Source organism: Arthrobacter sp. FW305-BF8, from assembly GCF_021789315.1.
GTDB lineage: Bacteria > Actinomycetota > Actinomycetes > Actinomycetales > Micrococcaceae > Arthrobacter.
Map to the genome: position 1 here is coordinate 4,859,165 of NZ_CP084561.1, position 54,969 is coordinate 4,914,133.

Sequence of the window (54,969 nt, forward strand, 5' to 3'; positions counted from 1 at the left end):
ACGACCTGGGGCAGGTGGCCACCGCGATCGAGCTGTCCCGCCGCACCCTGGCCACCATCAAGACCAACCTGTTCTGGGCCTTCTTTTACAACGCGATGGGCATTCCCCTGGCGGCCCTCGGCCTGCTCAATCCGATGATCGCAGGGGTGGCCATGGCAGCGAGTTCCGTGCTGGTGGTGGCCAACTCGCTCAGGCTTCGCCGCTTCGGCAGGTAGTGCCCCGGACCTAGGCGGTACCGAAGCGGATGGCCGAGCGGGCCTTCGCCTTGGCGGCCTCCTCGTCGCGGTCCTTCGCGGGAGCGTGGGTAACGAGGGCGTCGAGCAGGTGCTGGGTCACGTGGGCTATCTCGTGCACGGCGCGCTCGAACGCCTCCTCATTCGCCTTCGACGGCTTGGTACTGCCGCTCACCTTGCGCACGTACTGCAGCGCTGCGGCGTGGATCTCCTCGGACGTAGCGTGCGGTTCGTAGTTGTGGAGGGTACGGATATTCCGGCACATACCCCCATGCTAGGCTCTGGAGCGCCCAGGATCGACCCTTTCGCCCCGCTTCGGGCGGGGCAAGTGCCTATGGGGAGAACTCCATGGGGAGCGCTGCCCATCGACCCCGTTCTGGGCTAAGGATAGGTTTGAGGCAATGGATCTTCCGGACGAGCCGGAGGCCACGGGGGATGCCGAGTGGATCGGGTCCGTTGATTAAAGGAGATACGTCATGGCTTTGTTGGGTGCAGATGTTGAAGCGCTGCGGAACCTGGGCACCAGGCTCACGGCTGGTTCGAATGACATCCAGAACCAGAAGAACCAGCTGAACAATCAGCTCGACGGCGTCGACTGGAGGGGCCCGGACGCTGACCGGTTCCGTGACGACTGGAGGAGCAACCACCTTCCGGCCCTCGAGAGGGTGGCACGCGCCCTGGAAGAGGCGGGCCAGCAGGCAACCCGCAACGCCCAGCAGCAGACTGAAGCTTCCCAGGGCTAGACCGGTAACGCACGGGAGGGCCGGACGCAGCATGCGTCCGGCCCTCCGGCATTTAAGCGGTTAGCTACTGAACTTTTGAAGACTCAGGGGACGGGTTCGACGTCGTTCGCGTGGTCAAGCGGTCCGTTCACCTTTGCTTGGTCGCCCGCTTTGGCTCCCCGGAGCTCATCCAGCCGGACGAACAAGACCCCGCCGACAATCAGCACGCCGCCGAGGAGCTGGATGGGGCCGGGCAGTTCACCAAGCAACAGCCAGGCCCAGATCACGGCGAACAGGACCTCAGTGAGGGAAATGAACGAGGCCACTTTGGACCCGAGTGCGCGCGCCGCCACGATTCCTGAGACGTAGGCCAGCACGGTGGCCAGCAGCACGAGTCCGCCCAGCGGAACCCACCAGGGGGTTGTCCACGGACCGAGCTCAGTGTCGGCCGTGCTGATGGCCATGGGCAGGAGTCCCGTGGCTGCCGTCAGCCACATAACCGCTGCCCCCACCAGAAGCCCGCCCGACGCCAGAACGATGGGCGGCAGGGTGTCATTCTGCTTGGCCGTGATGAAGAAGTACATGGCCAGGCAGACGGCAGCGGCGAGGCCCCAGAACACACCGACGGCGTCGACCTTTACCGAGCCGGTGAGGTCCAGCACGAGGATAAGGCCGCCCAGGGACAGCAGCGTCCCCGCAATTGTCAGGGGGCGGGGCCGCTTCCGGCTGGCCACCCAGAGCCACAGGACGATCAACACCGGAGCGAGGTATTCGAGCAGGAGGGCCACACCAACGGACAGCCGGGCCACGGCGTTGAAGTAGAACAGCTGGCAGGCAGCCACACCGATCAGGCCAAACAGCACGATCGTGACCCAGTTGGACGGCAGCTGGCTCCAGCGCCCGCGAAGCGCCAGGACAGCAGGGATTGCAAGGATGAGTGCGGCCGCTGTCAGCCGGGCCGTGACGGCTGCCCCGGGTGTCCAGCCGGTTTCCAGGAGTGATTTGGCAAAGGAGCCGGAGAGCCCGAAGACGGCTGACGAAAAGAGGGCGATGCCCAGTCCTGACGCAAGGAAGCCGGAGGCCTCTGGCGAGGCCCCGGCCGCGGCGGGAGCCGTGGCCGTAGCCGTAGCCGGAGAAATCAGCGCTGTGTTGGCGCGGCGGATCGGTGCGGACACGGAGGTCTCCCGTCAGGAGTAAAGTGGGGTATTGGTCCTGACACTACGCCCCGCACCGTAAGGAGTCAAGGTGGTTTTTGCCCCTGACACAGAACTCTCACTGCGCTTCGTGGTGAACCTCATCAACTCTGCCGCCAACGGCGGGGAAAGCCTGGCCACGGTGGAGGACCTCGACGAGTTCCTCCGGCAGGAGGGCTTTATCGGCTCCCGCACCCACGACGCCGCCGAACTGGCCGCCGTCCACGCACTCCGCTCAGAACTGACAGCTTTATGGACCGCGGACGAGGATGCAGCCGTGGCCACTGTGAACCGGCTCCTGCGGGAAGCCCACGCACTCCCCCAACTCCTCAAGCACGACCAGTGGGACTGGCACCTGCATGCCACCACGCACGATGCCCCGCTGGCGGACAGGCTAGGCACCGAAGCCGCCATGGCGCTGGTGGACGTGATCCGCAGCAAGGAGATGGACCGCATGCTCGTGTGCGCGGCCGATGACTGCGACGCGGCGGTCCTTGACCTCAGCCGCAACCGGTCCAAGCGGTACTGCGACACCGGAAACTGCGCCAACCGCGCGCACGTCGCGGCCTACCGTGCGCGCCGCGCCACCGGGGAGTAAGGCCCGCCGGGGGGAAGGGCGCTAGGAGGCCCCGCCGTCGGGCCCGGGCTCACCGGTTCCGGCCGTACCGGCACCCGGGGCATCCGGACGGCGCTGGGTTCCCTCACTCTGGGCTCCCTGAGTCCCGTGGCCGCCATGTCCCGGGGAGGACCTCCGGGCCGAGCTCAGGTTCACGCCGGAGCCTTTACCCAGGTGCGCGGCGTTGTCCTTGTAGCTCATGGACAGCATCGCCGCGATGACGAGGGTGACAATGAAGGCGATGCCGGCGGCAATGAAGGCCAGGTCAAACCGCGGCGACCGGGCGCTGCCGCCGGAGGCAAAGATCAGCACCGCGAAGAACGCCACCACAGCCCAGAAGGCGGAGAACATCAGGGGTCCCTTGACCGAGGTCCGCAGATTGCGCGGTTCTCCTGGTTTCTGGTGTGCCAAGGTGATTCCTCCCGTGCGGGCGGCGCGATGCGGCCTGCCCGCTGTGCTGTGTGCTGGTCTTGAAGGTATTGGTAGCCAAAGGCTGTTCTACAAGGAGTAGAACCCTTGGTACTAGTTTACGGCCTTTGACGCGGCCGCCCGCGCATCATGCCGGAGCGAGAGGCCTGCCAGAATCCAGAGCACGCCCGAGATGATGGCGCCGCCGCCCGCAACGCCCAGCAGCGCGTGCGGACCAAGCCCCACAAAGAACGGAAGGGTGCCGGCCGTGCCCAGCCCGATGATTCCCGATGCCAGCCAGTCGCGGGCCAAGACATGCCGCCCACGGAACCTGATGCCCAGGTACAGTTCGGCCCCCGACGCCACGGCCAGCCCCACAGCGCCAACGACGGCGAACACCAGGCTGCCCTGCAGGAACAGCAGGGCCACGCCGGCGCCGGTCAGGGCAGCTCCCGCGGCGGAGAGAATGCGGCCGGCAGGCGCCTCGCGGCGGAACCCGGTCAGCGGAATGCCCCACAGCAGGATCAGGCCGGTGGCCAGCAGGTACGCCCCGCCCGCGAGCGACATCCCGGTCGCCGAAGGCGCAGCCCAGAACACGGTCACGGCACCAAACGCCAGTGCGGCGGCGGCCCGGAGCAGGGCGGGTTTCCACAGCTCCGCCGGAGGGGAAGGCACGTCGGATTCAGCAGGGGCAGCGGGGGAAGTCACCGCTCCAGTTTAGTGCGTCGGCCTGAACCGGCGAATCCGGGCCGCAGGCTACGAGCCGAGCACCATCCAGCGGTCTGTCCTGGCCCGCAGCCCCAGGGTCAGGCCGCGTGCGCACATGTAGCCCAGCGAAAAGGCCACCCACACCCAAACGAGCGCCGCCGCGCCGCCGGCCCCGGCGAGCGGCACCGCCAGCAGCAGCGGAAGGTACACAGCAAGATTTACGACGCCGGCAATCGCCAGATACTTCGCGTCGCCGGCCCCGATCAGCACCCCGTCGAGGACGAACACGTACCCTGCCAGGGGCTGGCCCGCGGCCAGTACCAACAGTGCCGCGGTCAGGACCGACTGGACGCCGGCGTCGGGCGTGAAGAGGGCCCCGGCGAAAGGCGCCGCCACGGCGAGCAGCACGCCGGTGGCCACACCAAAGCCGATACCCCAGCGGATCATGGTCCGGGTCATGATGCGCGCCTTGCCGGGGTTGGAGGCTCCCAACTCCTTGCCGATCAGCGCCTGTGCGGCGATGGCCAGGGCGTCCAGTGCGAAGGCGAGGAAGGTGAAGACTGTCATGGCGAGCTGATGGGCAGCCAGGTTCACTGCACCCTGGGCCGTGACCACGAGCACGGTGGCGAGGATGGCGATGCGGAGGCTCAGGGTGCGCAGCATGAGCCAGGAGCCCACCCTGGTCATGGCCCGGATCCCGTGCCAGTCGGGCAGCAGGCTGACACCGTGGTGACGGGCGTTGCGCTGCACCATCACCAGATACACCGCGGCCATGGCCCACTGCGCGATGCTGGTTCCCACCGCAGACCCGACGACGGACAGCCCGAGGCCGTAGACCAGCACCAAATTCAGCACGATGTTCAGCGTGAATCCCGCCGTGGCAACCACCAATGGTGTCCGGGTGTCCTGCAGCCCCCTTAGCACGCCCGTACCGGCGAAGATCAGCAGCATCGCGACCAGCCCGGGCATGGACCACCGCAGGTAGTCGACGGCGAAGGTGCGGATTTCCGGGCTCGGCCCCATGAGCCCGATCAGCGGCTCGGCGGCGAGGAAGCCGGCCAGCGCCAACGCAGTCCCGAGTAGCAAGGCCAGCCAGACGCCGTCGCGCCCGGCGGCAAGTGCCCTTCCGATCTGGCCATCCCCCACTGCCCGCGCCACGGCAGGGGTGGTGGAGTACGCCAAGAAGACCATCAGCCCTACCGCGGTATGCAGCACCGCCGAGGCCAGCCCCACGCCGGCCAGCTGGGCAACACCCAGGTGCCCCACAATGGCCGAGTCGGCCAGCAGAAAGAGCGGTTCGGCAATCAGCGCGCCGAAGGCAGGAACGGCAAGCCGGAGGATTTCCCGGCCGTGGCTGTCGGGCTTTGGGGTGGAAACGGCGGCGGAAGGCGATGGGGGCACCATCTCAGCCTAGCCGCCGAAAAAAAGATAAACGTGACACATTAGTTGACACTTCAACAAAACTTCGGGACAGTGGAAGGGAAGCATCGCCGGACGCGCTCCGGACCGCGTGCCCAAAAGAGACAACCCCCAATCGAACCGAACGGTGAGAATCTCCATGAACCAGTCCACCCAGACCACCACAGCCCTGACGATCCTGCGAGTCATCACGGGATTCCTCTTCGCCGCGCACGGCTGGCAGAAGTTCAGCGAGTTCACCATCGCCGGGACGCAGGCATCCTTCACCAAGATGGGGGTTCCGGCCGCTGAGGTCGCCGCCCCGGTCGTCGCCACCCTGGAGCTCGTGGGCGGCATCGCCCTCATCCTCGGCGTGCTGACACGCGTCTTCGCCGCCCTGCTCGCCCTGGACATGCTCGGCGCCCTCTTCCTGGTCCACGCCTCGGCCGGAGTCTTCGTCGCCGACGGCGGCTACGAGCTGGTTCTCCTGCTCGCAGCCGCGGCAGCGGCCATCGCCCTCGCAGGAGCTGGCCGCCTCTCGGCGGACGCAGCCCTGTTCGGCCGCAGCAACTCCAAGCTCAAGGTTCTCGCGTAACCTTCCCTGAACGAGTCACCGCTCCAGAGCGGTGACTGTTAGGAAGCGACGACGGCGGCCGCTCCCGGCACTTCGGTGCACGGTGGGCGGCCGCCGTCGTTTTGCTGTTAATTGCGCTTTCTTGTCGGGTTGTTCTTGGTTCAGCCGCTCAGTTGGTCAGCCGGTGACACCCGTCAGTTCATCCGGCGTGTGAGCCAGAGTGGCCGTGCGGGCGGTCTTGCCCGCCTTCAGGTCGACGGCGTGAAGTTGCCCCGTTGCCGGCTCGGTTACATAAGCTGTGGAGCCTTGGACGTACAGGGCTGGCCGGGGGTCCTGCCACGCCTCTGGCTCTTGCCACGCGGCAACCACGGGGATCGTGGACACGGTGGCGCCCGTCGCCGCGTTGAGGACGTGCAGCGCGCCGTCGGTGCCGAGCACCAGAGCCTCCCCGGCCGGCCCGCGCCCCAGTGACCGGAACGAATAGCTCGTGCCGAGCTCCACCAACTTCAGGGCCTTCGTGTCCGTATTCACCAGCGAAATCCTGGTGGGCCGCTCCAGGACCGCGTCTTTGTCCACCTTGTAGTCGCCGAGCACCACGGGCGACGCCGGTGAACCTGCCTGGTTGCCCATCCGGCCATAGGCGTCAGGACTGGAGATCTTGGAGAACCTGCCATCCTTGAAAACCAGCATCCCGTTCTCGCATCCGAAGACCACGTTGTTCTCGCCAGCCACTGCCTCGCCATGGACACCGGGGCAGCTCTGGCTGCGGAGAATCTCCCTGCGGTCCGGACCCGTCTCCTTGCGGCCCGAGCCCGCGGCCTGCCCGAGGAGGGCCACGGCGTTGCGGGCGTTCTCGTCGCCCACGGTTACCAGCAGCTTCCCGTCCTCCAGCTCCACCGCTACGCCGTGGTGGGCCGCGGGTGCCGTGTAGGTAACTGTCTCCGGAAGGCCGTGTTCCGGCAATTCTCCGAGGGCAGCGGACTCAAAGGACTCCACCTTGCCGGACCCGTCGCTGAACAGGACAGTTCTTCCGGCGTGCCGCACCACATGGCCGGGCTTGCTCGCCTCGAACGCGTAATCCGTCAGCGTGGGCTGGGCGGCATAGGAGTGGCCGTGGTCGCCGTGCCGCTCGGTCCAGACTCCGGCGTCGAGGACGCGGAACGAGTCATCCGCTGCCACCAGGACGTGGCGGCCGTCCCCGGCCGCGCTGATGCGGTTGTAGCCGTCCAGTTCGACGTCCGCCACGGGCTCGAGGGTCCCGGCGTCCAGCACTCCGATGCCGCCCTCGTAGCTGTACGCGAGGCGTGGTTTGGGGGCGCGAAGTTCCGCGGGTTCTGCGGTCTCGACGTTGGAAGTGCCGGCAGAACTTTCGGCCGCCTCCTGACCGGGGCTCCCCCCGCAGCCGGACAGGAGGAGGGCAGCCGCAGAGGCCGCCGCCAACCGGACTGCGTGCGGTCTTGTGAACGGCGGCGCGAAGGGCGTGGCGAATGACGGGATGGGGCGGCCGCGCCGGCGGGTGGTGGTTCGGGCAGGAAGAACAGGTCGCTTCGATAACATGACACTAATGATAATCATTATTAATAGCGCCCGGGCGATAAGTGCCCCTTCATGACGTCGGAGGGCAGGCTTCCCGGGCTTATGGCGCGCGGGAGCGCGTTTGTGAAGGCCGGGACCTGCCCCGAGGACTGCGGTCAGTAAACTGCGACCATGAGCGAGACTGCCGCCAACTCAGTAACCCTCCGCTTCCTTGCCGCCCCCATGGACGTGGGCCACAGCGGATCCGTTGACGCCGGAACGGTGCTCGAGTGGGTGGACAAGGCGGCCTATGCGGCCGCCGTCGGCTGGGCCAAGTCTTACTGTGTCACCGCTTACGTAGGGAACATCCACTTCGCCGACCCGGTGAACGTTGGCGACATGGTGGAGGTCACCGCCACCATCGTCTACACGGGCCGCTCCTCCATGCATATCCGGACGGTGGTCTCCTCCGGGGACCCGAAAGGCGGGCCGGCCACCATGCGGAGCCAGTGCATGGTGATTTTTGTGGCGGTTGGCGAGGACGGGAAACCCATCCCGGTACAGCAGTTCGAGCCCATAACGGCGGAAGAACTGGAACAGCGGGACCATGCCCTGGCGCGGATCGGTATCCGGGAACAGATCGTCGAAGCCATGAGCGCCCAGGAATATACCGATGCCGGCACCGCCGAGCGCGTCGTCTTGCGGTTTATGGCGGCGCCCACGGACGTGAACTGGGGCGGGAAAGTCCATGGCGGGATCGTCATGAAATGGATCGATGAGGCCGCATATGTGTGCGCCTCACGCTACTGCGGCCGGGACACGGTGGCGGTCTTCTCCGGCGGGGTCCGGTTCTACCGGCCGCTGCTGATTGGCCACGTGGTGGAGGTGGAGGCCCGGCTGGTCTACACGGGCACCAAGGGCATGCACATTGCCGTACACGTCCGTTCCGGGGACCCCAAGGGCCGTGAACTGAACCTGACCACGTACTGCCTCACCGTGATGGTTGCCCGCGACGCCGAGGGCACTTCGGTCCCCATCCCCGCATGGACGCCCGTGTCCGAGGAGGACAAGCGGCTCCACGCCCATGCCCGGGAGCTCCTGGAGATCAGGGCGGCGGCCCCGGGGAACAGGCTCCCCAACCACCTGCTGCAGTCACAGCCGCACTAGCAGCGGCAGCCTAGAAGCCGCCGCCGCCTCCGGCATCCCCCGCCATGTTGGCGAACCGCGAATAGTGGCCCTGGAAGGCCACAACAATGTCCTTGGTGGGGCCGTTGCGGTGCTTGGCGATGAGGATGTCCGCCTCGCCGGCACGCGGGGACTCTTTGTCGTAGACGTCTTCACGGTGCAGCAGGATCACCATGTCGGCGTCCTGCTCGATGGACCCCGATTCACGCAAGTCAGAGACCATTGGCCGCTTGTCCTGGCGCTGCTCAGAACCACGGTTCAGCTGCGACAGTGCAATGACGGGGACCTGAAGTTCCTTGGCCAGCAGCTTCAGCGCACGCGAGAACTCGGAGACTTCCTGCTGGCGGGACTCCACCTTCTTCCCGGAGCTCATCAGCTGAAGGTAGTCGAGGATCACAAGCTTAAGATCGTGCTGCTGCTTGAGGCGGCGGCACTTTGCGCGGATCTCCATAAGGGACATGTTGGGGCTGTCGTCAATAAACAGCGGGGCATCATTCATGCGCCCCATGGTGGTGGCGATCTTGGACCACTGCTCGTCCTTGATGGTGCCCTTGCGGAGGTCCTGCAGGCCGATCGTGGCCTCGGCCGAAAGGAGGCGCATGGCGATCTCGTTGCGGCCCATTTCGAGGGAGAACATCACCGTGGCGAGGTTGTTCTTGATGGCGGCCGAGCGGGCAAAGTCCAGGGCGAAGGTGGACTTACCCACGGCGGGCCGGGCGGCAATGACGATCATCTGGCCCGGATGCAGCCCGTGCGTCAACTCGTCCAGCTCGTAGAAGCCGGTGGGAACGCCCACCATTCCTTCGCCGCGGTGGCCGGATGCCTCGATCTCATCCACGGTGGACTCCATGACGTCCTTCAGCACGACGTAGTCTTCCGCGGTGCGCCGCTCGGCGACTGCGTAGACCTCCGCCTGGGCCTGGTTGACCAGGTCTTCGACTTCGCCGTCCTGGCCGTAGCCGAGCTGCACGATCTTGGTACCGGCATTGACCAGCCGCCGGAGCACGGCGCGCTCGGCCACGATCTCGGCGTAGTAGCCTGCATTCGCGGCCGTGGGTACCGTCTGAATGAGCTCATGGAGGTAGGCCGGTCCACCGATCCGGTTGATCTCGCCGCGCTTGGTCAGCTCATCGGACACCGTGACGGCATCTGCGGGTTCGCCGCGGCCGTAGAGGTCGATGACGGCCTCATAGATGGTTTCGTGGGCGGGGCGGTAGAAGTCCTGCCCGCGCAGGATCTCAACCACGTCCGCAATGGCGTCCTTGGAGAGCATCATGCCGCCCAGGACGGACTGCTCGGCGGGGATGTCCTGGGGAGGTTTGCGGCTGCCTTCGGATTCGCGGGTACCTTCGATTGAGTCCAGGTGCGTAACTGACAAAGCTGCCGTCCTCCATTGTGTCCGCAGTCCGTGCAGGAGGACTGCGGCGCGTGTGCCGTGTGCCGCGGGTGTGCCGCGCAGCAAAAACTGCTGCCCGGGCTAATGCAACTACACCAGCAGGTCCTGACATTTTTTAGGTCCGGGCTACTGAACCCCGGCGACGCCTCATCCACAGGTTTTCCACAGGGCAGCACTAATCACCCGGAGCCCGGCTGTCCGCTGGCCCCCGGTCTGCAGGCCGGAAGGGAAAACTCACCCGAATGGGGTGTCTCCGCTACGTTAGCGCCCGCCTGCCCACTCACAAAGCCCGCGGTTCCGCACCCCTGTGGATAACGTGTGCACAACGTACTGCTGCTTGTGCACAGCCTGTGGGGGAAGCTGTGGATAGAAATTTTCTTTTCGGCATATGTGCGGCTTGACCTGCGGAAACATTCAGATTTCCCTGTGGACGAATTAAAGTTTTGCATAAACCTTCATCCACAGCCGGAGGCGTCCGCTGGGGATACCGGCCGGTAGTTCCAGTGTCAGAAGGCCTTTTTCCCCTCCACATTCCCACTTTGTGATACGGATCACCGGCATATGTCCCCGTCCGTTCCCGGATGCATGCCGCCCGGAGGAATCTTGCCGTCCGGGGTCATCGCCAGCATCACGTGCGGAGTGCACCATGCGCAGCCGGGCATATGCTGTGGATAACGCGGATCTGGCGTTAAGCTCTAGGTATGGGCGACGTTCTGACAGTCTTGGTTCCTGCCCTTATCCTCGCCGCATCCCTCTGGGCTCTCGCAACGGCATTGAAGCCGCGAGATGGGGGCATGTCCGACGCGGACCGCTACCAGCTGGATCTGGCAAGGCGTTCCCAGGCCCACTATGCGGCCCAGGTTCAGGCAGCCATGACGGCCCGGGCACGCTTGGAGGCTGCGGCCCTGCCCAGCCAGAACCGGCAACAGCAGATCCAGCAGCATGACCATCGCCAGACACTTCCGCTTGGCCACCCCGCCCAGGATCCCGGCCATCATGCTGACTACCCGCACGGCTCCTACCCTGCGGCACTGGCGACCGGGGCCACGCTGAACCCGGAGCTGGCGCTGCAGCTGCAGGCATTGGTGCGCAACGGTCAGAAGCTCCAGGCCATAAGGCTTCTGCGCCAGGCCACCCACTCCAACCTTTTCACCGCCAAGCAATATGTAGATCGGCTGTAACCATGGAATCGCTCCTGATCCCCTTCCTGATCCTCGTGGCCGTTGCTGTGGCCGTGGCCCTCACAGCCCGTGCGCTGGGCCACCGCCGGCGCAGTGCCAGGGAGCCGGCCAAACCGCCTGTGGAGTCCGCAGAGCTGGCAAGGGAAGCGGCAGCCAAGCTGTCCGAGGATGAACACCGGCGGCTGTACGCGCTCATCGCCCAGGGCCAGGCCATGGCTGCGATCAAGCTGTACTACGAGGTATCAGGGCAGGGACTGCGCGCATCACGGGACGCAGTGGCGGCGCTGGCAGCCCACCCGCAGCCTTTCCAGTCACCGGCCCAGGAACCCAGCGAACCCGAGGACGACGACGAGCCACCGCAGCGGTTCCCGTACAGGTACCGGGCCATAGCCAGCAAAGGCGATGTCACCCGGGAGGTCAGCAGCAACATGCTCAATGACGAGATCTACGGCCGCATCCGCACACTCGCCAAGAGCGGCAATACCGAAGCAGCTGCCAATGCGCTGACCCGGCATTCCGACATCACGCTGAAACAGGCGCGCGAATTTATCGCCCTGCTGGACGACTAACTACCGCCGGCTGCCCGGCCGGGCGCTACTCAGAAGTCGAACAGGTCGCCCAGCCAGCCTTCCTTCTTCTTGTGCCGGCGGCGGTCATAGTCGCGGTCGTAGCCCTTGCCGTAGTTCCGGTCGTCGTACCGCGGCTGGTCCCGCAGCGGCTCGTCACGCCGCGGTTCAAAGTTGCGGTACAGCGGCGGAGGCGCCATGCCAGGCGCAGGTGACGCAGGTGCAGGGGGAACGGGCGCCGCTGGTGCCGCCGGCGCCCCGGTGTTGACGCGGTCGATGATTTTGTCCAGTTCGCCGCGGTCCAGCCACACACCCCGGCACTGCGGGCAGTAGTCGATTTCCACGCCGCTGCGTTCGCTCATGACCAGGTCTGAAGAATCAATGGGACATTTCATGCCCGGCACAACGAGCAGGTGCTGTGATTAGTTCGCGTTACTGGCCGGCTGAGATCCCGGCCAGCAGCTGTTCAAAGGGCAGCGACTCCAGCAGGGCCGGTTTGCGGCCCGGCTGGCCCCCCTCCAGGAGACGGCTGAACTCGGCCGCGGCCCGTTCGATCCGCACCGAAAGTGGAGTGCCGCCGTCATCCGTGTTTCCCCAGTCCTGGGGCCCGGCGAAGACGGCCGTGGCGGCCGTCCGCGTGCGGAGGTAGCTAAAGAGCGGGCGCATGGCGTGGTCGAGGACCATCTGGTGACGGTCCGTTCCGCCGGTGACCCCCAGGAGGGCCGCTTTGCCGTCCAGTGATTTGGGGTCCAGGACGTCGATGAACGACTTGAACAACCCGCTGTAGGACGCACTGAACACCGGTGAGACCGCAATGATGCCGTCAGAGGCCTCGACGCCGGCGATCACCTCTGCCAGCCGGGGCGGGGCAAAACCCGTGACGAAGTTGTTGGCAATGTCCACGGCCAGATCGCGGAGCTCCACGACGTCGATGACCACCTCGTAGCCGGCGGCAGCCAGCTCCCGTGTGGCGGCGGCAGCCAGCTGGTCGGCCAGCAGACGGCTCGACGACGGCACTCCCAGTCCGGCGGACAGAACAGTGATGCGGCGGGTCTCCATGGCGGTCTCCTCTGTTTGGCGCTATATATGCATTTGCATCTATCCGCTCAACCGGACAGGTCCGCCTTTTATTCCGCCACCCCGTCGGCCGCCCAGTACACTGCGTCCATGGCGGAAAACAAGACACAGGTGACCGGGGTTTCTGCGGACGAGTTCATCGCTGCTGTGGAGCACCCGGTGCGCCTGCAGGACGCCCTGCGGCTGCGTACCCTCATGGCAGAACTGACGGGCCAGGAACCTGAGATGTGGGGCCCCACCATCGTCGGATTCGGCAGGGTGCACTACAAGTACGCCACCGGGCGCGAAGGGGACACCGCAGCGGTGGGGTTCTCGCCCCGCAAGGCCAGCCTCTCGCTCTACGGCCTGACAAATGCGCCGGAGTCGTCCATGCTCCTCGAGCGTCTGGGCAAGCACAAGACCGGCGCCGGCTGCCTCTATATCAACAAGCTGGCCGACGTCGACGAAGCCGTGCTTGCCGAGCTGATCAGCCTCGGCTACCGCTACTGCACCACGGTCCTGCACCAGGAATAGGCAGCCGGCCCAAACCTGCCGGAAATGACGAAGCCCCCGCCGTCGGGTTCCCGGAGGAAACCGACGGCGGGGGCCGTCAGCAGTTCAGGACTGCGTAGTAGATCCGGCAAATGCCGGACCTGCTACTTGCCTGCGACTACGTCGAGTTCGATCACAGCGGCAACGTCGTCGTGCAGACGGACGTTGGCCTGGTAGGAACCGACCGACTTGATGTGAGCCGGCAGTTCAACCTTGCGCTTGTCGATGCGGCCAAGGCCTGCGGCCTCAACAGCGTCGGCGACGTCGGCCTGCTTGACCGTGCCGAACAGGCGGCCGCTTTCGCCGGCCTTGACAACCAGCTTGACCGGCTTGGCGGACAGAGCGGCGGCCTGCTTCTGAGCATCTTCCAGGGAAGCGTGCTCGCGGGCGACGCGGGCAGCCTTGATGGACTCAACCTGCTTCTCGCCACCCTTCGACCAGGTCAGGGCGAAACCGCGGGGCAGCAGGTAGTTACGTGCGTAACCGTCCTTGACCTCGACAACGTCGCCAGCAGCACCGAGACCGGTTACTTCGTGGGTCAGAATGAGCTTTGCCATGTTAGTTAATCCCTTTCCTTAGCCCCGGCCAGCGCCGGAGTAGGGCAGCAGGGCAACTTCGCGGGCGTTCTTGATTGCCTGGGCGATCTTGCGCTGCTCCTGCACCGTAACGCCAGTGACGCGACGGGCGCGGATCTTTCCGCGGTCGGAGATGAACTTGCGCAGCAATGCTACGTCCTTGTAGTCGATGACAGTGATGTCAGCGGCCTTCAAGGGGTTGGACTTTGGTTTGGGCTTACGGAGTTCAGCCTTAGCCATCGTGGAGCTCCTATTCTAGGGAGCCCGTGAATCGTGATCCACGGGATGGTGGTGGTCCGACCGCGGCGTGCACAGAACGTGCCATATGGAACGCTCTGGCGGATGCTGCGCCGGACCTTTGTTGTGTTGTTTAGAAGGGAGGTTCGGAATCCGGGCCGTTGCCCCAGCCGCCGCCCGCATTGCTGACTCCGGGCGTGGCCCAGGGGTCTTCCTGCGCTGCGGGCTGCTGGTTGCCGCCCCAGTTTCCTCCGGTGTTGCCGCCCTGGTTTCCACCCTGGCCGCCACCGAATCCACCGCCACCGAATCCGCCGCTGTTGCCGCCGCCGAAGCCGCCCTGGCCGCCGGAGCGCTGGGTGCGGTTGACCTTGGCATTGGCGTAACGCAGGCTCGGGCCGATTTCGTCGACTTCGAGCTCGATAACGGTGCGTTTCTCGCCTTCTTTTGTTTCGTAGGAACGGCTCTTCAGGCGGCCGGAAACAATCACGCGGGTGCCCTTGGTGAGGGACTCGGCGACGTTCTCCGCTGCCTCGCGCCAGACCGAAGCGCGGAGGAACAGGGTTTCCCCGTCCTTCCACTCATTGGACTGGCGGTCGAAGGTGCGAGGCGTGGACGCGATGGTGAAGTTCGCTACTGCCGAACCTGACGGTGTGAACCTCAGTTCGGGGTCATTGGTGAGATTACCGATGACCGTAATAGTGGTTTCGCCTGCCATCTACTGCCTCCTTGTTCGTTCCTGCGGTGTAAAGAATGAAAGTTGGTAGCTGAAATTACTCAGCAACAACCTTCTGCTCTTCGGGGCGGGTGATCTTGGTGCGCATGATGGTCTCGTTGAGACTCAGCTGGCGGTCAAGTTCCTTGGCGGTAGCCGGCGTCGAGGTGAAGTTCACCACGGCGTAGATACCCTCGGACTTCTTCTTGATGTCGTAAGCCAGACGGCGACGGCCCCAGATGTCAACCTTTTCGATGGTTCCACCATCGTTGGTGATGACGTTCAGGAACTTCTGAAGCGACGGCTCTACGGTACGCTCTTCGACCTCGGGGTCGATGATTACCATCAATTCGTAAGGACGCATATGTGAACCCACCTCCTTTGGGCTAAGCGGTTACGGTATTTCCGTAACAGGAGGTTCATTTGCGATGCCGTGCACGCCCGCGGCCGAAAAAGGACCAGGGCGCAGCACAGACTTCACTATCTTAGTGCACCCGGGAGGGTTTCCGCGATTCGGACAGTTCCAAGGCTATGGGCCCGGACGGCTGGCCCGGAACTGCCGGTCCGGCTATGTGGAAAACCGAGGCGTCGGAACGGGTCATACGGCCGGGGCGGTGGACAACACCCGGCCCGGAATACTGGAGCCATGACGATTCTGAAATCCGTGCTCCTTTTCACCCTGGCCGCCGTGGCGGAGATCGGCGGAGCCTGGCTGATCTGGCAGGCCGTGCGCGAGGACAAGGCGTGGTGGTGGGCCGGACTCGGAATCGTGGCGCTGGGGTTCTACGGCTTTGTGGCAGCCTTCCAGCCGGATGCCCATTTCGGCCGGGTCCTGGCGGCGTACGGCGGGGTCTTCATCGTCGGCTCCCTGGTGTGGGGCATGCTTCTGGACGGCTTCCGGCCCGACCGCTGGGACCTCATCGGGGCCACTGTCTGTCTCGTCGGCGTCGCCGTCATCATGTTCGCCCCCAGGCAGGGCTGACAAAACAAAGACATCCGCCCGGTCAGGCCATAATCGGCCAACCGGGCGGATGGTTCTGCAGAGTGCTCAGAGTGCGGGGGCGTGCTTACGACGCCGGGCCGGACCCCACGCCTGCGTTCGCGGTTTCGGCGGACGTCTCGGAGGCTGCGGGCACCCCGGCCCGGCCCGGACCGCCCTTGCGGTAGCGCCACACACCGATGCCGACCACCACGGCGGCCAAGGCCACGGAGAGCAGGAGCGACTCGCGGGTGGAATCAAGGATCACCATGCCGATGATGAGCGCCACGATGCTGCCGATCGCCAGCCAGGTGAGGTAGGGGAAGAACCACATCTTCAGCGACAGGTCCTTGGCTGCGGCCCCCATCCGGCGGCGCAGCACCAGCTGAGACGCGGCAATGACCAGCCAGACAAACAGCGCGATGGCACCGGAGGTGTTCACCAGGAACAGGAAGACCGTGTCCGGGGCGATGTAGTTCAATCCCACGGTGATGAAGCCGACCACGGTGGAGGCCAGCACCGCTGCGGCGGGCACGCCGCGCTTGGAGATGCGGGTCCAGGACTTCGGGGCGTCGCCGCGCTGCGAGAGCGAGAACAGCATGCGGCTGGCCGTGTAGAGGCCCGAGTTCAGGCAGGACAGCACCGAGGTCAGCACCACGACGTCCATGATGGTGCCCGCGCCGGGGATGCCGAACAGCTCGATGACCGCGACGTACGGGCTCTTGGCCACGTTGGCGGAGTTCCAGGGGAGCAGCGTGACAACAATCGCGATGGAGCCGATGTAGAAGACGAGGATGCGCCAGACCGTGGACTTCACGGCCTTCTTGACCGCTTCAACCGGGTTTTCGGATTCACCGGCTGCGATCGTGGCGATCTCAGCACCGAAGAACGCGAAGACCACCACGAGGATTCCGGCCAGGACGGCTCCCGGACCGTTGGGCAGGAAACCCCCGTTGCCCGTCAGGTTGCTCAGGCCGGGCGCCGGAACGCCCGGAACCAGGCCGAGGATCGCTGCCACGCCGAAAAGGAGGAACAGGATGATGGCGGTGACCTTGATGGAGGCAAACCAGAACTCGAACTCCCCGTAGGACTTCACCGAGCCCAGGTTGGTCAGCGTGAGCAGGACCATGAGCGCCAGGGCCCAGACCCACTGGTCGATGCCGGGCACCCAGCGGTGCATGATCGCGGCACCGGCCGTTGCTTCAATGCCCAGCACGATGATCCAGAACCACGCGTAGAGCCAGCCGATGCTGAAGCCGGCCCAGCGGCCCAGTGCCTTGTCCGCGTACGTGGAGAAGGATCCGGTTTCGGGGTTCGCCGCGGCCATCTCGCCAAGCATCCGCATGACGAGGATGACCACGATGCCTGCGGCCATATAGGCCAGCAGGATGCCGGGACCGGCCTGCTGGATGGCCGCGCCGGAGCCGACGAACAGGCCGGCGCCGATGACACCGGCAATGGCGATCATCGACAGGTGCCGGGGCTTTAGGGACTTGGACAGTTGTTGGTCAGCGTGCATGGCTGCGCCATCCTCGTTTTGATTGCAGGTTTTGGGGCGGTGGCCGGGCGGCAAAGGCTGAGGCTGTGCCGGGGACCACACTGTGCGTTTCACACTAAGGGAGCCGGAGGCCGATCCGGGCTGTGCAAAGTTACAGTTTACGGCACCCCAAAACAGGCACACTTCCAGCCATGCAGCTCAGAAGGCATCAAAGGTTGCCTGAACGGCACTTTTGTAACCGGGCTGAAATCTGCCACGTGTGCACTAGGCGTGCGCCGCGGCCCCAAAGAACAGCTCAGTCACCCGGGCAAGGCGTTGCGGATCTTCCACGCCGCAAAGCTCCCGGGCCGAGTGCATTGAGAGCAGGGGGACGCCCACGTCCACGGTCCTGATGCCCAGCCGGGTGGCTGTCAGCGGGCCGATGGTGGAACCGCACGGCATCACGTTGTTGGACACAAACTCCTGGTAGGGAATCCCCGCCTCGCCGCACAGCCGCGCCCAGAGCGCAGCCCCGGCAGCGTCGGTGGCGTACCGCTGGTTGGCGTTGATCTTCAGCAGTGGCCCGCCGTTGAGGACAGGGCGGTTGACGGGGTCATGCCGTTCGGCATAGTTGGGATGGACGGCGTGGCCAGCGTCGGCGGAAACACAGAACGACGCCGCGAACGCCTGCCGGCGCTGGCTCGCCGAAGCGCCCAGCCCGTCGGAGATCCGGACCAGAATGTCTTCGAGCACCGGCCCGCACGCCCCCGACCGGGACGCCGAACCGATTTCTTCGTGGTCGAAGGCCGCGAGCACCGCAATCGGCGCGGTTGCCGCGGAAGCCTGCGCGCCGCCGTCGGAAGCGTCAGCGTGCGCGATCAGCGCCGTGATCCCGGCGTGCGTTGCGGAGAGGTTGTCCAGGCGTCCGGAGGCAAAGAACTCACTCCTGACCCCGAAAACCGCGGGCGGCTGCGTGTCCGCAATGACGACGTCGTACCCTCCGATCCGCGCAGGATCAACCTCTTCAGTGCCCCCACCGGACACCCGCTCGGCCAGCACCGCCAGCAGGTCCTCCCCGCCAGGATCGCCGAGCCCGAACACCGGGTTCATGTGCTGCTGCTTGTCGAGGGTGAGGCCTTCATTCACCGCCCGGTCCAGGTGGATGGCCAGCTGCGGAAAGCGCAGCAGCGGGCCGGTGGCCGTCAGGTGCTGCGTGCCGTCGAGCATCACGAGCCGCCCGGCCAGCTGCAGTTCTCGGTCCAGCCACGAGTTCAGCAGCGGTCCGCCGTAAACCTCGACGCCGGCCTGGAGCCAGCCGAGGCGGCCAGTGGTCGGCTTGGGCTTGAGCTTGAACGACGGCGAATCCGTGTGGGCGCCCAGGATGTTGAAGCCGGTGGTGGGCCCGGCATCCCCGGGCGTGACCCAGGCGATGAGCGCACCGTCCCGGATGACGTAGAACTTTCCTGCCGTGGCGTCCCAGGGCTCCAGCTCGTCCAGGCCGGTGAAGCCCGCCTCCGCCAGGCGCCGGGCGCCTTCGTGGGCCGCATGGAAGCTCGACGGCGAGGCGGTGACGTAGTCGCCGAGGTCCCGGATGTGCTCTGCGGCGGAGGAATGGAGAGGCATGGCTCCGAGTCTAGCGCCGCCCTAGATGGTGACGTTGAGCCCTGCCGTGTACCCGCCGGAGACGGCACCGGACATGGTGGCCAGCTGGTAGATGCCGCCGTCCCCGCCGAACACGTTGTCCGACTGCAGTGTGGTGTTGGGGAAGTTCCGGGCGCTGGTTTCGTAGCCCGCGGAGGCGTAGACCTCCCGGCAGGCTGCGTCGGTCAGGGCGATCTGCGAAACGGCAAGCACCTGCCCGGCGGCCTTGGCGTTGTTCATGGACTCGAACACCTCGAAGTGGATGTGCGGCCAGCGGCCGTTATAGGCGCCCGGGTAAATGGTCTTGAACGTGACCTGGCCGCTGGAGTCCGCTTCCTGCACGCCGCGCAGGAAGTTCTCGTTCTCCACGCCCGAATCGTAGAGCGAGTACCTTCCCTCCCTGTCGCAGTGCCAGGCATAGACGGCCGCACCTGCCAGCGGGACGCAGCCGTTGGCGTTGTCGAGCAGGGTCAGCGTGACGGTCAGCGGCACACCGTCCGCTTTCGTGCCGGACGTGCCGAAGCTTGAGGTGATGTCCTGCCGGACCACACCGGAGGCTTCCAGGACGTTCGGTCCGTTGGATCCGTCGCCGGGGAAGGGGCCCGCCGTCTCCTGGGGGATCTCCACGCCGCACTCGGCGATCGCCCGCGTCACTGTGGGGGAAGCGGAAGCCGAGCCGGCAGCGGAAGCCGACGACGGCGGTCCAGACGATGCGGACGATGACCCGCCGGGCGTGCACGCCGCCAGCGCGGCCGCCGTGCCGGCGCCCACGAACATGCCCAGTGAGCGGCGCGACATGAGCGTGGAAAGATCGAATTCGAGCCCGCGGTCATGGTTGGGGTGCGGCTCGCGCCGGGGCTGCTGCCCTTCGGGAAGGCGGGGTGCGGTTGTCATGGCACCATCCAACTCCAGCGGGCTATGGCCTGCATAGAGCCTCCCTGTGCGGACGCTGTGCCTGTTTCGCCGAGGGGCCCGTTTCAGTAGTCGGGATTGCTCGGGGTCACCAGGCCCGTTTCGTACGCGTACACCACGGCCTGGACGCGGTCGCGGAGGTGCAGCTTGGTCAGGATCCGGCGCACGTGGGTCTTCACGGTGGCCTCGGACAGGAAATAGCGGTGTGCGATCTCCGCGTTGGACAGCCCCTCGGACATCGCCTCCAGCATCTCGGTTTCCCGGGGCGTCAGGTCCTCCAGCAACGGGTCGCGCGGAGCAGGAGCCGCTGCCTGCGGGGCCGCCGTGCCCGGACCATCCGATGCGGCGGCAGGTCCGGCCCCGCGGACATACGTTTCAAGTAGCCGCTGCGTGACCCGGGGCGCCACGACGGCGTCCCCGCTCGCCACCACCCGCACGGCCTGGACCAGCTCCGCGGGTGCCACGTCCTTGAGCAGAAAGGCCGAGGCGCCGGCCTGGAGACCGGCGAACGCGTACTCGTCCAGGTCGAAGGTGGTCAGGATGATGATTCTGGCGCGCGAGCCTGAACCTGTGATGGCCCGGGTCGCCTCGATCCCGTCGAGCGTGGGCATCCGGACGTCCATGAGCACGACGTCGGGATCGAGGCGGCCCACCTGGCGGACGGCGTCGGCCCCGTCCGAGGCCTCACCCACCACCTCGAGGCCGTCCTCACCCTCCAGGATGAGCCGGAAACCCATCCGCAGCAACGGCTGGTCGTCCGCCAGCAGGACCCGGAGGCGTCCGGACTCGTTCATTTGTTCCCCCATGTAGCCGTTCCCCATGTAGCCGTTCCCCATGTTGCCGTTTTCCAAGTTGCCGTCCCGCCTGCCAGTCAGCGTGCTGCCGGCGTTGTGCCGGTGTGCATGTTGGTGCCGGTCTGCATGTTGTTGCCGTTCAGCACGCCGCCGTTGAGTGCCAGGACAGCCCGCACGCGCCAGCCACCGCCGGCGGCCGGGCCTGCCTCCACCGTACCGCCGTAGATTCCGGCCCGTTCCTTCATCCCCGTCAGGCCCTGTCCTGTCCCGACCGGTGCGGCCGCAGGACCGCCGCCCGGGCTGCCCCCGCCGGGGGTGGCGGCGTCAACGGTGCCCCGGCCGTCGTCGAGCACTTCAATGGTGACAGTGGAATCCTCGCGCACCACGAGCACGTCCACCCGGCTCAGCGCCCGGCCGTATCGCAGCACGTTGGTCAGCGATTCCTGCACGATCCGGTACACGGTCAGCTGCAAGGCCACGTCCTCCGGGAGTGCCGGGCCGGTGTGCGAGTAATGCACCGGAAGCCCCGCGGCCCGGAAGCCGTCCAGCAGCTTCCCGAAGCTGGCGCCGTCGGCGAGCGGCTCACGGGGCGCGTGGCTGCCGGTCGCCTCATCCCGCAGGACCCCAAGCACCCGGCGCATGTCCGCCAGGGCGGTGCGGCCCGTCCGGGACAGTTCCGCCAGGACCTCCGCAGCGCGTTCCGGATCCCTTCGAACCACGACGGCGGCGCCGTCGGACAGGGCCACCATGACAGTCAGCGAGTGGGCCACGACGTCGTGCATCTCCCGGGCAATCCTGTTGCGCTCGTCGACAGAGCCCAGGCGGGCGGCCTGGGCGGCCCACGCTGCAGTTTCCTGCTCGTGCTCCCTCCGCTGCCGAACGGAGATGCCTATTCCGGTGGCGATGATGTTGGAGAATACGATGCTGGTGCCCGCCGCAATGCTGGTCACGAGGCGGAACTCCTCGGGCGAGGAGGGCGTTCTGGGCAGTTCCCGCTCGAGTGGCCCCACCGCGGCCAGGAAGTACAGCATTGCCAGCGGCGCAGAGGCTACGGCCATCGTGACCAGGGCAAAGCGGCGCGTGTGCACCACGGCCACGGCGTAGAGCGAGAACCACAGCCCTGCCGACACGTTGGATCCCCACGGATGAAGCAGGGTCACACCAACTTCGGCCAACGCGATGAACACCACCACGGCCACTGGGCGCCGGCGCCGCAGGAACAGGGACAGCGCAACGCTGCCGAGCAGCCCGATCGCTGCCCACCTGCCCGCATTTGCGGCGTCCATCACGGTGGGCACCACCAGCACCGCATCGCAGGCCACCACCACGGCATCCATGACGCGCGGACGCCGGTACAGGTAGCGCCGGACCCGGCCCCGCCGTCGGGCAGCAAGCTCGGCAAAGGACGCGTCAGCCGGGGTGGCTGGCGCGTCCTTCACCGGAACGGCATTCATCATGGGCAGAAACCTCGGTGCGGCTAGACGTCCCGTTTCTTCAGCAGGATCATGGCCAGGACCACGGGCACTACCACCCAGCCGCCCAGTACAAGGGCCGCCTGCCAGACTTCGAGCGTGTCCGGAACGTGCTCCACGGCCGTCAGCGGGTTGATCGTGTTGCCGGGAAGGTACTTGCGGGCCTCCTCGAAGAAGTCACCCGGAATGAGCTGGAACGCGATCGGTGCCACGAAGAACAGGCCCACGAGGGACATGATGCCGCCTGCTGAATTCCGGAGCAGAGTGCCGAGTGCCATGCCGATTGCGGCCACCGCGGCCACGTAGGCGCTGGTGACGAGAAGCAGCTTGACGGACTGCGAGCTGGCGAGGTCGAGCTTGAGGTCGAAGTTGCCCAGGATCGGCACCGCCACCAGGCCGGCAATGTAGGTGGACACCGCCGTCAGGACAAAGGCGCTGACGACCACCACCACGAGCTTGGCGACGAACGCCGGCAGCCTCTTGGGTACGGCAGCGAAGGTGGAGCGGGCCATGCCGGTGGTGAACTCCGAGCTCATCAGCAGGACGCCCAAGGAGCCCAGGATCAGCTGCGCGAAGGATACGCCGGAGGTGGGCACCGTGACGGCGAGGTCGCCGCCCTGTGCCGCGATCGCGGCAGCCGCTTCGGGGTCGGAGGCGGCCTGGTCCGCGAACTGGCCGGTTCCCCAGGCGGACAGGGCGCCAAAGCCAACCATGACGACGGCCGTCGAAGCGAGCAGGATGATGGTGGACAGGAGCGTGCGGAACTTGATGAACTCCGAATTCAGGACGCGGAAGAAGCTTGGACCGGGCCCCGGGCCAGCTGCGTTGCGAGTGGCGGCGCGGCCGGGGCCGGCGGCGGGCTGGGTGGAAATCGAGGTGCTCATGGCGTCAGTTGCCTCCGGACTGGGCGGGAACCGGGGCCCCCGTGGTGATCAGCGAGTGGTATTCGACCTCGTCCTTGGTCAGCTCCATGTAGGCCTCTTCGAGGCTCGCCTGGAGCGGGGTGAGTTCGTAGATCAGAACCTGGTTGTCCAGCGCGCTCTGGGCAATCTGACGCGGGTCCAGGCCCGTGACCTCAAGGAGCTCGTGGTCCTGCAGCTCCACCGAGACCCCGGTTCCGGCGAGGACCTGCATGAGCCTGTCGGGCTGGTCGGAGCGCACCCGTGTCCGGCTGTGGCCCTTGCCGGTGATGATGTCCTTGATGGGAGCGTCGGCGATAATCTTTCCGCGGCCGATCACGATCAGATGGTCGGCGGTCAGGGCCATCTCGCTCATCAGGTGGCTGGACAGGAACACCGTGCGCCCCTCGGAGGCCAGGTACTTGACCAGGTTGCGCACCCAGACCACGCCTTCCGGGTCGAGGCCGTTGACGGGTTCGTCCAGGATGATGGTCTGCGGGTCGCCCAGGAGTGCGGCGGCGATGCCCAGCCGCTGGCCCATGCCAAGGGAGAAGCCCTTGACCTTTTTCCGGGCCACGTCCGCGAGGCCCGTCATATCAATGACCTCGTGCACCCGCTTCCGCGGGATGCTGTGCGTGGCGGCCATGGCCAGCAGGTGGTTATACGCTGAGCGGCTGGTGTGGACGGCCTTGGCGTCGAGCAGCGCTCCGATTTCGCGCAGCGGTGCCGCGTGCCGGGCGAACGGGACACCGTTGACAGTGACGGTTCCCGCCGTCGGGGTGTCCAGGCCCATGATCATGCGCATGGTGGTGGACTTTCCGGCCCCATTGGGTCCCAGGAAGCCGGTGACCTGGCCGGCTTGGACGGTGAAACTGACGCCGCCGACGGCGGTTTTGTCGCCGTAGACCTTTGTCAGGCCTTCTGCCTCAATCATGGAAGCTTTCCTTTGCATAGCTGCTGGCGTGCTGTCTGGTGTGCACGTTCCACGCTACCTAGGCCGCCTGCCGAATTCGCCGGTCTCAGGGATGATTCAGGGGCCAATCAGGGTTTCCGGGCGTCATCCGGTGGGATGAGGCCCTCAGCGGTCTTCCCCGGGTGAGTAGTAGCGCAAGGCGGACCGCTTCAGGGTGAACTCGGCGGCGCGGACCCCGGGCATGGCTTCGCCGTCCACCGCAAGCACCATGGGGGCGGTGCCGCACTCCACGCGGACTCGGGTGGCCTCGGCAAGGTGGGTGATCCGGGAGGTCGCCACCGTACCGGTCAGCACGGACCACAGCATGCGCAGCCGGGCGAACGACTCGTCAGCAGTCATCATCCTGACGTCGAGCACGCCGTCGTCCAGCACCGGCCGGACGAGCGGGGCGTGGTCCCGCGGGTAGTAGCGGCCCCGGCCCAGGTACATGATCCAGAGCCTGTGCCGGACGCCGTTGACGATCAGTGTGATCGGCTTCTCCGCGGCGAAGGTCCGGAACATCGCAACGACGCCGGCGAGGGGCTTCCCCAGGGCGGGCTGCAGCTGTTCGCGGCGCCGCACCAAATTCGGGTACAGCCCGATGCTCGCGGTGTTGAGCATGATGAGCTCCACCTTTTCCGGATCGTCCGCCAGTCCGCGTTCCACGGCGACGGCGCCCACGTCAGCCAGCGCCGCTTCGCCGCTTTCCGCTGCGGCTACCGCCTCCACCAGGGAGGGCGTGCCGACGTCACGGGCGAAGTGGTTGAGGGTTCCACCGGCCAGCACCAGCAACGGAAGATCATGCTCGACGGCGGCTGCGGCGGCGGTGCCCACAGTTCCGTCCCCGCCCCACACCCCGAGCGCCCGGATGCCCGGAACGGTTGCTGCCTCCGCCATCCGCTGGGCAACGTCGTCCTCGGGCGCCATGAGAGTTATATGCGCAGACGGGAATACCTCTTTCAGCGCTGCTGCGGTTTCCTCGGTAAAGGACCCGCCGAGGGTGTTCACAGCGATGCTCAGCCCCTCCCCGTTCGGGAGTCTGGCCGCCTCAACCCGACGCCTCGAGGTGGCAGGCATGGGCGGCCGCACCGGCCACCATTTCCTCGTCACAAGCGCTGCGCCGGCTCCGATCGCGGAACCAAACAGCACATCCGATGGCCAGTGGGCGCCTGTATGCACTCTGGAGTATGCGACGCCTGCGGCCACGGGGGCCACGAGGGCTCCGAGCACCGGCTGCACCATTCCGGTGCCCAAGGCGAACGCCACCGCTGAAGCCGAGTGGCCTGACGGCATGGAGGAACTGGTGGGCTGGGGATGAACGAAGCGAAAGACCGGCAAATGCTCAGGCAGGGGCCGGGCGCGCGGAAGCAGTGTTTTGAAGACGAGGTTCGTCACGGCGGAGGCAACACCCTGTGCCAGCAAGCCGTGAACTGCGGCGCGCCTGGTGCGTCCCGGAATGGCAGCGGCCACGGCCGCTACGCCAAACCAGAGCTTTCCCTTGTTGGCCGAAGCCGAGAGCCGCCGGAAAAATGTGTCATGGTGCCCGCCGGGAAAGCCGGAGACGGCCCGCATCAGCGTGCGGTCGAGGGCAGCGACCCAGCCGGGCCCGCGGCGCAGCATTCGTCGCATTTCCCCACCCTACCGCCCGGTACAGCGGTGTGTTCGCGCCACCGGCGATTTCTTTCCGGACGATCATTCCCTGACCGGAAGGGGCTTGGCGGCGCCGGCGAGCAACAGGGCGAGCAGGATGGGAACACCGATGGCCAGCAATGCCAGGCGGATTCCGGTCAGGTCCCCGAGGTAGCCCAGCAGCGGGGGGCCGGCCAGGAAGGCGACGTAGCCAATGGTGGAAACCACCGACACCCTGGCCGCCGCGTGCCGGGGATCGTCCGCGGCGGCCGACATCCCCATCGGAAACGCCAAGGCGGCCCCCACTCCCCACAGAGCAGCGCCAACAGCAGCCAGCCAGAGGTTTCCGGCGAACACGAACAGGCATAGGCCGGCCGCGGCGGCAGCCATGCTTCCCCGGAGCACTGCCACCCGGCCGTACTTGTCGATGACGGTGCCCCCGAAGAAGCGCATGGCGGTCATGGCCAGCACGAAGAGTGCGAAAAGCAGGGCGCCGGTGGACTCGGGGGTCTCCAGGCCGTCCACGGAGGCCTTTGCGATCCAGTCGTTGCCTGCCCCCTCGGTCAGGGTGGCACCGAGGACCACCACGCCTATCAGCAGGGTGCGGCCGTCCCGCCAAGCCGAGGGCCCGCGGGCCGCCTTGGCTTCGCCGTCGGCGGGCTGTTCAGGGGCGGTGTGGGGGAGGAAGTAACGGGGGACAACGAACGTCAGCACGGCTACCGAGACGGCGATGACCAGCAGGTGCTGCGGCAGGCCAACCCCCAGACCGGACAGGCCCGCGCCGATCAGGGCACCCAGGAAGGCTCCGCCGCTGAAGGCCGCGTGGAACTTGGGCATGACCGTCTTGCGGAGCCGGTGCTCGACGTCGGCCCCCTCAACGTTTTGGGACACGTCCCACAGCCCGATGCCGATGCCGAAGAAGAAGAGCGAGGCGGCGGTTCCGGGCACCGACTCAGCGAGCAGTGACGCGGCGATTCCAACGCCTGCCAGCGCCGCCAGGAAGCCGCTGGCCCGGACGGTATTGGCGGTGCCGATCCGGTTGATGACGTGCCCGGCGGTGGGAAGCGCGATCAGCGAACCGACGGCGGTGCACAGCAGAAGGGTCCCCATCTGGCCCGACGAGATGTGCAGGATCTCCGTGACGGCCGGGATGCGGGCTGCCCAGCTCGCAAAGACCAGGCCGTTGGCACCGAAGATGATGAACGTTGCCACGGCGGCGGCGGAGACCTGCCGGCCGGCGAGCTGCTGGGTTGAGGTCATTCGACAACTCTAGCCAACCACCAACGCTCTTAGCGGGCGCGCTCCACCCGCTTCTCGTCCCAGACGGGTTCGGCGGACTCGTACACCTTGCCGTCGGAGCCGAAGACCAGGAAACGGTCAAAGGTGCGCGCGAACCAGCGGTCGTGGGTGACGGCCAGGACCGTGCCCTCGAAGTGGTCGATGGCCCGCTCCAGCGCCTCGGCCGAGTGCAGGTCGAGGTTGTCGGTGGGCTCGTCCAGCAGGAGCAGCGTGGCACCGGAGAGCTGCAGCAGCAGGATCTGGAACCGCGCCTGCTGGCCGCCGGAGAGGGATTCGTATTTCTGCTCGGATTGCCCGGCGAGGCCGTAGCCATCCAGGGCACCGGCGGCGGCTTCGCGGCCCAGGCCGGAACGGTGCTCGTCGCCGCGGTGCAGGATTTCGAGCAACGTGCGGTTCATGAGGTCGGGCCGGACGTGGGTCTGCGCGAAGAACCCGGGACGGATACGGGCGCCAAGCTTCACGGTGCCCTCGTGGGGCACCTCGGCGATTTCGACGTCGGACACCGGAAGGTGTTCCCGCTCCGGATCCGTGCCGCCGGTGGCGAGCAGCCGCAGGAAGTGCGACTTGCCGGAGCCGTTGGAGCCCAGCACGCCCACCCGGTCCCCGAACCAGATCTCGGTGGAGAAGGGCCTCATGAGGCCGGTCAGCTCCAGCTTTTCGGCGACGATGGCGCGCTTGGCGGTGCGGCCGCCCTTGAGCCTCATCTGGACGTTCTGCTCGATGGGCAGGGCTTCGGGCGGGCCGACCTCAAGGAACTTGGCCAGGCGGGTCTGGGCTGCGTGGTAGCGGTTGGCCATGTCCGAGCGGAAGGCGGCCTTGTTCTTGTACATGTTGACGAGTTCCTTGAGCTTTGCGTGCTCCTCGTCCCAGCGCTTCCGCAGCTCCTCGAAGCGCGCGTTACGGTCCGCCCGTGCCTCGACGTAGGACCCGAAACCACCGCCGTGGATCCAGGCCCCGGCCCCGTTGATGCCGGGTTCAAGCGTGACGATGCGGCCGGCGGCGTTGTTCAGCAGCTCCCGGTCGTGGCTGATGAAGAAGACTGTCTTCTTCGATTCGTTGAGCTTGTCCTCGAGCCAGCGCTTTCCCGGGACGTCGAGGTAGTTGTCCGGTTCGTCGAGGAGCAGGAGTTCATCGGGGCCAGCAAAGAGGGCCTCCAGCACCAGGCGCTTCTGCTCGCCGCCGGACAGCGTGGACGCGCGGCGGTGCTGCGCGCGGTCAAAGGGCAGGCCCAGAGCGGCCATGCACACCTCGTCCCAGACGGTTTCGACGTCGTACCCGCCGGCATCTCCCCAGTCGACGATCGCCTGGGCGTACCGCATCTGGCTGGGCTCGTCGTCGTGCTCCATCATGGCCAGCTCCGCCTCATCCACGGCGCGGGCGGCGTCCGCCAGCGCCGGCGGTGCGGCAGATACGAGGAGGTCGCGGACCGTGGAGTCATCCCGGACCTGACCCACGAACTGACGCATGATGCCCATGTTTCCGGAGCGGCCGATCACGCCTTCGTCCGGGGTCAGGTCACCGGAGATGATGCGGAACAGGGTGGTTTTTCCCGTGCCGTTGGGACCGATGAGCGCCGTCTTGGTGCCATCCGGGACCTTGAAGGTCACCCCGTTGAGCAGCTGGGTGCCGTCGGAGAGGAAGTAGTCAATGCCGGAAACGTCAATATGGGCCACCGGCCAATTCTCCCACGCCCCGCCCGCCGGAGTTTTTGTCCAGATATCGTGCCCAAAAGGGCCTGAAGTCGCGACAAGTGGACAAAAACTCCGACTGGGGGTGGATGCGATGTCAGCCGGCGGCGGTCAGGAACTCCTTCAGCAACGGGCCGGAGGTGGTGGCGCCGAGGCCGCCGTCCTCAACGAAAACGGCAACCGCCAGGTCCCCGTGCACGGCGATGATCCAGGCGTGCGTCTTGGGCGGGTTGGCGTTGCCGAACTCAGCGGTTCCCGTTTTGGCGCCCACGGGTTCGCCGGGGACCTCGGCCAGGAACCCGGCGTGGCCGGAAGTCACCACCGCCCGCATCATGTCTGCGAGGGCCGCGGCCTCCGCTTTGGTGACGGGCGTCTGGGCGGTCTTGGCGGGGGCTTCAGCTGTGACGGTCGACGACGGGGCGGAACCTTCCGGGGTCGGCGCCGGGCTGGCCGACGACGTTGCCGGAGCCGTCTCCTCCACCAAGACCGGGGACACGGGCGAGCCCTTGGCCACCGAGCCTGCCATCACGGCTGCTGACAGCGGTGACATCAGCACCCGGCCCTGGCCGATCATTGCTGCCGCGTGTTCGGTACCCTCAGCCTCGCCGGGAACTGAGCCAAGGAACGCCTCGGCGCCCAGCTTCGGAGCCTCCACGGCTACCCCGAGTGAGGTGGCGGCCGACTCGAGCTGGGCCTGGGTGACCTTGTCCCGGGCGGCAATGAAGGCGGTGTTGCAGGAGTGTGCGAAGGCGTCACGCAGGGTCACGGATCCGAGGGAGTCCTTGGGATAGCCCTCGGCGTTCTTGAATTTCCTGCCGTCGACGGTGAGCGTGGGCGTGCATTCAACGGTGGAATCGGGGGTGAACCCGTTTCGCATCATTGCGAGGGAGTCCACCACCTTGAAGGTGGATCCCGGCGCGTACTGGCCGAGCATGGCGGTGTTGTAGCCGTTGCTTCCGGGTCCGGATGCGGCGGCCAGAACCGCTCCCGTGGACGGCCGGATCGCCACGATGGCGGACGCCGGCTTGATGTCGGCCAGGGTGTCCTCGGCGAGCTGCTGCAGCTTCGTGTCGAGGGTGGTCTGCAACGGCGTGCCGGGGACGCCCTGCACCTCAAAGACGGTGCGCCGGGGGTCCGTGGGTGCGGCCTGGATCTCCTCCCGGGTCAGATCGGCGCGCTGCACCCGGACGACGGTGCCGTCCGTGCCGCGGAGCTGGGCGTCGTACTGCTGCTGGAGTCCGCCGGTGCCGATCACGTCACCAGCGGTCAGGGTCCCGTTGGACTTTTCAATTTGCTCGGCGCTGGCTTCGCCTACCGTGCCGAGGACAGCCCGGGCGAAGTTCCGTGTCGGTGCGAGCGGCAGTTCGTCCGGGATGGCCCGGCCCCCCGGAATCGCTTCGATCTCGGCATCGGTCACGGCGCGGTCGCTGGTGTTGCGCAGGGTGATGGCCGGAACGAACGCTTCCGCGCCGGACGCCTCCACCTGCTGCACGTAGGCCGCGGGATCCACGCCCACCAGCTTGGCGAGCTTGGTGGCGGAATCCGCGGCATCGGCGCCGGCCAGCTGTGGCTTGTCAATGCCAACTTTGACCACCGGGCGCAACGTCACGAGCTTCTGGTTGCCGGCACCGAGAATGTCGGCGCGCGGAGACGACTGGGTGGCCTTGCTGAGAATCTCCCCTTCGGCCAGGTTGGGGACGAGTAGCCCGGGCGACCAGACGGTAAGCCACTTGTCCCCGGATTTCCGCAGGTCGGCTGAGACGGTGTACTTCCACTCGCCGGTGGAAATCTTCCAGCTGTAGTTCAGCGGGATGCGGGCGGTGTCCCCGTCGAGCGTCAGCTCGCCCGCTTCGACGGAAGGCTTGGCCGGCGCCAGCGCCTTGAAGACCTGGTTGAGCTGGTCGTTGGCCACCGCCGAGTCGCGGCCGTCGAAGGCCACCGGGCGGAGGTCCAGGCCGGCGACGGCGGAGGCCAGCTGCTTCGCAGCTGCTTCTGCGCCGCCGCGGCCGTCGTCGCAGGCCGCCAGTGAGCCGCTGAGTATGAGACCAGCAAGGACAAGTGAAAGTTTTTTAGTGTTCCCCACCGCGTTATTATCCCCCGGCGGCCGCCCGGCGCGAGCCACGCCACAGCAACACCGTTCTGGCTTGCGGGAGAAACACCGGCTAGAGGCCAAGGGCAGGGACGTCCAGCCCAAATATGTCGTTGAGCGCGTGTTTCGCCGCGTGGTATCCGGGCATGCCGGTGACGCCCGGTCCCGGCGGCGTCGAGGAGGAGCAGAGATATACGCCGCGCGCGGGAGTGCGCCATGGAACGGGCGAGACGACCGGACGCTGGATCAGGCCCCGGGGATCCAGGAGGCCGGCGCTGAAGTCGCCGCCGACGTAGTTCTCGTTGTAGGCAGCCAACTCGGCCGCCGTCGTCACCTTGTGCCGCACCACCAGGTCACGGAACCCGGGCGCGAAGCGTTCCAGCTGGTCCATGACGGCCTGGCCCATGTCCGCCGTGGACCCCGCAGGGACATGGCAGTAGGTCCAGAGGATATGTCTGCCCTGCGGCGCGCGGCCGGCATCGACGACTGATGGCTGCGAAACCAGGACGTAGGGACGCTCCGGATGCCGGCCCTGGGACACGGCGTTCTCCGCCTGGGCCATCTCCGCCCGTGTGCCCCCCACGTGCACCGTTCCGGCCCCTGCCAGTTCCGCAGCGGTCCACGGCACGGGCCCGGACAGGATGAAGTCCACTTTGCACGCACCGTTGCCGAACCGGAAGGACTCCAGCGTGCGGCGGTAGGAGGCGGGCAGGCGGCTGCCGGCGATGCGTGAGAGGGCGGGAGGCGCAACGTCCAGCAGCACCGCCTTCGCCGGCTCGAGCTCCGCCAGCGACGTTACGCGGAATCCCGTCTGCAGGACGCCGCCGTGGGCTTCGATGTCTGTGGCCATCGCTTCGGCGATCGCAGACGATCCGCCCACTGGAATGGGCCAGCCCCCGCTGTGCGCCAAAGCGTTGAGTAACAGGCCGGCCCCCGCCCCGGACAGTGACGGCAGGCGCCCCACGACGTGGGCTGCCACACCGCTGACAAGGGCGGGCGCCCGATCCTCCCGGAACCGTAAATTCCACGTCGGGGATCCCTGCTCAAGGGTCCGCAGACCCAGAACGGCGGCGGCCAGCGGGTGGCCGGGAACCCTCAGCAGCTGGTCCGACGTGGTCTGCACAATCCCGTCAATGTGCCGCACCAGCGGAGCGACGAGCCTGCGGTAGGCGCGGCCGTCCCGGCCCAACTCGTCGGCGGTGCGGTCGAGCGACCGGTACGCCAGGGCCGAGCGGCCACCGTGCAACGGGGAGCCGAACTGCACCGGCGGAAGCCGCAGGTCCACCCGCCGCGCCAGTTCGAAGGCCCGGAAAAAGGGCGAGGCGAGCGCCATGGGGTGAACGGCGGAGCAGACGTCGTGCCAATGCCCTTCCTCTATGACCTGGGACGTCCGGGATCCCCCGCCGAGCTGGTCCGCGGCCTCATGCACATGCACTTTGAGTCCCGCCCGCGCCATGACGACGGCGGCGGCGAGTCCGTTAGGTCCGGAACCAACGACGGCGACGTCAGGCATCACGGTCCACCGTCCGCCACGGAACGAGAGACGCGGAGGGACGGAGCAGATCGATCCGCAGCCTGTCCGGTGCGTTGTCGAAGGGACCGCCCTGTGGGTCGTCCATCGCGTGCCGCCGGATCGGATCGTAGCGGGGGTCCCAGATGTCCCAGGCGACCCGCAGCATGAGATATGCAGTTGCGAGCATATGGGCGACGACGGCCAGGACGTAGTAGGGCATGTCGATGTTGTGCTGTGATACGCCGCCGCTGGTCACTTGGCCAAGATACATCCAGATGGCGGCCCAGTGCAGCCCCTCGATGCCCTGCCAGACCAGGAAGTCACGCCACTTCGGCCGGGCGAGGGCGAGCAGCGGCACCAGCCACAGGACAAACTGGGGTGAGTAGACCTTGTTGGTGAGGATGAAGGCCGCCACGATCAGGAAGGTCAGCTGCGCAATCCGCGGCCGTTGCGGGGCGGTCAGGGCCAGGACCGCAATGAGGACGCACGCAAGCAGGAACACATTCAGGGCCAGCGTGTTGATGGCCTCCGGAGTAAGGAGCGCCCAGCGCACCCGCCCGGCCACCAGGTTGTATGCGAACCAGGGCGAGCTGTAGCCGGCGGGACGGTCCTGCGTGAACTCGAAGAAGTACTTCCAGCCGGCCGGGTCCCGCGCGGCAATGGGCAGGTTGACGGCGAGCCAGGCCGCAGCGGCGGACGCTGCCGGGACCAGGAAGGCCCGGATCTTCCCTGTGCGCAGGGCCAGCAGGAAGATGGCGCCGAAGACAAGGACGGGATAGAGCTTGGTGGCAGTCCCCAGGCCGATCAGGACGCCGGCCAGGACCAGCCGCTCCCGGGAGAGGAAGTACATGCCGAGGGCCAGCATTGCCACAGCCCACATGTCCCAGTTGATCACTCCGGCGAGGACGATGCCCGGAGCCAGGGCCACCATGGCCGCGTCCCAGGGCCGCCGGCGGACAACGCGGGCCGTGGCCAGCACGGTGACAATCCAGACGGCGGCGATCAGGGTGGCGTTGACATCGAAGTAGCCGAGGATGCGGGCGTCGGTGACTCCCTCGCCGGGCACGAGGCGGGCCGTGATGCCGGCAATCAGGCCCATCAGGACCGGATACTCGAAAAAGGCGTCCGGTGTGAAAAACGGAAAGGCTCCGTCGCCCAGGCCCCGGTTGCGGAACAGTTCCGGGAAGTCCGAATAGCAGGTCGCGTAGAACTGTGACGGCGTCTCCCAGCCGTTCACCCGGCAGTAATCCTTGACGGCGATCGCAGCGAGGGCGGCGAGCACGGTCAGGATGATCAGCACGCGTTCCACTGTGAAGAAGCCGGGCGCGACCACCCCAGGGGCAGACCGCTGGCCCAGGGGCCCTCCGATGAGCTCGGTGAAGTTGTGCAGGAGCCGGTCGCTGCGGCTCGGCACCACCAGGCGCGCGAGCTTTCGATCGGGCGGCGGCTGTGTCTCCTGCATGGTCTCGAGCTTACCGGTGGGTCCCTGGCCTGCGGTTCAGCGCATACTGCTCGTCTGCTGATGCATGAGCACGTAGACGTCCTCCCGGTTCTGGTCCAGCAGCCGGCCGTCGAACTGTGATTGCTGGACAGATGCTGCATCGGCGCCGGAAAGGCCGGCGTCACCGCTGGAACCACGGTCGGAGAGAACCTCCTGTAGTTTGCGGAGCATAGTTTTTCACCTCCCTTCAGAAAGTGATGAAAAGAATCCGGGCACGGCAATTAGAGCCATTCGGGATGCAAAGAAATGGCCGTAAAAAGGCAAAGAAATGCCCGGTAAGGAAATGGAATGCGAAAAAGCGGCATTGGCCCACGAAACGGCAGCGCGGCAAGCCCAACAGGAAGCAGGGTTCCGAATTATGGGGGAGCTGCGCAACCGCGTGGTTCCGCTACGGCAGACCGCCGGGGGTCAGAGTTTCTGGGAAAGCGGCAGATTTTCCTGCCACTGGCCCGCCTGCCCGCCCATCACATGTGGGAGGGCGGCAGGGCCGTCAGAATTATGCTCGGGCGAGTCCGTGACGAGGGCGCGGGTCAGCAATGAAGGCCGGGAACGCGGCAATGGTCATCTTCCATCCGCTAGTCAAAGTAATCATTTTCCCAACCTCCTTTTCTGCTCTGCCGGTGCCGGCTGCTTGGCCGGACAACGTGCGCCGTGACCCTGGCGGATCGCTCTGGGGTCTGGAATAAAAGTACACCAGGAATCATCTGGTTGACTACTTATTTTCCGAAAATTCGAAAAACAAATGCAAAAGGCGCTTTTTACAGGCCCCAGCGGACAATGGCGGGTGTTCTTTTGTCCCAGCCCAGGGTGCAAACTTTTGCTGTTCCCAGAATGAAGTGCCGTCCCTCTTCAGGTTCGAGTTCGAGCCAGCGGGCGGTGAGGATGCGGGAAAAGTGGCCATGGGCCACAATCAGGACATTGTCCAGCCCTGACTCCAGGACCCGGGCCACGATCTTGTCTGCCCGGGCAGCCACATCATGCAGCTTCTCGCCGTTGGGAACCCCGTGCGTCCAGATCAGGTAGTCAGGGTTGTCCTTGCGGATCAGGTCCGAGCTGATGCCCTCATAGTCGCCGTAGTCCCATTCCACGGCCAGCGGTTCGTGGACGGCATCCGGAAAACCGGCGAGTTCCGCGGTGCGCCGGGCGCGGCGCAGCGGAGAGGTCAGGACCAGATCAAAATCAACGCTGTCGAGGATCCTGCGCGCCTCGACCGCCTGCTGCTCGCCCTCCACCGTCAGGGGCAGGTCCGTCAGCCCGGTGTATTGGCCACTCTTGGACCATTCAGTTTCACCGTGCCGCAGGATCCAGAGCTGGGGTCGGGCGATGTTGGCGGCGTTCACTTGGACTCCTCGGTTAGGGAAGATTCGACGTCGGCGGGAGAGTCGGGGGACTCAGATGTCGCAAGGGCAACGGCTTCGGGCTGCTCAGCCCACCAGGCCCGGAGCCGGGACTCGGCGTCGGCAGGGTCCAGCGGGCCGTTTTCCATCCGTTCCTCCAGCAGGAACTTGTACGCCCTGCCCACGACGGGCCCGGGCTTGAGGTCCAGCAGGGCCATGATTTCGGCGCCGTTCAGGTCCGGACGGACCGCGTCCAGGGATTCCTGCTCGCGGAGGGCCGCAATCCGGGATTCGAGGTCATCGTAGGCAAAGGACAGCCGGTCAGCTTTGCGCTGGTTGCGGGTGGTGACGTCGGAGCGGGTGAGGCGGTGCAGGCGCTCCAGCAGGGGCCCGGCGTCAGTCACGTAACGGCGCACAGCCGAGTCGGTCCAGCCGGCATCGCCGTAGCCGTAGAAACGCATGTGCAGTTCCACGAGGCGGGCCACCGCCTTGATGGTGTCGTTGTCGAAGCGCAGGCTTTTCATCCGCTTCGTCGTCAGTTTGGACCCCACCATGTCGTGGTGGCGGAAGCTGACCGCACCGCCCGGTTCGAACCGGCGCGTAGCCGGCTTCCCGACGTCGTGCATCAGCGCCGCAAACCTGAGGACAAAGTCAGGGCCGGGGACGGCACCGTCGGAATCAGTCTCCAGCGCAGCTGCCTGCTCCAGGACCTGGAGGGAGTGCTGGTAGACGTCCTTGTGGCGGTGGTGTTCGTCTGCTTCGAGCCGGAGCGCGGACACCTCGGGGAGCACGAACTCGGCGAGGCCGGTGTCCACCAGCAGGTCGATGCCCACGCGGGGATGCTGCCCGCACACGAGTTTGACCAGTTCATCGCGGACGCGCTCGGCCGAGATAATGCTGATCCGCTCGGCCATCCGGGTCATGGCGACGCGGACGTCGTCCCGCACGGACACCCCCAGCTGGGATGCAAACCGCGCGGCCCGCATCATCCGCAGGGGATCGTCGGAGAAGGATGCCTCGGGAGCGCCCGGGGTGGCCAACACGGAGGCGTGCAGGTCGCGGACTCCGCCGAAAGGGTCCACCAGTTCCAGCGAAGGCAGCCGCAGGGCCATGGCGTTGATGGTGAAGTCGCGGCGCAGCAGGTCGTCCGTGAGGGAGGAACCAAAGGCCACCACGGGTTTCCGGGACTCGGGGTCGTAGGCTTCGGCACGGTAGGTGGTGATTTCGATCTGGAAGCCGGCCTTGCGCATGCCGATGGTTCCGAAGGCGCGGCCGATCTCCCAGAAGTTGTCCGCCCACTTCTTGATCAGCGCCACGGTCTGGTCCGGCGTCGCATCCGTCGTGAAATCGAGGTCGGGGGAGGCGCGGCCCAGGAAGAGGTCCCGGACCGGGCCGCCGACGAGCGACAGTTCATGACCGGCGTCCACGAACCGCTGCCCGAGCTCCAGCACCACCGGGTCCACCTGGAAGTCAACGGTGTGAAGATCAGTCTTTTGATGTGCGTGCGCCATAGTTACTTAAGCTTGTCAGAAAACCAACCCCCACCGCACCAAATCCCGTCATTGTGCGACGGCGCCGGCAAAGCCCGTCACATGCAGTCCACCCGGAAGCCATGTCCCGGTCATCACGGCGGGGCAAGAGTCGTTAGAGTGGACTGCATGGCCCATCCAGTACCGAGCGCTCCCGGCAGGAGGACGAACCCACCGTTGCCGTCGGCAATCGGTGCCCACGTCGCGCCTGCACCGCACTCGGCCCCGGCCTCGCTCCCCACCGTCGAGGAGGTCTCCGCCGGCGGCGTCGTGGTGGACACGTCTGACGACGAACTGAGGGTAGCGATTATTGCCCGCCTTAACAGGGGCGGACGGCTGGAGTGGTGCCTGCCCAAGGGCCACCCCGAGGGCCGGGAGAACAACGAGGAAGCCGCGGTCCGTGAGATTGCCGAGGAAACCGGCATCGACGGTGACATTCTGGCCCCGCTGGGCAGCATCGATTATTGGTTTACCGTCAGCGGGCACCGCGTCCACAAGACGGTGCACCACTACCTGCTGCGGGCCACCGGCGGTGAACTCACCATCGAAAACGATCCTGACAAGGAAGCGGTTGATGTTGCCTGGGTTCCCATCCACGAGCTCGCCCGCAAGCTTTCGTTCCCGAATGAACGCCGCATCGCCGACCTGGCACGCGAAGTACTTCCAGAGCACCTCTGACCGTCCGGCAATGCCTGCCGGATACCCCCTTGCGTGCCGCGATATCAGTGCCCAGGTGAGACGATGAAGACGATGTCAGCAGCCAATCCGTCCTCCGACCAGCCCGCGCAGCCGGGCGAAACACCGCCCGGTGTGACGCCCGCCAGCGATGCAGCCTCCAGTGCCGCGCAACCCGGTGAGGCCCGCTCCAGCGCCATCATGGCTGCCGGGACGCTGGTGTCGCGTGTGCTGGGATTCGGCAAGACCTGGATGCTCGGCGCGGCGCTGGGCCTGGGCTCGACCGTTAATGACACGTTCATCAACGCCAACAACCTGCCCAACCTGATCTTCCTGCTCGTGGCCGGCGGGGTGTTCAACGCCGTGCTGGTCCCCCAGATCATCAAAGCCAGCAAAGCTCCGGACAGGGGAGCGGACTACATCAGCAGGCTGCTCACGCTGGCAGTTCTCGTGCTTCTGTCCCTGACCCTGCTGGTCACGCTGCTCGCGCCGGCCGTCATCGAACTCACCACGCAGGGCTACTCGCCGCAGCAAAAGGCACTGGCTGTTACCTTCGCCTTCTGGTGCCTGCCGCAGATCTTCTTTTACGGCCTCTACGCGCTGCTAACGCAGGTCCTCAATGCCAACGGGGCCTTCGGCCCGGCCATGTGGGCACCAATCCTGAACAACATCGTGGCCATCGCCGGCCTCGGAATGTTCATCTGGATCTTCGGTGCCAACAATGTCAACCGGCATTCGCTGGATAACTGGGGTCCGTCCCAGACGTTCTTCGTCGCCGGGTTCTCAACCATCGGCGTCCTCTCGCAGACGGCCATCCTCCTGATCCCGGTATTCCGGCTGAAGTTGGGGCTGCGCCCGCGCTTTGGCTGGCGCGGGGTGGGCCTGGGCCATGCGGCGAGACTGAGCGTTTGGACGCTCCTGACCGCCGCTGCCGGGCAGCTCGCGTTCCTGTACGTGATGCGCATTGCCACCATCCCCGGCGCCGAGCGGCTCCGGCTGCAGGAGGCCGGCGATCCCGCCGGGGACATGCTTCCGGGCAACGCAGTCCTGGAAGTGGCCAGCCAGCTGTACCTGCTCCCGCACTCGATCATCGCGCTGTCCCTGGCCACCGTGCTGTTCAACCGGATGACCCGCGCCTCGCAGGACGGCAACCGTGCGGAGCTCCGCGAAGCCCTGTCGCAGGGGCTGCGGACCATGGCGGTGGCAACGGTGTTCGGTGCGCTGGCGCTGTTCGCCCTCGCCGGCCCGCTGGGCATGTTCTTCTCCGGCGGTGCCCGCACGGACGGCGTGATGCTGGCGCAGACGCTCACCATCCTGGCGCTGAGCACTCCGTTCATGAGCGCCAACTTCATGATGTCCCGGGTCTTCTATGCCAATGAGGACGCGCGCACGCCGTTCTACATCCAGCTGGTGCTGGCCCTGGTGAATGTGGTGGCCGCGTTCTTCATCCAGTTCCTGCCGTTCGACCAGATCATTTTCGCCATCGCCGTCCTTTACACCGCGGGGAACATCCTCTCGGTGGTCGTTTCCGCCTTCTTCCTGCGCCGCCTGCTGGGGCACCTGGACGGTCCGCGGATCATCAACTCATATATCCGGATGGGCTACGCCGCCCTCGGCTCGGCCGTTGCAGGTGTGGGTGCGCTGTGGCTGATGGGCAGCTACAGCCCGGTGGGCTTCGCCTGGAGCAGCCGGCCTGCAGCCCTAGCGACCATCATCGTCGTCGGGCCTGTGATGCTGGCGGTGTACCTGCTGCTGCTGAAGCTGTTCCGCGTCACCGAGCTGCGCGATCTGCTGCGGCCGCTGCTCGGGCGGCTGGGCCGCGGTTCCGGCGGGGATTCCGGTACACCGGCGGCTGCTCCCGCTGCCGCCACCACCGGCACTTCGGCCGCCGGAGCGTCCGCTGGCACTGCACAGCAGCGTCCGACGGCGGAACGAGCCACGGTTTCTTCGGACACCGGCCTGATTCCCCGGATTTCCGGCGAGTTCGATTCCGCCTCCTTCCGCGCCGGGCCCGCGCCGCAGCCGCAACCGGAAGATTACGACGACGCCGCTTACCTTCCTGAGGAGGACGTCCCCGGGACGGCCCGTGGGAACGCCCTGCGCGGAGAGATCCCGCTCCCGGGCCGCCGGACCTACCAGGGCACCCCCGGCCAGAACCCGCACTTCCCGTCACGGCGGAGGAAGAAAAAGTAGCCGGAGAGAGAGCCGGTCAGCCCCGTCTTCCGCGGCCGTTGCACAGCATCGGCTAGGATCGAAGGGAACAAAGGTAGTTGCAGACCACGGGTCCGCCGGTGCGCCGGAGGCCTTTCAGGGCGATGCATCGCCAGGGCCAGAAGCATTTCCCGGACAGGCTAGGAGGAACACGTGTCCCACCCGATCGATGTCGGATCAGTACTTGGCGGCCGCTACAAGGTCACGGCCACAGTGCTGAGCTCGCATGACCAGGATCTGGTGCTGGACGGTGTGGACCAGGTGCTGAACCGATCGGTCAGTATCCTGGTGGCCGGCCCGTACAACGCCGACCAAGTGGCCCAAAGTGCCCGGGAAGTGGCCACGGGGGAGCGCCCCGGGAACGTACAGATATTGGACCTTGGCGTCAGCGACGCCACGACCTACCTGATCACCAACCACACGTCCGCTGCTGACCTGTTGGACCTTGTGGTTGCTTCCAACCCACCCTACGTGGAGCCCTTCTTCACGGACACCCTGGGCAGCGAGATCTTCGGCCGGGCGCGCTCCCACGAACCCGAAACCTACGACGAAGACGACGAGGTCGAAGCCGGGTACATCAACTACAGCGAAGGCCAGTCCGGGCCGGGCGGGCAGTACCCCGCCACCTCCCCGGCCCCTGCCGGCGGCCCGTCCAGCCACGGGGCACCGGGTCCGCAGGGGCGCGGGCAGCAGGCGCCTGCGCAGGCACCCACAGCACCGGTGCGGAAGGCTCCCGTTGTGCCGCCGCTTCCGGCTGCCCACCCCGTCGCGGGGCCGGCCGCCGGTGCCGCTGGTGCGGCCGCCGGCGCGGCCGCTTCGCGGGGAACCCGGCAGGGGGTCCCGCAGACCACTGCGCCCCAGCCTGTTCAGCCGGACAGGGGCCACGAGCAGGACGCCGGCCACGAGGCCGTCCAGCACGACAACGTTGAGCAGGCGCTCCTGCAGCGCGAGAACAACCGCTCCGGCAAGGCCGCACGCGGAGCCGCCGATGCAGGTGCTGCGGCCGCAGCGTCCACGGGGGCTTCCGGCGACGGCCGCGGCTCATCCAAGGTGTCGCTGTGGTCCGAGAACGACTACGACTACGTCCCCGAAGACGGGCATGACGACGAGGGCAGCGACGCGCACGAGCCGGACCGCCGTGCAGGCAATTTCCCTCCCGTCGGCCGCACCGGCGCTGCTCCCGCAGCCGACTATTACGACGATGAAGACGACGAGCCCCAGAAGGAGCCGCGTTCCATGCGTTGGCTCGTGGGCGGCCTTCTCGCGGCCGTCCTGATCGTCGGACTCATCTTTGCCGTGACCAACCTCGGCAGCCTCTTCAAGAGTGCGCCGCAATCGGAAGCAACCCCCGGAGCCACCGCACCGCCGTCGGCCGCCACCAAACCTAGTACCGGTACCCCGACCCAAAGCACCGCCCCGGCGGCAGGGCCGCCGGCCATCGAGGGAATCACCCGGCAGGGCAACTTTGATTTCGCTTCGACGTACGACGGCGACCTGGGCAAGGCGTCTGATGGAAACGCGGCGAGCTACTGGTCAGACATGGAATTTGCCACCGAGGACTGGGGCGGTCTTGCTCCCGAGGGTGTCCCGCTGGTGGTCAAGCTCAAGAGCCCTTCCAAGGTCTCCTCGATCACGCTGAACCAGTTGGGCGCCTCGGGCGGAAACATCACGGTCTTCACCAACGACCGCCCGTCGCTGGACGGTGCAAAGCAGGTGGGAACCAACAGCTTCACTTCGCCTGACCTCACCATGCCGCTGGCCGAACCGGTGACTGCCCAGTACGTCATCGTCTCGATCAAGAACCTGCCAAAGCTCGCAGCCCCGAAGACCCGCTTTGGCTACGGCCTGCGGCTCGCGGAGATCAAGGTCCAGTAGAGGACACAGCCCAATACGAGGACACAGCCCAATAGTGGACACCCTGCAATAAGGGGCACTACCTCAGCGGTCATGTTCCTCCGAGGCGTAACCGGCATGGCCTGGGTGGCCGGAGACGGTACCCTTGTGGAAAGTCCCGTGGCGGTGTTCTCCTGCAGGCACGGGCGTTTCTGCCTGCCTGCAAACGCGTTTGGAATATTCCGCACTGCCAATCAGTTGTGCCATGTGGCCGGCCGGAAGGCTGGCGCATCGACAAAGGAAGAGGTTCACCGTTCAGTGAGCACCGCAGAAAACAGCGCGTCAGAAGTACGTGATGTCATCATCGTCGGCTCCGGCCCCGCAGGCTACACGGCTGCCGTGTACACGGCCCGTGCCAACCTGAAGCCGCTGCTTCTGGCTGGCTCCGTCACCGCGGGCGGTGAGCTCATGAACACCACCGACGTCGAGAATTACCCTGGCTTCCCAGAGGGCATCATGGGACCGGACCTCATGGAGAATTTCGAAAAACAGGCTGCGCGCTTCGGCACCGAAATCCAGTTTGAGGACGTCACCGCCCTCGATCTCGACGGCGACGTCAAGACCGTCACCATCGCAACGGGGGAGACCTTCCGCGCCCGCGCCATCATTCTGTCCACCGGCTCGGCGTACCGCGAGCTCGGCCTGGCCAACGAAAAGCGGCTCTCCGGCCACGGTGTCAGCTGGTGCGCAACCTGCGACGGTTTCTTCTTCAAGGACCAGGACATCGCCGTGATCGGCGGCGGCGACTCGGCCATGGAGGAAGCGCTCTTCCTCACCAAATTCGCCAGGTCCGTAACGGTGGTTCACCGCCGCGACACGCTCAAGGCCTCCAAGATCATGGGAGACCGCGCGCAGGCCCACGAGAAGATCAACTTCGTGTGGAACACCGCCGTCGAGGACGTCCTCGGCGAGGACAAAGTCACCGGCCTGAAGCTGAAGAACCTGGTCGACGGCACCGAGTCAGAGCTCGCCGTGACCGGAGTTTTCGTGGCTATCGGCAACGACCCGCGCACTGAGCTTGTCAAGGAGAGCCTGGAGATCACGGACGCCGGGACCATTGCCGTCGAGGGCCGCAGCTCCCGCACCAGCATCAAGGGCGTCTTCGCCGCCGGCGATGTTGTGGACCCGACCTACCGCCAGGCCATCACCGCGTCCGGCTCCGGCTGTGTCGCAGCGATCGATGTTGAGCACTACCTCGCAGACCTTCACGCCTGACCGGCGCTGAGAATCATTCCAAGAGAGAGACAAGGGTTATGAGCAACGCAAAAGACGTAACAGACGCAAGCTTCAGCAGCGACGTACTCGCCGCCGACAAGCCGGTAATCGTTGACTTCTGGGCGGAATGGTGCGGTCCGTGCCGCAAGCTGGGTCCCATCCTGGATGAGATCTCCGTCGAGTACGGCGAGAAGGTCAACGTGGTCAAGGTGAACGTTGATGACAACCCTGCCATCGCCGCCGAGTACGGCATCACCTCCATTCCTGCCGTGTACCTGTTCCAGGGCGGCGAAGTGAAAAGCACTGTCATCGGTGCCAAGCCGAAGCAGTTCTTCGAAAAGGAATTCGCGGACGTCCTGTCCTAGCCTCAACGCCGGACGGGATACCTGACAGGCAACGCCAGTCACGGTGCCGCTAAAAGGTGGCCATTGCTCCTAGGGGAGTGATGGCCACCTTTTTGTTCTTCAGGTGCTTCTCGGGGGCCCCGTGGGCGCTTCCTAGCGTGCTGCTGATCGGAGGAAACCTTTCGCGATCTCGTTCTACGGTGTTCCTCACTCAGAATCCGTCAGACATCCGCATTCGCGGCATCGGCGACTTGTGGCCAATACGCCACCAAACCGTGGCGTATCGTGCCGAGCTCGTTTCAGATTCGTGCCACTCGACGACGACGCCCTACCGCCCCTCGTGCCGAACAGCCCAAATGTCGGGCTTGGCTGGCTGCACAGAGGAAGACGTTTCACGTGAAACGGGGCAGCGTAAGCGAGAACCAACGCACGTGGAAAGCTCCGCGTGCGCGTCAGTGCAACCGGCCGCCTAGGCGTGTGACCAGCCACGGCAGGGATGGTTCCGTTTGGACGACGCCTGTGTTGTGCCCGCCTGTCTGTGTGCGCCCTCCAAGCCTGGGGCAAGACACGACGACGCCACGGACGTCCCATCTAGTGTTTACCCCTTTGAGCGGAGTGTCGCCGCCCGGTTACTGATAGCCTCCGGCGCAGCCCTAGGGCCGCAGTGCGGGCGAGAACGACGCTCGCGCCTCACCTGAGGCCGCAAACCCTGCCTGCCGCCAGCCGTACCGTCAGGTTCCAGCCAGGCACGGTGCACAAGGCGCCTCTGTTTCACGTGAAACATTGACCGTGCGCCAAGGGCTTTTGGCGCTTGTGAATGTCTGGGTTTGCGGCCTCACAGGGGAGTGGGCGATGGCCCCGGTATGCTGCGTCCATACAGCCGCGCAAGCCCGGAACACGCGGAATCGCAGCGCTCCCTCTTTTCCTCGCCGTCGGGATCTGCGAACGGCGGATTCGAAGCCGCACGGTGCACGAGAGCGTTTCGGACGTGTCTGTCTGCGGCAAGCGCAGCGCGGATGCCCTGAAGAATGCGCGCGGTTATCCTCATTCTCCAGCACTGTAACCACGCCAACCACGCCTCCATGAGCCGACGCCAAGGGTGCAGGTCACTGAACACGGTGCCATGTAACCGTTGAGCCGCACGGCGGTTGTACAAGGATGATCGTGCTGAACCGATCGGACTCGAGACAGGTGCATAGACGCGGAACCACCACGATTCGCCCCATAAGCGTGCGCGTCCGACATGATTTCTATACTCCCAACAGGGCGCAAAGCTTGCTCAGTGGAACCGCGATCCGCCTCGCCTCCTGACCCACCAAGCCGCTACTCATAGGTCTACGGCCTGAACTGGCATGCGTCCAGGCCGACGGTCGTCGTACGGTCACCAGTCGCACTGCCGCCGCGTAGTGCCGAACTGGGGCCAACGGGCAAACAAGTTGAGGTCTGGATTCCGCCGGTACCTTGAGGCCTGCTTGTCCTCGTGCCGGGACCTGTAGCAGCGCAGCACCGAAACCGGGAGCCGACCGAGTCTGTTCTCGGTGACTTGCGGTTCACGATTTCGGGCCCGCGGCCGGCGTAGCGGCCAAATGTACTGCGCCACCCGGGGTGGGCCTTGATGCTGTAGGCGCCAGGCCATAACCGACACCCGGATATCCGGCTCCTCGGTGCCGGCGGATCGTCTGCAGTGTTTCACGTGAAACGTTGAGCCGTACGGCATCGGTGCGCCGCATCCCGATGCCAATGCTTCAAGTGAAATGCCGCAACTCGCGTTACGCATCGTGGCACGACTACGCGCGAGCAGAACCGCACGAGGGTATCCGCAACCCATCCTGGACTGAGTTCTAGGGGTGGTCCCTCTCGAGCCCTGTGCATTGTTAGTGCCCAGAAGCAACCTAAAAGGGTCGTTAGAGTGACGCGTCACTGCATACCGAGACCAACCAATCCGCGCGCAGACTTTGATGTCCATTGTGGGCTATCAAATACAGATGGATACCGTCGCGTTCGATGCCGGTTGACATGCGCAGTCAGGCGAACGGTGCATCCCGGGAACACCCTGCACCACACCTTCCGGCATCCGCCCGATTCTGGTGCAGGGACAGGCTGGGGGGTTTCACGTGAAACCATGAGTAGGCGGCAGCTGGCCTCGGGTGCGTAGTACCACTAGGACCGCAGGAGGGATGGGAATCCAGTGCCCGCGCAGCCTGGCAACGATACTGCTCGTCTCCGCCCCTGTCCTACGGCACGGAACGGTGGTCCACAACGGGGAGTGCGATGGAATTCGCATTGCGCCATCCGCGGGACCCGACTTGGCTGGACTGCTCCAGGTTGAGGTTCGGGACGCCCGGTGCGGCCCCGCCCGGTTCTCCTCTTCGCACAGATGCGTATGCAGCTTGCTCACGTCAACGTTGATCTCTACGCACCACCTGGGTCATCACTGCCCGGTCCTCTACAGACTTCAGGGTCAATTGCCGACCTCCCTGACTGTGGAAGCCGAACCGCGCAGTATAGCCATGCTAGCTACTACTAGGCTCCCGGCGCGGGTTTAGTGCAGCGCGTGCCCTCGGACCCGGCCGGCACGGCGGCCGGCGAGCTGGATGAGAATCGAGTGTGAACGTGCGAAGGGCAGCCACGGGCTCGTTCTGAACTGCCTTTGTTCTGGTGTCGTGCGTACGAGCTCCAATGCACGAACGTACAGACAGCCGCTATCGAACCCAACAATAGACAACGGAGGACGTCCGATTGGAGCCCGGCCATTGCGCGGCCCAGGCTCCGGGTGTTTCGACTGCAGCCCAGAGTCATCCTTCGAGGACGAAGGAAGGGAAGACGATGGCGGTTTTGGTCCGACCACTCTAGCTGTCGGGGATGGAGTCCTTGGGCCCCTACTACAGCGCCTGTTGTACAGCCATCTAAAGGCAGTGAAATGCCAGGTGATTAGATCGACGCACCTAGCTTGGGCCCTCGCTCGACCAGGCCGCGGAGGGGAAAAGCGTCGGGCGCAAATTCTCCGCTGCCCCCGGTCCGAAATCGTCGCCACAAGCGCCGTCGGCGGCATTGAAGTGGCCCACTCGCGAGTGAGCAGTGGGATGTCATCCGCCGATGTACGAAGTCTCACAATGAGATTATTCACAGTCTTATCCACAGCGCTATCCACATGCTTATCCACAGCCATCTTTCCGGCGTTGGGACACATCGGCGCAGCCGGTGAAGGACCTCACACCAGCTGGGCCTCGAGCGACGTCCCGCCACCGGCCCGCCGATCAACTTTTCCGATAGGCGGTCATCCGGCGCGGCGGCCTGTTTGCGCACTAAGTCACTGGTCTAGGTAACCAATACCATTCGATGAATGGCCGCTAACCCACCAAGAAAGCGAAGTGGATGATGTGGGCCAACCGTCATCTTCCAGTTTCACGTGAAACACTAGGCGAGCGTGACCCGCCCTAGTATGCCCCTGGGGTCAGAGCCAGCTAGCGCACGCAGTACGCGGAAGAGTGCGCGGCCAGGATATCCGCCCGGATACCCACAGAGTTATCCACAGAGTTATCCACCGGCTCATCAACAGCTCCTGCGGGGCTGTGGGAACAAACGTGGGATCCTGTTTTTCACCCAGTCCGACAGCACTCATCGATCCTGTGACGGACATCGTCCCGCGCCAGCATCCGCCTCCGCCCAGCGGCTGGCCGCCTACTGCTCCAGCCAGGCCGACTCTCGTGGCAGCTCAGGAAACATAGTCCCGACCGGGTGGTTGCCACTGATGCATCAGCCACAAGCAGATCACCAGATCACCATCCGATTTCGTAAGCCGGGGGAGCACACAAGGGGTGGGCGAATGCGCAGGCCGATTCCTTGCAATTTCTGTCCGTCCCCTCACGACCCGGGGCCGTCAAACACCGTTGCATGATCCGCCATGGTCTCTTCCGTTGGTGCCGGTGACTGATGCGCGTCTGGACCTCTGCACATCCACGGGCCCGAACCCTCACCGCGAAGGGCTACGTAGCTCCCAATGCGAGCCCAAGCATCTACTTGAGGCAGCGGTTGCCCGGGCAGCCGGCGCTCATTCACACGACCCGCACCAGAACGTTTCACGTGAAACCACCCTTCCGCCCACGCTTCGCCATGGGGGCAGCGGAGGTACCGTAGAGGAGCATTTGTAGCTCCCCAGGGGACAGCAGAGAGGGGCGCACGTCTGCGGATGTCGCCAGGAGGCCGTATTGCCCCAACCGCCTTCGCCACATTGAAAGTGCGCCTACCTAGGACCGCCAGTCAGGCTAGCTTCGGACGGGAATCGCCTGCGGCACGCACTTCTCATGGGGGGCTACCACCCCGGGATCAGGAGAATTCCGGAACCTGCCGCACACGATCCTCTTATGGTCTAAGTTCTCGTAGTGGCCCTCGGTTCCACGATTACTAACGATGGCTCCGCTGCCTCCTCGGGCCTCTGGGCTGACGTGCCTGGCCGCAAGCGCCGAGGAGTCTGCCGCACCCGCTCACTGGCTTGCCAGCCGGCCGAAGGGCGGTGCTCTGCTACTGCGCAACACTCACCAAGACACGTCGGATATCGATTCTGGAGGCCGCTGCCGGGCAGAAGTGGGGCATGCGGCAGATCTTAGACCTCTTCCTGGTTCACAAATGTGTTGCTAGGAAGTTGTCCCGTTTCACGTGAAACATCTGCCGAGAAGTGTACGCTGCGTTGCGGTGCCGCCGACCACCTTATGGGTACAGGCGAGCGTTTCCCCACACGTGAGGTTTGCCGTTACAGGGGCCATCGCGCCTCCATCCTTGGCTCACGAAATTGATGAGCGCAGCGAGGTGATCGATGAGATGATTGCCGTGAACCGGACAGAGTAGCCCATTGGAACCGGGGGAGCACGTCTGCGCGCCCACCGCGTGCAGCTGTTGGGCAACACGGTAATAACCACATCTTAAGGACAGCTTTGCTTACCGCCGCAGTGCAATGAGATTGGATATAGATTGAACTCCAATCCTTCTGCGGTCTTCAATCAACTCGCCGGGTTCGGAGCGTGCGGACGGCACCTAATACAGCCGAAGCGAATGCAGTGTGGCACTTGTCGTGCCGGATGTTTCAGAAGGGGGACACCAAGGCCCCCAAGAAATGCTGGCTTGCGCGGAGGTTCGGCAACCCTGCTGGCCTGGTTCCGGTGTAGTTTCACGTGAAACAGCGCCCCGATGGCGGTGCCGGCTCAACGACTGATGCCACGCAGCAGAAAAGGACGACGACACCCTCCACCTTTCACTCCGCCAAGGACATGCAGGGCGCACGCCAAGGGACGGCAACATAGTAAACGGCAGAATGAGTGCAGGAACGATCAGAAGGTCCTGAAAGGACCGCAGGTGTCTCCCTGGCATCTAGCACCGCGCAAGCCTACGCTCTAGAGCAAAGTCCTTCTCGAAAAGCGCCGAGCAGCAGGCTATTACGGGACCGCCGGAACGCTTGACGTTCTCATGTACAAGCGAACCCATGCTCCATCACCGGACGAAGAGCGGCATCCAGGAGTCGCAGACAGTTACGGTTGGCCGAACGCCAGATGAAGCAGGAAAGAGCTCATTCCGGCCGAAGCCAACATGAGTTCCGCCGAGTGTCGCCTCAATACGCCCAACTCCTGAGCAAGGTTTCTCCTACACCTACATGGTTCTATTGGTCCAGCAAGGCGACAATCGGGTCCGTAGCTCACTAACCGGCAGCCATCTTGCTGCAGCTCAATTGACCTTGACTGCACGACCAAGACAGATGGCGCAAAGCCCAACCGCGGCATCTACCGCATTACCGTCGCTAGAAACCGCTAAGCAAACAGAGCGCGCGAATACAGAAAAGGGCCCGTTCACCTGAACGGGCCCTTGTCGACAGAGGTACTTTAGTTTTCCGCGCCCGGCGCGAGGACATCCATGATGCGGTTGAGGTCTTCAACGCTAGCGAATTCAATACTCACACGGCCTTTACGTGCTCCTAGCGAGATCTTCACGTTGGTGTCGAGCCTGTCCGAGAGCGAGGAGGCCAGATAATCCAGCCGTTCGTGACGTGCGCCCGGGCGGGGAATGTTGTTCTTCGCCGGCGTCGCGGGTTCGCGGTGAAGGGTGACCGCTTCTTCGGTGGCCCGGACCGACATGCCCTCAGCCACAATCTTCTGCGCAAGGCGTTCCATTGACGCTGCGTCGGGAAGCGAAAGCAGGGCCCTGGCGTGGCCGGCAGACAGCACATTGGCGGCGACGCGACGCTGCACCAGCGGCGGGAGCTTCAGCAGCCGCAGAGTATTGGATACCTGCGGACGTGAACGGCCAATGCGGTCAGCAAGCTGCTCGTGCGTTGTGCCAAAGTCCTCCAGCAGCTGCTGGTAGGCAGCGGCCTCTTCGAGCGGATTCAGCTGGCTGCGGTGCAGGTTTTCCAGAAGTGCATCACGGAGCAGGTCATCATCCGTCGTGTCGCGGACGATCGCGGGGATCGTGGAATGCCCGGCGGCTTGAACTGCCCGCCACCGGCGCTCACCCATCACCAGTTCGTACGGTTCTCCACCCTTTTCGGTTGAAGTACGTACCACAATTGGCTGGAGAACGCCTATCTCACGAACAGAGTGAACGAGCTCCGCCATGTCGTCCTCATCGAAGACAGAACGTGGCTGTTTACGGTTTGGGTGGATGTCCGTGACAGGAATTTCCGCAAAACGGACGCCCGGCACCTCGACGAGATCAACGCCGTTGTCCAAGGCAGTAGCGGAGTCTACGTTCTCCCCGGCAGCGGCAGCCTGGGCAGAAGCGGCAGCGTTCTTGGGCACATCCGCGGCAGACTTGTCCGAGCGAGCGGCCTCGGACGTCGCTGCACCCTTGTCGGCCATAGCCGCCCCGGCCTTTGCAGAACCCGCGCCAGCTTCGGAAGCACCGATCCTGGAAGCGGCGGTCTTCGCATTGGAGTTGGCAGGGGAAGACTTCACCGCATCCGAACCATCCTTGGCGCCGGCATCAGCATCTGCCTCGGCCGAAGCCTTCCGACCGGACCGGCGCGCAGGTGTTTCGTCGAGCTCCGGCTTGTCCGGCTCAACGGCCGGTACAGGCTCAGCTGTCTTGCGCGCCTCGGGGAAGAACAGATCCACAGGGCGCGACGGAGCTGCTCCGTTACCCGAAGCGCTTGCGGACGCGGAACTTGGGATGAGTGCGCCAAGACCGCGACCGAGCCCACGTCGCTTATCGCTCATGGATGATTCCCTCCATCGGAAGAGCCCGGCTATGCCGGGCTCCGGCTGTTGCTGTGTTTGGAAAATTCTAACGCTCAGCGATTTCCGCTGCGGCTTCCAGGTAGGACAACGCGCCGCTGGAGGATGGATCGTACGTCATGACGGTCTGCTGGTAACTCGGCGCTTCGGAGATCCGCACAGAGCGCGGAACGACGGCGCCGAGGACCTGCTCCGGGAAGTGCTGCCTGACTTCAGCCGCCACCTGGGCGGCCAGGTTGGTGCGTCCGTCGTACATGGTGAGCAGAATCGTGGAAACTTCCAGTTCTGCATTCAGGTGCTTCTGGATCATCTCGATGTTCTTCAGCAGCTGGCTCAGTCCTTCGAGTGCATAGTATTCGCACTGGATGGGGATGAGGACCTCGCCGGCCGCGCAGAAGGCATTGACCGTCAGCAGGCCCAGGCTGGGCGGGCAGTCGATGAAGATGTAGTCGAGACGCTGCTCGCCCTTCTTCTGCCGCGCCTTGGCATAGACATCGATGGCGCGGCGGAGGCGCTGCTCCCGTGCCACCAGGGAGACGAGCTCGATCTCGGCGCCGGCCAGATGGATGGTTGCCGGGGCGCAGATGAGGTTGCTGATGTCCGGGCACTGTGCCACGACGTCCTCGAGAGGCAGATCGTTGATCAATACGTCATAGATGCTGTCGACGTCGGCATGGTGCTCAATGCCCAGGGCCGTGGACGCGTTGCCCTGCGGGTCGATGTCGATGACCAGGACGTTCAAGCCGGCGGCCGCCAGCGCTGCGGCGATGTTGACGGTGGTTGTGGTCTTTCCCACTCCACCCTTTTGGTTTGAGACCGTGAAGATACGTGTCTTCTCCGGCTTCGGAAGGTTGCGGCCGAGGAGCCGTTCCCGCCTCCTGTTCTCATGCGCGAGTTCCCGGGCGATGGGGCTCGAGTCATCCAGGGTGTCTAGGACGTTGCCTCGGGTTGCCGTTTCACGTGAAACCTTGGGAGTACTCGTACTTGCAACCGGATTGGACTGATTTAGTGTCGTAGCGACCGGTGATACGCCAAAGGCACGCGCCGACCCCAGAGACACGAACGGGGGGATCCGCTGCGTGGAGGTTTCGCTACTGGTCACTGGGACACACTCACTCTCGTTCGGCCTTCACTGCCGTTCTCTAGCCTAACCGCTACACCCTAAGGACCCGCGGCACCTTGCGGGGCTAGGCCCTCTTTTGGGACTTCTTTACTACGATGCGCACCACCGTGGTGGGCTCCTCGAGCAGGTCTTGGCCTACAGTGACCACTGACGTCTCCACGCCACCAAGCTTGCGGATGGCCTTAGCCGCCTTGTCGATCTCATCGGCGGCGCTGCGGCCCTTGATCGCCACGACTTCACCCTCGCCGCCAAGCAGGGGAATGGTGAGGCCTGCAAGATTGCTCAGGGCGGACACTGCCCGGGCGGTCACGACGTCGGCCGTCACCATGCCTACGGCGAGCTCGGCGCGCGTGCGCATCACGGTGACGTTCCTCAAACCGAGATCGTCAACCACTTCCTGCAGCCAGATCACCCGGCGCTCCAGCGGTTCGATGAGGGTCAGTTCGAGGTCGGGGCGGGCGATAGCCAGGCAAAGGCCCGGCAGGCCGGCGCCGCTTCCGACGTCGGCCACGTGGCTGCCCTGGGGAATCTCACTTTCGATCACCGCGCAGTTCAGGACGTGGCGTCCCCAGAGCCTGGGGATTTCCCGCGGGCCGATAAGCCCGCGTTCGGTCCCGGACGTCGCCAGGTGTTCGACATACCGTTCAGCCAGGCCCAGGCGGTCACCGAAAATCTTCTCCGCCGCCTGGCGCTCGGCTGCCGTCATTTCAACCATCAGTAAGTCAGCCAACGGTTCAGTCGGCGGAAACGACGATGTGCCGGCCTGCACCCTCGCCCTCGGACTCGCTGACGAATCCAAGGTCGGCGACGGCGTCGTGGACGATCTTCCGCTCGTAGGCGCTCATGGGCTCCAGCGCGACAGCGTCGCCGCTTTCCTTGACGGAGGCGACGGCGTCTTCAGCGATCTTCTGCAGGTGGCCCGCGCGTTCCTTCCGGTAGCCGTTGATGTCGAGCACCAGGCGCGAGCGGTTTTCCGTCGCAGAAAGAACGGACAGCCGCGTCAGCTCCTGCAGGGCTTCCAGGACCTCGCCGTCCCGCCCGACGAGGCTATCCAGCCCGGCAGATTCTTCCTCGGCCACGATCGAGATGTAGGTGCGGCCGTTGCGGACCTCGATGTCAATGTCGCCATCGATGTCGGCGATGTCGAGCAGTTCCTCAAGGTAGTCGGCGGCTACATCGCCCTCTTCTTCCAGGCGGCTTGCCGTCGTGCCCTTGCCCGCATCTACGGTAGCGGCAACGGAGTCCTGGTCTTCGCCGGCTTCAGCGGAAAGTGCGTGCTCAGAGCTCTCAACAGACATTACTTCTTCTTCCTGTTCTTGCGTTGTGGCTGAATGCGCTGCGTCCGGGCCTCGGCAACCGCAGCGGCGGCAGCGGCCTCCGCCTCGGGATCAGCCTTCTTGCCGCCCAGGATGGGAAGGGCCGGAAGGCCCTTGGCGGCACGGCGCTCGGCGAGGGCCTTGGCGGCGGGGGATCCCGGCGTCGGCATGCGGCGGATGACAAAGAACTGCTGGCCCATGGTCCACAGGTTGGTGGTGGTCCAGTAGATGAGGACACCGATGGGGAAGTTGATGCCGCCCACACCGAATACGAGCGGCAGGATGTACAGCATCATCTTCTGCTGGCGCATGAACGGGCTGGCCATGGCCTCTTCAGACATGTTCTTGGCCATGATCTGCTTCTGCGTGATGAACTGTGACGCCGTCATGGCGATGATCATCAGGATGCTCAGTACGACGACGGCGACGTTCCCGACACCGCCGTGCAGCAGGGCAGCAGACAACGGAGCCCCAAAAATGCTCGACTCGTCGAACTGCACTACCTGTTCCTGGCTCATGGCTCCGATGCCCTGACCCTGGGTCTTGGCTGAGCTGATGCCGGACAACACCTGGAACAGAGCGAAGAAGAACGGCATCTGGATCAGCATGGGCAGGCAGGCCGAGAACGGGTTGGTCCCGTGCTTCTTGTACATGGCCATCTGCTCCTGCGCCATTGCCTGGCGGGAGAGCTGGTCGGTCTTGCCTTTGTACTTGTCCTGCAGCTTCTTCAGGTCCGGCTGCAGGAGCTGCATGCCGCGCTGAGCCTTGATCTGCTTGACGAAAACGGGAATGAGGGCGGCACGGATCACCAGCACCAGACCGATGATGGACAGCGTCCAGGTCCATCCGGATGCCTCAGGCAGGCCGATGGCGCTGAGGCCTTCGTGGAAGCCCACCATGATGATGGACACAAGCCATTTGAACGGAAACATGATTGTTTCAAAGAAGTCCATACGATATCCCTATTCGTCAGGCCGCAGCGCGGCCTTCTCCATCAGTCTGAGCAGCCAGGTACTTGTCCGGGTTGTTCAGCACAACAATTGTGGGTGTCTGGTGTTCGGGCCATTCGCGATGACCGGCGGGGACATGGTCCACGCCGCCGGCATTCCACGGGTGGCAGCGCACCAGGCGCTTGGCCGCCAGCCAGCTTCCCTTGACCGCCCCGTGCACGGTGATGGCTTCGAGCGCATAGGCCGAGCAGGAGGGAAAGAAGCGGCAAACCTGGCCGTACAAGGGAGAAATCACCTTGCGGTAGGCCAGGAGCAGAAGAATGAGGATATTGCGGGGCAGGTTCCAGATGAACTTGCCCGCAGCCGCTGCTGCGGACTTGGGGGAACGGACGACGGCGGCACTCGGGTCAAGCACGCTGTGTCCCCTCCTGTGTTGTTCCGTCCGGTCGCGTTCCGGCCGGCCTTGTTCCGGTTACCCCCGGGTGGCGGCCAGCCAGCCGCCTCATGGTGTTTGCCAAGGCAGCGTTGTAGTCCGCCAGGAGTTCATCCCAGCTGGCTGTTGCGGAGGCCGGCAAAGCACGCACCACAATAGCGAATCCGGTGCCGTACTCGCGCAGCGAGACAGCGCCGGCTTCTCTAAGTCTCCTCTTAACGAGGTTCCTGGCAACAGCGTTCCCGACAGCCTTGGAAACGATGAAGCCGATGCGGCTTGGTTCGTCGGCTCCAATAGTTGCCGTATATAACACTACGTTCCGGCGTCCATTGCGGACGCCGGAACGTACAGTTGTTGAAAAATCGGTTGAAGTCCTCAGGCGGTTCCGGGTGGCAAGCACCGCTAATCTCGCAGAAGGAAGAAGACCGACAAGTCAGTATTTATGCCGACAGTTCGGTGCGGCCCTTGCCACGGCGGGCGGCCAGAATGGCACGGCCGGCACGGGTGCGCATACGAAGGCGGAAGCCGTGCTTCTTGGCCCGACGGCGGTTATTCGGCTGAAAAGTCCGCTTGCTCACGTTAGTTACTCCAGTGGATCAAAGGTGCGCCCACCCGATCAGTAAAGGGGAAGAACTGGCCGACGCTAAGTTTTGTATGTGTCTGCTTCCCCTGGATTTTCCCGGAACACGTGAAGCGTCCGGAAGTCCAAAATGGGGTCAGAAAGCAGGCACAAAGGACTCCACAACGTTAGGGCAAAACGCCGCCGGGAGTCAAACCGGCAGGCCATCGGGCGTGTTTCCCCAGCTGTGGCTAACGGGGTGCCGAACCTGTGGATGAAGCGGCTCGCGATCGCCGTTTTCGAACCACAACCGTGTAATTATCCACAAGGCACTTCCCAGCTATCTTCTAGGCTTTTCATCCCCTAGAGTGTCTCAGTAGCCGATTATCCACGGACTGTGCATAACCCTGTGGATTAAGCCGGGCCAGCACCCTGGTTTCGGGCTTGCGGCTGCATGTAATGCAGGCAGCAAGCTTTGAGGAACCAAATTTG

At 65.3% G+C, this 54,969-nt stretch carries 51 protein-coding genes (1 of these 51 running past the window's edge); 14 read left to right on the top strand and 37 right to left on the bottom strand.

From position 1 onward, the window contains the following. On the top strand, positions 1-215 hold the end of the coding sequence (locus LFT45_RS22040) for a heavy metal translocating P-type ATPase (protein WP_236805897.1). It extends 2,137 nt beyond the left edge of the window; only the last 215 of its 2,352 coding nucleotides appear in the window; its start codon lies off the left edge, out of view; the stop codon is at positions 213-215. A 10-nt stretch (positions 216-225) separates the two neighbouring features. Here LFT45_RS22040 and LFT45_RS22045 read toward each other — a convergent pair whose 3' ends face one another. Then, positions 226-498: a DUF2277 domain-containing protein gene (locus LFT45_RS22045; protein WP_190602887.1), complete on the bottom strand. Its 273-nt coding sequence runs from the start codon at positions 496-498 to the stop codon at positions 226-228. Between the two features lie 211 nt (positions 499-709). Between LFT45_RS22045 and LFT45_RS22050 the strand changes: the two genes are divergently transcribed. After that, positions 710-976 carry a WXG100 family type VII secretion target gene (locus LFT45_RS22050; RefSeq protein ID WP_236805898.1) on the top strand — a complete coding sequence of 89 codons (267 nt, stop codon included), beginning with the start codon at positions 710-712 and terminating at the stop codon, positions 974-976. 83 nt (positions 977-1,059) lie between these two features. On the opposite strand, the gene LFT45_RS22055 is transcribed toward LFT45_RS22050, so the two are convergent. After that, positions 1,060-2,094, bottom strand: coding sequence for an EamA family transporter (locus LFT45_RS22055; protein WP_442863636.1), 1,035 nt, complete (start codon positions 2,092-2,094; stop codon positions 1,060-1,062). 106 nt (positions 2,095-2,200) lie between these two features. Between LFT45_RS22055 and LFT45_RS22060 the strand changes: the two genes are divergently transcribed. Further along, on the top strand, positions 2,201-2,746 hold the full coding sequence (locus LFT45_RS22060; RefSeq protein ID WP_236805899.1) for a CGNR zinc finger domain-containing protein: 546 nt from the start codon (positions 2,201-2,203) through the stop codon (positions 2,744-2,746). Between the two features lie 21 nt (positions 2,747-2,767). Here LFT45_RS22060 and LFT45_RS22065 read toward each other — a convergent pair whose 3' ends face one another. The 3 genes from LFT45_RS22065 to LFT45_RS22075 form a co-directional block, all read right to left on the bottom strand. Then, on the bottom strand, positions 2,768-3,175 hold the full coding sequence (locus LFT45_RS22065) for a hypothetical protein (RefSeq protein ID WP_236805900.1): 408 nt from the start codon (positions 3,173-3,175) through the stop codon (positions 2,768-2,770). Positions 3,176-3,286: 111 nt separating this feature from the next. Beyond that, positions 3,287-3,880, bottom strand: coding sequence for a hypothetical protein (locus LFT45_RS22070; protein ID WP_236805901.1), 594 nt, complete (start codon positions 3,878-3,880; stop codon positions 3,287-3,289). Positions 3,881-3,928: 48 nt separating this feature from the next. Then, the gene (locus LFT45_RS22075) at positions 3,929-5,284 is read right to left on the bottom strand and encodes an MATE family efflux transporter (protein ID WP_236805902.1); all 1,356 of its coding nucleotides are present in this window, start codon (positions 5,282-5,284) and stop codon (positions 3,929-3,931) included. A gap of 154 nt (positions 5,285-5,438) precedes the next feature. Here LFT45_RS22075 and LFT45_RS22080 point away from each other — a divergent pair, with 154 nt between their 5' ends. Next, complete coding sequence (locus tag LFT45_RS22080) at positions 5,439-5,873, top strand: DoxX family protein (RefSeq protein WP_236805903.1); 435 nt, start codon at positions 5,439-5,441, stop codon at positions 5,871-5,873. A gap of 156 nt (positions 5,874-6,029) precedes the next feature. Here LFT45_RS22080 and aztD read toward each other — a convergent pair whose 3' ends face one another. Then, the gene (aztD, locus tag LFT45_RS22085) at positions 6,030-7,409 is read right to left on the bottom strand and encodes a zinc metallochaperone AztD (protein ID WP_236805904.1); all 1,380 of its coding nucleotides are present in this window, start codon (positions 7,407-7,409) and stop codon (positions 6,030-6,032) included. Between the two features lie 150 nt (positions 7,410-7,559). Here aztD and LFT45_RS22090 point away from each other — a divergent pair, with 150 nt between their 5' ends. Continuing rightward, positions 7,560-8,534, top strand: a complete 975-nt coding sequence (locus tag LFT45_RS22090) for an acyl-CoA thioesterase (protein ID WP_236805905.1) — start codon at positions 7,560-7,562, stop codon at positions 8,532-8,534. Positions 8,535-8,544: 10 nt separating this feature from the next. Here the strand turns inward: LFT45_RS22090 and dnaB are convergent, their stop codons facing one another. Continuing rightward, positions 8,545-9,930 (bottom strand): replicative DNA helicase, encoded by a 1,386-nt coding sequence (gene dnaB / locus LFT45_RS22095; protein ID WP_236805906.1) that lies wholly within the window; start codon positions 9,928-9,930, stop codon positions 8,545-8,547. 719 nt (positions 9,931-10,649) lie between these two features. On the opposite strand from dnaB, the gene LFT45_RS22100 reads away from it, so the two are divergent. Together LFT45_RS22100 and LFT45_RS22105 are read left to right on the top strand one after the other, a co-directional pair. Continuing rightward, complete coding sequence (locus LFT45_RS22100) at positions 10,650-11,129, top strand: hypothetical protein (RefSeq protein ID WP_236805907.1); 480 nt, start codon at positions 10,650-10,652, stop codon at positions 11,127-11,129. A gap of 2 nt (positions 11,130-11,131) precedes the next feature. Beyond that, positions 11,132-11,698: a hypothetical protein gene (locus LFT45_RS22105; protein ID WP_236805908.1), complete on the top strand. Its 567-nt coding sequence runs from the start codon at positions 11,132-11,134 to the stop codon at positions 11,696-11,698. A gap of 29 nt (positions 11,699-11,727) precedes the next feature. Here LFT45_RS22105 and LFT45_RS22110 read toward each other — a convergent pair whose 3' ends face one another. Together LFT45_RS22110 and LFT45_RS22115 are read right to left on the bottom strand one after the other, a co-directional pair. Further along, positions 11,728-12,057: a TFIIB-type zinc ribbon-containing protein gene (locus LFT45_RS22110; protein WP_236805909.1), complete on the bottom strand. Its 330-nt coding sequence runs from the start codon at positions 12,055-12,057 to the stop codon at positions 11,728-11,730. 70 nt (positions 12,058-12,127) lie between these two features. Further along, complete coding sequence (locus LFT45_RS22115) at positions 12,128-12,754, bottom strand: CE1759 family FMN reductase (protein ID WP_236805910.1); 627 nt, start codon at positions 12,752-12,754, stop codon at positions 12,128-12,130. A 108-nt stretch (positions 12,755-12,862) separates the two neighbouring features. Between LFT45_RS22115 and LFT45_RS22120 the strand changes: the two genes are divergently transcribed. Next, positions 12,863-13,285, top strand: a complete 423-nt coding sequence (locus LFT45_RS22120; protein WP_236805911.1) for a DUF1801 domain-containing protein — start codon at positions 12,863-12,865, stop codon at positions 13,283-13,285. A 122-nt stretch (positions 13,286-13,407) separates the two neighbouring features. Here the strand turns inward: LFT45_RS22120 and rplI are convergent, their stop codons facing one another. From rplI to rpsF, 4 genes are all read right to left on the bottom strand, one after another. Beyond that, on the bottom strand, positions 13,408-13,860 hold the full coding sequence (gene rplI / locus LFT45_RS22125) for a 50S ribosomal protein L9 (protein WP_236805912.1): 453 nt from the start codon (positions 13,858-13,860) through the stop codon (positions 13,408-13,410). Positions 13,861-13,878: 18 nt separating this feature from the next. Beyond that, a complete protein-coding gene (gene rpsR, locus LFT45_RS22130; RefSeq protein ID WP_003800144.1) occupies positions 13,879-14,118 on the bottom strand; it encodes a 30S ribosomal protein S18 in 240 nt (79 codons plus the stop codon). Between the two features lie 130 nt (positions 14,119-14,248). Further along, positions 14,249-14,830: a single-stranded DNA-binding protein gene (locus tag LFT45_RS22135; RefSeq protein ID WP_102972563.1), complete on the bottom strand. Its 582-nt coding sequence runs from the start codon at positions 14,828-14,830 to the stop codon at positions 14,249-14,251. Positions 14,831-14,885: 55 nt separating this feature from the next. After that, the gene (gene rpsF / locus LFT45_RS22140; RefSeq protein ID WP_190602856.1) at positions 14,886-15,191 is read right to left on the bottom strand and encodes a 30S ribosomal protein S6; all 306 of its coding nucleotides are present in this window, start codon (positions 15,189-15,191) and stop codon (positions 14,886-14,888) included. 282 nt (positions 15,192-15,473) lie between these two features. On the opposite strand from rpsF, the gene LFT45_RS22145 reads away from it, so the two are divergent. Beyond that, entirely contained in the window at positions 15,474-15,809 is a 336-nt protein-coding gene (locus LFT45_RS22145; RefSeq protein ID WP_236805913.1) for a YnfA family protein, read from the top strand. A gap of 85 nt (positions 15,810-15,894) precedes the next feature. On the opposite strand, the gene LFT45_RS22150 is transcribed toward LFT45_RS22145, so the two are convergent. The 16 genes from LFT45_RS22150 to LFT45_RS22225 all read right to left on the bottom strand — a co-directional run bounded on the left by LFT45_RS22150 (position 15,895) and on the right by LFT45_RS22225 (position 36,520). Continuing rightward, on the bottom strand, positions 15,895-17,325 hold the full coding sequence (locus tag LFT45_RS22150) for an amino acid permease (protein ID WP_236805914.1): 1,431 nt from the start codon (positions 17,323-17,325) through the stop codon (positions 15,895-15,897). 243 nt (positions 17,326-17,568) lie between these two features. Then, positions 17,569-18,906, bottom strand: coding sequence for a M18 family aminopeptidase (locus tag LFT45_RS22155; protein ID WP_236805915.1), 1,338 nt, complete (start codon positions 18,904-18,906; stop codon positions 17,569-17,571). A 21-nt stretch (positions 18,907-18,927) separates the two neighbouring features. Continuing rightward, positions 18,928-19,818 (bottom strand): intradiol ring-cleavage dioxygenase, encoded by an 891-nt coding sequence (locus LFT45_RS22160; RefSeq protein ID WP_236805916.1) that lies wholly within the window; start codon positions 19,816-19,818, stop codon positions 18,928-18,930. Positions 19,819-19,901: 83 nt separating this feature from the next. After that, positions 19,902-20,630, bottom strand: a complete 729-nt coding sequence (locus tag LFT45_RS22165; RefSeq protein ID WP_236809471.1) for a response regulator — start codon at positions 20,628-20,630, stop codon at positions 19,902-19,904. A gap of 77 nt (positions 20,631-20,707) precedes the next feature. After that, complete coding sequence (locus LFT45_RS22170; RefSeq protein WP_236805917.1) at positions 20,708-22,087, bottom strand: sensor histidine kinase; 1,380 nt, start codon at positions 22,085-22,087, stop codon at positions 20,708-20,710. Between the two features lie 20 nt (positions 22,088-22,107). Further along, positions 22,108-22,986: an ABC transporter permease gene (locus tag LFT45_RS22175; RefSeq protein WP_236805918.1), complete on the bottom strand. Its 879-nt coding sequence runs from the start codon at positions 22,984-22,986 to the stop codon at positions 22,108-22,110. 4 nt (positions 22,987-22,990) lie between these two features. Further along, complete coding sequence (locus LFT45_RS22180; RefSeq protein ID WP_236805919.1) at positions 22,991-23,935, bottom strand: ABC transporter ATP-binding protein; 945 nt, start codon at positions 23,933-23,935, stop codon at positions 22,991-22,993. 144 nt (positions 23,936-24,079) lie between these two features. Then, positions 24,080-25,582 (bottom strand): bifunctional phosphatase PAP2/diacylglycerol kinase family protein, encoded by a 1,503-nt coding sequence (locus LFT45_RS22185; RefSeq protein ID WP_236805920.1) that lies wholly within the window; start codon positions 25,580-25,582, stop codon positions 24,080-24,082. 63 nt (positions 25,583-25,645) lie between these two features. Further along, positions 25,646-26,842 (bottom strand): MFS transporter, encoded by a 1,197-nt coding sequence (locus LFT45_RS22190; protein WP_236805921.1) that lies wholly within the window; start codon positions 26,840-26,842, stop codon positions 25,646-25,648. A 29-nt stretch (positions 26,843-26,871) separates the two neighbouring features. Beyond that, entirely contained in the window at positions 26,872-28,554 is a 1,683-nt protein-coding gene (locus LFT45_RS22195) for an ABC-F family ATP-binding cassette domain-containing protein (RefSeq protein ID WP_236805922.1), read from the bottom strand. 112 nt (positions 28,555-28,666) lie between these two features. Next, entirely contained in the window at positions 28,667-30,652 is a 1,986-nt protein-coding gene (locus LFT45_RS22200) for a penicillin-binding transpeptidase domain-containing protein (RefSeq protein ID WP_236805923.1), read from the bottom strand. Positions 30,653-30,731: 79 nt separating this feature from the next. Then, a complete protein-coding gene (locus tag LFT45_RS22205) occupies positions 30,732-32,171 on the bottom strand; it encodes a phytoene desaturase family protein (protein ID WP_236805924.1) in 1,440 nt (479 codons plus the stop codon). Then, positions 32,164-33,633 carry a glycosyltransferase family 87 protein gene (locus tag LFT45_RS22210; protein ID WP_236805925.1) on the bottom strand — a complete coding sequence of 490 codons (1,470 nt, stop codon included), beginning with the start codon at positions 33,631-33,633 and terminating at the stop codon, positions 32,164-32,166. Before LFT45_RS22210 ends, LFT45_RS22205 begins: the two co-directional genes overlap by 8 nt. A 36-nt stretch (positions 33,634-33,669) precedes the next feature. After that, entirely contained in the window at positions 33,670-33,843 is a 174-nt protein-coding gene (locus tag LFT45_RS22215) for a hypothetical protein (RefSeq protein WP_236805926.1), read from the bottom strand. 587 nt (positions 33,844-34,430) lie between these two features. Next, positions 34,431-35,012 carry a histidine phosphatase family protein gene (locus tag LFT45_RS22220; RefSeq protein WP_102972578.1) on the bottom strand — a complete coding sequence of 194 codons (582 nt, stop codon included), beginning with the start codon at positions 35,010-35,012 and terminating at the stop codon, positions 34,431-34,433. Next, positions 35,009-36,520, bottom strand: a complete 1,512-nt coding sequence (locus tag LFT45_RS22225) for a CCA tRNA nucleotidyltransferase (RefSeq protein ID WP_236805927.1) — start codon at positions 36,518-36,520, stop codon at positions 35,009-35,011. The genes LFT45_RS22220 and LFT45_RS22225 overlap by 4 nt, the downstream gene beginning before the upstream one ends. 195 nt (positions 36,521-36,715) lie before the next feature. On the opposite strand from LFT45_RS22225, the gene LFT45_RS22230 reads away from it, so the two are divergent. The 5 genes from LFT45_RS22230 to trxA all read left to right on the top strand — a co-directional run bounded on the left by LFT45_RS22230 (position 36,716) and on the right by trxA (position 42,897). Further along, complete coding sequence (locus tag LFT45_RS22230; RefSeq protein WP_003800186.1) at positions 36,716-37,216, top strand: NUDIX hydrolase; 501 nt, start codon at positions 36,716-36,718, stop codon at positions 37,214-37,216. A gap of 72 nt (positions 37,217-37,288) precedes the next feature. Further along, positions 37,289-39,406, top strand: coding sequence for a murein biosynthesis integral membrane protein MurJ (gene murJ, locus LFT45_RS22235; protein WP_236809473.1), 2,118 nt, complete (start codon positions 37,289-37,291; stop codon positions 39,404-39,406). Between the two features lie 171 nt (positions 39,407-39,577). Further along, positions 39,578-41,299: an ABC transporter substrate-binding protein gene (locus LFT45_RS22240; protein WP_236805928.1), complete on the top strand. Its 1,722-nt coding sequence runs from the start codon at positions 39,578-39,580 to the stop codon at positions 41,297-41,299. A 276-nt stretch (positions 41,300-41,575) separates the two neighbouring features. Next, positions 41,576-42,532 (top strand): thioredoxin-disulfide reductase, encoded by a 957-nt coding sequence (trxB, locus tag LFT45_RS22245; protein ID WP_236805929.1) that lies wholly within the window; start codon positions 41,576-41,578, stop codon positions 42,530-42,532. 38 nt (positions 42,533-42,570) lie between these two features. After that, complete coding sequence (gene trxA, locus LFT45_RS22250; RefSeq protein WP_111903149.1) at positions 42,571-42,897, top strand: thioredoxin; 327 nt, start codon at positions 42,571-42,573, stop codon at positions 42,895-42,897. Between the two features lie 5,849 nt (positions 42,898-48,746). Here the strand turns inward: trxA and LFT45_RS22255 are convergent. The 8 genes from LFT45_RS22255 to rpmH form a co-directional block, all read right to left on the bottom strand. Then, positions 48,747-50,078: a ParB/RepB/Spo0J family partition protein gene (locus LFT45_RS22255; protein ID WP_236805930.1), complete on the bottom strand. Its 1,332-nt coding sequence runs from the start codon at positions 50,076-50,078 to the stop codon at positions 48,747-48,749. 67 nt (positions 50,079-50,145) lie between these two features. After that, positions 50,146-51,198 (bottom strand): ParA family protein, encoded by a 1,053-nt coding sequence (locus LFT45_RS22260; protein WP_272912730.1) that lies wholly within the window; start codon positions 51,196-51,198, stop codon positions 50,146-50,148. A gap of 85 nt (positions 51,199-51,283) precedes the next feature. Then, entirely contained in the window at positions 51,284-51,934 is a 651-nt protein-coding gene (gene rsmG, locus LFT45_RS22265; RefSeq protein WP_236805931.1) for a 16S rRNA (guanine(527)-N(7))-methyltransferase RsmG, read from the bottom strand. A 19-nt stretch (positions 51,935-51,953) separates the two neighbouring features. Next, a complete protein-coding gene (locus LFT45_RS22270; RefSeq protein ID WP_236805932.1) occupies positions 51,954-52,517 on the bottom strand; it encodes a Jag family protein in 564 nt (187 codons plus the stop codon). Next, positions 52,517-53,488: a membrane protein insertase YidC gene (gene yidC / locus LFT45_RS22275; protein WP_236805933.1), complete on the bottom strand. Its 972-nt coding sequence runs from the start codon at positions 53,486-53,488 to the stop codon at positions 52,517-52,519. The genes LFT45_RS22270 and yidC overlap by 1 nt, the downstream gene beginning before the upstream one ends. A gap of 16 nt (positions 53,489-53,504) precedes the next feature. Beyond that, positions 53,505-53,900, bottom strand: coding sequence for a membrane protein insertion efficiency factor YidD (gene yidD, locus LFT45_RS22280; protein ID WP_236805934.1), 396 nt, complete (start codon positions 53,898-53,900; stop codon positions 53,505-53,507). Next, a complete protein-coding gene (rnpA, locus tag LFT45_RS22285; protein ID WP_236805935.1) occupies positions 53,893-54,318 on the bottom strand; it encodes a ribonuclease P protein component in 426 nt (141 codons plus the stop codon). The genes yidD and rnpA overlap by 8 nt, the downstream gene beginning before the upstream one ends. Positions 54,319-54,358: 40 nt before the next feature. Next, positions 54,359-54,496 (bottom strand): 50S ribosomal protein L34, encoded by a 138-nt coding sequence (gene rpmH / locus LFT45_RS22290; RefSeq protein ID WP_003800212.1) that lies wholly within the window; start codon positions 54,494-54,496, stop codon positions 54,359-54,361. Between the last annotated feature and the right edge of the window lie 473 nt (positions 54,497-54,969).

Bases quoted from the DNA above. Each gene is read 5' to 3' on its own strand.
- LFT45_RS22090 (WP_236805905.1), top strand. From the start codon at position 7,560: ATGAGCGAGACTGCCGCCAACTCAGTAACCCTCCGCTTCCTTGCCGCC.
- LFT45_RS22170 (WP_236805917.1), bottom strand. From the start codon at position 22,087: ATGATGAATGCCGTTCCGGTGAAGGACGCGCCAGCCACCCCGGCTGAC.
- rplI (WP_236805912.1), bottom strand. From the start codon at position 13,860: ATGGCAAAGCTCATTCTGACCCACGAAGTAACCGGTCTCGGTGCTGCT.
- LFT45_RS22115 (WP_236805910.1), bottom strand. From the start codon at position 12,754: ATGGAGACCCGCCGCATCACTGTTCTGTCCGCCGGACTGGGAGTGCCG.
- LFT45_RS22100 (WP_236805907.1), top strand. From the start codon at position 10,650: ATGGGCGACGTTCTGACAGTCTTGGTTCCTGCCCTTATCCTCGCCGCA.
- LFT45_RS22270 (WP_236805932.1), bottom strand. From the start codon at position 52,517: ATGTCTGTTGAGAGCTCTGAGCACGCACTTTCCGCTGAAGCCGGCGAA.
- LFT45_RS22255 (WP_236805930.1), bottom strand. From the start codon at position 50,078: ATGAGCGATAAGCGACGTGGGCTCGGTCGCGGTCTTGGCGCACTCATC.
- rpsF (WP_190602856.1), bottom strand. From the start codon at position 15,191: ATGCGTCCTTACGAATTGATGGTAATCATCGACCCCGAGGTCGAAGAG.
- LFT45_RS22210 (WP_236805925.1), bottom strand. From the start codon at position 33,633: ATGCAGGAGACACAGCCGCCGCCCGATCGAAAGCTCGCGCGCCTGGTG.
- LFT45_RS22225 (WP_236805927.1), bottom strand. From the start codon at position 36,520: ATGGCGCACGCACATCAAAAGACTGATCTTCACACCGTTGACTTCCAG.
- aztD (WP_236805904.1), bottom strand. From the start codon at position 7,409: ATGTTATCGAAGCGACCTGTTCTTCCTGCCCGAACCACCACCCGCCGG.
- LFT45_RS22145 (WP_236805913.1), top strand. From the start codon at position 15,474: ATGACGATTCTGAAATCCGTGCTCCTTTTCACCCTGGCCGCCGTGGCG.
- LFT45_RS22120 (WP_236805911.1), top strand. From the start codon at position 12,863: ATGGCGGAAAACAAGACACAGGTGACCGGGGTTTCTGCGGACGAGTTC.
- LFT45_RS22110 (WP_236805909.1), bottom strand. From the start codon at position 12,057: ATGAGCGAACGCAGCGGCGTGGAAATCGACTACTGCCCGCAGTGCCGG.
- LFT45_RS22135 (WP_102972563.1), bottom strand. From the start codon at position 14,830: ATGGCAGGCGAAACCACTATTACGGTCATCGGTAATCTCACCAATGAC.
- LFT45_RS22150 (WP_236805914.1), bottom strand. From the start codon at position 17,325: ATGCACGCTGACCAACAACTGTCCAAGTCCCTAAAGCCCCGGCACCTG.
- LFT45_RS22185 (WP_236805920.1), bottom strand. From the start codon at position 25,582: ATGCGACGAATGCTGCGCCGCGGGCCCGGCTGGGTCGCTGCCCTCGAC.
- LFT45_RS22050 (WP_236805898.1), top strand. From the start codon at position 710: ATGGCTTTGTTGGGTGCAGATGTTGAAGCGCTGCGGAACCTGGGCACC.
- rpsR (WP_003800144.1), bottom strand. From the start codon at position 14,118: ATGGCTAAGGCTGAACTCCGTAAGCCCAAACCAAAGTCCAACCCCTTG.
- LFT45_RS22190 (WP_236805921.1), bottom strand. From the start codon at position 26,842: ATGACCTCAACCCAGCAGCTCGCCGGCCGGCAGGTCTCCGCCGCCGCC.
- LFT45_RS22155 (WP_236805915.1), bottom strand. From the start codon at position 18,906: ATGCCTCTCCATTCCTCCGCCGCAGAGCACATCCGGGACCTCGGCGAC.
- LFT45_RS22180 (WP_236805919.1), bottom strand. From the start codon at position 23,935: ATGATTGAGGCAGAAGGCCTGACAAAGGTCTACGGCGACAAAACCGCC.
- LFT45_RS22165 (WP_236809471.1), bottom strand. From the start codon at position 20,630: ATGAACGAGTCCGGACGCCTCCGGGTCCTGCTGGCGGACGACCAGCCG.
- LFT45_RS22045 (WP_190602887.1), bottom strand. From the start codon at position 498: ATGTGCCGGAATATCCGTACCCTCCACAACTACGAACCGCACGCTACG.
- trxA (WP_111903149.1), top strand. From the start codon at position 42,571: ATGAGCAACGCAAAAGACGTAACAGACGCAAGCTTCAGCAGCGACGTA.
- LFT45_RS22215 (WP_236805926.1), bottom strand. From the start codon at position 33,843: ATGCTCCGCAAACTACAGGAGGTTCTCTCCGACCGTGGTTCCAGCGGT.
- LFT45_RS22205 (WP_236805924.1), bottom strand. From the start codon at position 32,171: ATGCCTGACGTCGCCGTCGTTGGTTCCGGACCTAACGGACTCGCCGCC.
- LFT45_RS22105 (WP_236805908.1), top strand. From the start codon at position 11,132: ATGGAATCGCTCCTGATCCCCTTCCTGATCCTCGTGGCCGTTGCTGTG.
- murJ (WP_236809473.1), top strand. From the start codon at position 37,289: ATGTCAGCAGCCAATCCGTCCTCCGACCAGCCCGCGCAGCCGGGCGAA.
- LFT45_RS22175 (WP_236805918.1), bottom strand. From the start codon at position 22,986: ATGAGCACCTCGATTTCCACCCAGCCCGCCGCCGGCCCCGGCCGCGCC.
- LFT45_RS22075 (WP_236805902.1), bottom strand. From the start codon at position 5,284: ATGGTGCCCCCATCGCCTTCCGCCGCCGTTTCCACCCCAAAGCCCGAC.
- LFT45_RS22080 (WP_236805903.1), top strand. From the start codon at position 5,439: ATGAACCAGTCCACCCAGACCACCACAGCCCTGACGATCCTGCGAGTC.
- yidC (WP_236805933.1), bottom strand. From the start codon at position 53,488: ATGGACTTCTTTGAAACAATCATGTTTCCGTTCAAATGGCTTGTGTCC.
- rsmG (WP_236805931.1), bottom strand. From the start codon at position 51,934: ATGGTTGAAATGACGGCAGCCGAGCGCCAGGCGGCGGAGAAGATTTTC.
- LFT45_RS22160 (WP_236805916.1), bottom strand. From the start codon at position 19,818: ATGACAACCGCACCCCGCCTTCCCGAAGGGCAGCAGCCCCGGCGCGAG.